54 protein-coding genes and 3 pseudogenes (1 of these 57 only partly in view) are annotated in these 56400 nt (G+C 62.3%); 30 read left to right on the top strand and 27 right to left on the bottom strand.

The annotated features are described in order from the left end of the window. On the top strand, window positions 1-954 hold a 954-nt coding region (locus HUK72_RS16375; RefSeq protein ID WP_218036147.1), incomplete at its 5' end, for a LysR family transcriptional regulator. Between the two features lie 109 nt (window positions 955-1063). On the opposite strand, the gene HUK72_RS16380 is transcribed toward HUK72_RS16375, so the two are convergent. The 3 genes from HUK72_RS16380 to HUK72_RS16390 are packed head-to-tail and all read right to left on the bottom strand — an operon-like array spanning window position 1064 to window position 5429. Continuing rightward, on the bottom strand, window positions 1064-2683 hold the full coding sequence (locus HUK72_RS16380; protein WP_255325831.1) for an MFS transporter: 1620 nt from the start codon (window positions 2681-2683) through the stop codon (window positions 1064-1066). Further along, window positions 2674-3924 carry an MFS transporter gene (locus HUK72_RS16385; protein ID WP_255325925.1) on the bottom strand — a complete coding sequence of 417 codons (1251 nt, stop codon included), beginning with the start codon at window positions 3922-3924 and terminating at the stop codon, window positions 2674-2676. The genes HUK72_RS16380 and HUK72_RS16385 overlap by 10 nt, the downstream gene beginning before the upstream one ends. Before the next feature lie 11 nt (window positions 3925-3935). Next, entirely contained in the window at window positions 3936-5429 is a 1494-nt protein-coding gene (locus tag HUK72_RS16390) for an aldehyde dehydrogenase family protein (RefSeq protein ID WP_176597900.1), read from the bottom strand. Between the two features lie 214 nt (window positions 5430-5643). On the opposite strand from HUK72_RS16390, the gene HUK72_RS16395 reads away from it, so the two are divergent. Beyond that, entirely contained in the window at window positions 5644-5841 is a 198-nt protein-coding gene (locus HUK72_RS16395; protein ID WP_176597901.1) for a ferredoxin, read from the top strand. A gap of 43 nt (window positions 5842-5884) precedes the next feature. On the opposite strand, the gene HUK72_RS16400 is transcribed toward HUK72_RS16395, so the two are convergent. Genes HUK72_RS16400 through HUK72_RS16420 form a run of 5 tightly spaced genes read right to left on the bottom strand, consistent with a single transcriptional unit; the run spans window position 5885 to window position 10081 of the window. Next, entirely contained in the window at window positions 5885-6688 is an 804-nt protein-coding gene (locus tag HUK72_RS16400) for an SDR family NAD(P)-dependent oxidoreductase (RefSeq protein ID WP_369805998.1), read from the bottom strand. After that, window positions 6685-7920, bottom strand: coding sequence for an NAD(P)/FAD-dependent oxidoreductase (locus HUK72_RS16405; RefSeq protein ID WP_176597902.1), 1236 nt, complete (start codon window positions 7918-7920; stop codon window positions 6685-6687). Before HUK72_RS16405 ends, HUK72_RS16400 begins: the two co-directional genes overlap by 4 nt. After that, the gene (locus HUK72_RS16410) at window positions 7917-8138 is read right to left on the bottom strand and encodes a ferredoxin (protein ID WP_176597903.1); all 222 of its coding nucleotides are present in this window, start codon (window positions 8136-8138) and stop codon (window positions 7917-7919) included. The genes HUK72_RS16405 and HUK72_RS16410 overlap by 4 nt, the downstream gene beginning before the upstream one ends. 22 nt (window positions 8139-8160) lie before the next feature. Next, window positions 8161-9375, bottom strand: a complete 1215-nt coding sequence (locus HUK72_RS16415; protein ID WP_176597904.1) for a cytochrome P450 — start codon at window positions 9373-9375, stop codon at window positions 8161-8163. A gap of 10 nt (window positions 9376-9385) precedes the next feature. Next, a complete protein-coding gene (locus HUK72_RS16420) occupies window positions 9386-10081 on the bottom strand; it encodes an SDR family NAD(P)-dependent oxidoreductase (RefSeq protein ID WP_176597905.1) in 696 nt (231 codons plus the stop codon). Between the two features lie 216 nt (window positions 10082-10297). Between HUK72_RS16420 and HUK72_RS16425 the strand changes: the two genes are divergently transcribed. After that, window positions 10298-11281, top strand: a complete 984-nt coding sequence (locus HUK72_RS16425; RefSeq protein ID WP_176597906.1) for a LysR family transcriptional regulator — start codon at window positions 10298-10300, stop codon at window positions 11279-11281. 26 nt (window positions 11282-11307) lie between these two features. On the opposite strand, the gene HUK72_RS16430 is transcribed toward HUK72_RS16425, so the two are convergent. The 6 genes from HUK72_RS16430 to HUK72_RS16450 all read right to left on the bottom strand — a co-directional run bounded on the left by HUK72_RS16430 (window position 11308) and on the right by HUK72_RS16450 (window position 17404). Then, entirely contained in the window at window positions 11308-12237 is a 930-nt protein-coding gene (locus HUK72_RS16430) for a cupin domain-containing protein (RefSeq protein ID WP_176597907.1), read from the bottom strand. Between the two features lie 12 nt (window positions 12238-12249). Then, window positions 12250-13554 (bottom strand): FAD-dependent monooxygenase, encoded by a 1305-nt coding sequence (locus tag HUK72_RS16435; protein ID WP_218036148.1) that lies wholly within the window; start codon window positions 13552-13554, stop codon window positions 12250-12252. After that, on the bottom strand, window positions 13500-13901 hold the full coding sequence (locus tag HUK72_RS27015; protein ID WP_218036149.1) for an FAD-dependent monooxygenase: 402 nt from the start codon (window positions 13899-13901) through the stop codon (window positions 13500-13502). Before HUK72_RS27015 ends, HUK72_RS16435 begins: the two co-directional genes overlap by 55 nt. Before the next feature lie 146 nt (window positions 13902-14047). Beyond that, entirely contained in the window at window positions 14048-15253 is a 1206-nt protein-coding gene (locus HUK72_RS16440) for an MFS transporter (RefSeq protein WP_176597908.1), read from the bottom strand. Continuing rightward, window positions 15250-16143, bottom strand: a complete 894-nt coding sequence (locus HUK72_RS16445) for an acyl-CoA thioesterase II (RefSeq protein ID WP_176597909.1) — start codon at window positions 16141-16143, stop codon at window positions 15250-15252. The genes HUK72_RS16440 and HUK72_RS16445 overlap by 4 nt, the downstream gene beginning before the upstream one ends. 112 nt (window positions 16144-16255) lie before the next feature. Further along, on the bottom strand, window positions 16256-17404 hold the full coding sequence (locus HUK72_RS16450; RefSeq protein ID WP_218036150.1) for a CaiB/BaiF CoA-transferase family protein: 1149 nt from the start codon (window positions 17402-17404) through the stop codon (window positions 16256-16258). Window positions 17405-17566: 162 nt separating this feature from the next. Here HUK72_RS16450 and HUK72_RS16455 point away from each other — a divergent pair, with 162 nt between their 5' ends. From HUK72_RS16455 to HUK72_RS16480, 6 genes are all read left to right on the top strand, one after another. Next, complete coding sequence (locus HUK72_RS16455; RefSeq protein ID WP_176597910.1) at window positions 17567-18445, top strand: fumarylacetoacetate hydrolase family protein; 879 nt, start codon at window positions 17567-17569, stop codon at window positions 18443-18445. 26 nt (window positions 18446-18471) lie between these two features. Then, window positions 18472-19944: an MmgE/PrpD family protein gene (locus HUK72_RS16460; protein WP_176597911.1), complete on the top strand. Its 1473-nt coding sequence runs from the start codon at window positions 18472-18474 to the stop codon at window positions 19942-19944. 102 nt (window positions 19945-20046) lie between these two features. Beyond that, a complete protein-coding gene (locus HUK72_RS16465; RefSeq protein WP_218036151.1) occupies window positions 20047-21363 on the top strand; it encodes an MFS transporter in 1317 nt (438 codons plus the stop codon). Continuing rightward, window positions 21363-22112, top strand: coding sequence for an SDR family NAD(P)-dependent oxidoreductase (locus tag HUK72_RS16470; RefSeq protein ID WP_176597913.1), 750 nt, complete (start codon window positions 21363-21365; stop codon window positions 22110-22112). The genes HUK72_RS16465 and HUK72_RS16470 overlap by 1 nt, the downstream gene beginning before the upstream one ends. A 160-nt stretch (window positions 22113-22272) precedes the next feature. Next, window positions 22273-24627, top strand: a complete 2355-nt coding sequence (locus tag HUK72_RS16475; protein ID WP_176597914.1) for a TonB-dependent receptor — start codon at window positions 22273-22275, stop codon at window positions 24625-24627. A 36-nt stretch (window positions 24628-24663) separates the two neighbouring features. After that, complete coding sequence (locus HUK72_RS16480; RefSeq protein ID WP_218036152.1) at window positions 24664-25893, top strand: cytochrome P450; 1230 nt, start codon at window positions 24664-24666, stop codon at window positions 25891-25893. Between the two features lie 338 nt (window positions 25894-26231). Here the strand turns inward: HUK72_RS16480 and HUK72_RS16485 are convergent. Then, a protein-coding gene (locus tag HUK72_RS16485; protein ID WP_369805999.1) for an IS3 family transposase occupies window positions 26232-27355 on the bottom strand; the annotation gives its coding sequence in 2 pieces (ribosomal slippage) (window positions 26232-27109 and window positions 27109-27355; 1125 coding nt in all). Between the two features lie 107 nt (window positions 27356-27462). Here HUK72_RS16485 and HUK72_RS16490 point away from each other — a divergent pair. The 5 genes from HUK72_RS16490 (at window position 27463) to HUK72_RS16510 (ending at window position 31320) form a co-directional block, all read left to right on the top strand. Next, entirely contained in the window at window positions 27463-28416 is a 954-nt protein-coding gene (locus HUK72_RS16490; RefSeq protein WP_226869960.1) for a TonB-dependent receptor, read from the top strand. Between the two features lie 151 nt (window positions 28417-28567). Continuing rightward, a complete protein-coding gene (locus HUK72_RS16495; protein ID WP_176597917.1) occupies window positions 28568-29593 on the top strand; it encodes an AraC family transcriptional regulator in 1026 nt (341 codons plus the stop codon). 122 nt (window positions 29594-29715) lie between these two features. Next, complete coding sequence (locus HUK72_RS16500) at window positions 29716-30507, top strand: hypothetical protein (protein ID WP_176597918.1); 792 nt, start codon at window positions 29716-29718, stop codon at window positions 30505-30507. Further along, window positions 30500-31075 (top strand): cytochrome c oxidase subunit 3, encoded by a 576-nt coding sequence (locus HUK72_RS16505; RefSeq protein ID WP_226869962.1) that lies wholly within the window; start codon window positions 30500-30502, stop codon window positions 31073-31075. The genes HUK72_RS16500 and HUK72_RS16505 overlap by 8 nt, the downstream gene beginning before the upstream one ends. Then, window positions 31072-31320, top strand: coding sequence for a cytochrome C oxidase subunit IV family protein (locus HUK72_RS16510; protein WP_176597919.1), 249 nt, complete (start codon window positions 31072-31074; stop codon window positions 31318-31320). Before HUK72_RS16505 ends, HUK72_RS16510 begins: the two co-directional genes overlap by 4 nt. A gap of 43 nt (window positions 31321-31363) precedes the next feature. On the opposite strand, the gene HUK72_RS16515 is transcribed toward HUK72_RS16510, so the two are convergent. From HUK72_RS16515 to HUK72_RS16525, 3 genes are all read right to left on the bottom strand, one after another. Further along, window positions 31364-32131, bottom strand: a complete 768-nt coding sequence (locus tag HUK72_RS16515) for an SDR family NAD(P)-dependent oxidoreductase (protein WP_176597920.1) — start codon at window positions 32129-32131, stop codon at window positions 31364-31366. Next, a complete protein-coding gene (locus HUK72_RS16520) occupies window positions 32131-32562 on the bottom strand; it encodes an ester cyclase (RefSeq protein WP_176597921.1) in 432 nt (143 codons plus the stop codon). Before HUK72_RS16520 ends, HUK72_RS16515 begins: the two co-directional genes overlap by 1 nt. A 61-nt stretch (window positions 32563-32623) precedes the next feature. Next, window positions 32624-34885, bottom strand: a complete 2262-nt coding sequence (locus HUK72_RS16525) for a TonB-dependent receptor (RefSeq protein ID WP_176597922.1) — start codon at window positions 34883-34885, stop codon at window positions 32624-32626. Window positions 34886-35238: 353 nt separating this feature from the next. On the opposite strand from HUK72_RS16525, the gene HUK72_RS16530 reads away from it, so the two are divergent. Genes HUK72_RS16530 through HUK72_RS16575 form a run of 10 tightly spaced genes read left to right on the top strand, consistent with a single transcriptional unit; the run spans window position 35239 to window position 45945 of the window. Further along, complete coding sequence (locus tag HUK72_RS16530; RefSeq protein ID WP_176597923.1) at window positions 35239-35673, top strand: ester cyclase; 435 nt, start codon at window positions 35239-35241, stop codon at window positions 35671-35673. A 7-nt stretch (window positions 35674-35680) separates the two neighbouring features. Beyond that, on the top strand, window positions 35681-36877 hold the full coding sequence (locus HUK72_RS16535) for a cytochrome P450 (RefSeq protein WP_176597924.1): 1197 nt from the start codon (window positions 35681-35683) through the stop codon (window positions 36875-36877). Continuing rightward, on the top strand, window positions 36874-38289 hold the full coding sequence (locus HUK72_RS16540; RefSeq protein WP_176597925.1) for an FAD-binding oxidoreductase: 1416 nt from the start codon (window positions 36874-36876) through the stop codon (window positions 38287-38289). The genes HUK72_RS16535 and HUK72_RS16540 overlap by 4 nt, the downstream gene beginning before the upstream one ends. After that, window positions 38286-38444, top strand: coding sequence for a hypothetical protein (locus tag HUK72_RS16545; RefSeq protein ID WP_176597926.1), 159 nt, complete (start codon window positions 38286-38288; stop codon window positions 38442-38444). The genes HUK72_RS16540 and HUK72_RS16545 overlap by 4 nt, the downstream gene beginning before the upstream one ends. Next, window positions 38441-38746 (top strand): Rieske (2Fe-2S) protein, encoded by a 306-nt coding sequence (locus HUK72_RS16550; protein WP_176597927.1) that lies wholly within the window; start codon window positions 38441-38443, stop codon window positions 38744-38746. Before HUK72_RS16545 ends, HUK72_RS16550 begins: the two co-directional genes overlap by 4 nt. Before the next feature lies 1 nt (window position 38747). Continuing rightward, window positions 38748-39473, top strand: coding sequence for a glutathione S-transferase family protein (locus HUK72_RS16555; RefSeq protein WP_176597928.1), 726 nt, complete (start codon window positions 38748-38750; stop codon window positions 39471-39473). Continuing rightward, window positions 39466-42951, top strand: a complete 3486-nt coding sequence (locus HUK72_RS16560; RefSeq protein WP_176597929.1) for an indolepyruvate ferredoxin oxidoreductase family protein — start codon at window positions 39466-39468, stop codon at window positions 42949-42951. Before HUK72_RS16555 ends, HUK72_RS16560 begins: the two co-directional genes overlap by 8 nt. Before the next feature lie 32 nt (window positions 42952-42983). After that, window positions 42984-44390, top strand: a complete 1407-nt coding sequence (locus HUK72_RS16565) for an aldehyde dehydrogenase family protein (protein WP_176597930.1) — start codon at window positions 42984-42986, stop codon at window positions 44388-44390. Continuing rightward, on the top strand, window positions 44387-45175 hold the full coding sequence (locus tag HUK72_RS16570; protein WP_176597931.1) for an SDR family oxidoreductase: 789 nt from the start codon (window positions 44387-44389) through the stop codon (window positions 45173-45175). The genes HUK72_RS16565 and HUK72_RS16570 overlap by 4 nt, the downstream gene beginning before the upstream one ends. After that, window positions 45172-45945, top strand: a complete 774-nt coding sequence (locus tag HUK72_RS16575) for an EthD domain-containing protein (RefSeq protein WP_176597932.1) — start codon at window positions 45172-45174, stop codon at window positions 45943-45945. Before HUK72_RS16570 ends, HUK72_RS16575 begins: the two co-directional genes overlap by 4 nt. A gap of 204 nt (window positions 45946-46149) precedes the next feature. Here the strand turns inward: HUK72_RS16575 and HUK72_RS16580 are convergent, their stop codons facing one another. Next, complete coding sequence (locus tag HUK72_RS16580) at window positions 46150-46428, bottom strand: hypothetical protein (protein ID WP_255325832.1); 279 nt, start codon at window positions 46426-46428, stop codon at window positions 46150-46152. A gap of 64 nt (window positions 46429-46492) precedes the next feature. Between HUK72_RS16580 and HUK72_RS27655 the strand changes: the two genes are divergently transcribed. Further along, on the top strand, window positions 46493-46711 hold the full coding sequence (locus tag HUK72_RS27655) for a type IV toxin-antitoxin system AbiEi family antitoxin domain-containing protein (protein ID WP_369806000.1): 219 nt from the start codon (window positions 46493-46495) through the stop codon (window positions 46709-46711). 76 nt (window positions 46712-46787) lie between these two features. On the opposite strand, the gene HUK72_RS27020 is transcribed toward HUK72_RS27655, so the two are convergent. The 3 genes and pseudogenes from HUK72_RS27020 to cysC form a co-directional block, all read right to left on the bottom strand. After that, the gene (locus HUK72_RS27020) at window positions 46788-46967 is read right to left on the bottom strand and encodes a hypothetical protein (protein ID WP_218036259.1); all 180 of its coding nucleotides are present in this window, start codon (window positions 46965-46967) and stop codon (window positions 46788-46790) included. A 225-nt stretch (window positions 46968-47192) separates the two neighbouring features. Beyond that, window positions 47193-47942, bottom strand: coding sequence for a 3'(2'),5'-bisphosphate nucleotidase CysQ (locus HUK72_RS16585; RefSeq protein ID WP_176598837.1), 750 nt, complete (start codon window positions 47940-47942; stop codon window positions 47193-47195). Between the two features lie 23 nt (window positions 47943-47965). After that, window positions 47966-48691, bottom strand: a pseudogene (cysC, locus tag HUK72_RS16590) (adenylyl-sulfate kinase); the annotation flags it as partial. Here cysC and HUK72_RS16595 point away from each other — a divergent pair. The 4 genes and pseudogenes from HUK72_RS16595 to HUK72_RS16610 all read left to right on the top strand — a co-directional run. After that, window positions 48691-49890, top strand: a complete 1200-nt coding sequence (locus HUK72_RS16595) for a TonB-dependent receptor domain-containing protein (RefSeq protein ID WP_255325927.1) — start codon at window positions 48691-48693, stop codon at window positions 49888-49890. The pseudogene cysC and the gene HUK72_RS16595 sit on opposite strands and share 1 nt — an antisense overlap. Window position 49891: 1 nt before the next feature. Further along, entirely contained in the window at window positions 49892-50266 is a 375-nt protein-coding gene (locus HUK72_RS16600; RefSeq protein WP_176597934.1) for a hypothetical protein, read from the top strand. A 58-nt stretch (window positions 50267-50324) separates the two neighbouring features. Further along, window positions 50325-50490: pseudogene (locus tag HUK72_RS16605) on the top strand (transposase); the annotation flags it as partial. 89 nt (window positions 50491-50579) lie between these two features. Then, window positions 50580-51321, top strand: a pseudogene (locus HUK72_RS16610) (DDE-type integrase/transposase/recombinase); the annotation flags it as partial. 172 nt (window positions 51322-51493) lie between these two features. On the opposite strand, the gene HUK72_RS16615 reads toward HUK72_RS16610, so the two are convergent. The 5 genes from HUK72_RS16615 to HUK72_RS16635 form a co-directional block, all read right to left on the bottom strand. Then, window positions 51494-51907 (bottom strand): hypothetical protein, encoded by a 414-nt coding sequence (locus tag HUK72_RS16615; protein ID WP_176597935.1) that lies wholly within the window; start codon window positions 51905-51907, stop codon window positions 51494-51496. Beyond that, on the bottom strand, window positions 51861-53084 hold the full coding sequence (locus HUK72_RS16620; protein ID WP_176597936.1) for a S8 family serine peptidase: 1224 nt from the start codon (window positions 53082-53084) through the stop codon (window positions 51861-51863). Before HUK72_RS16620 ends, HUK72_RS16615 begins: the two co-directional genes overlap by 47 nt. After that, window positions 53081-53692 carry an anti-sigma factor gene (locus tag HUK72_RS16625; protein WP_176597937.1) on the bottom strand — a complete coding sequence of 204 codons (612 nt, stop codon included), beginning with the start codon at window positions 53690-53692 and terminating at the stop codon, window positions 53081-53083. Before HUK72_RS16625 ends, HUK72_RS16620 begins: the two co-directional genes overlap by 4 nt. A 6-nt stretch (window positions 53693-53698) precedes the next feature. Further along, the gene (locus HUK72_RS16630; protein ID WP_369806001.1) at window positions 53699-54295 is read right to left on the bottom strand and encodes an RNA polymerase sigma factor; all 597 of its coding nucleotides are present in this window, start codon (window positions 54293-54295) and stop codon (window positions 53699-53701) included. Window positions 54296-54466: 171 nt separating this feature from the next. Next, window positions 54467-56242, bottom strand: a complete 1776-nt coding sequence (locus tag HUK72_RS16635) for a chloride channel protein (protein WP_176597938.1) — start codon at window positions 56240-56242, stop codon at window positions 54467-54469. Between the two features lie 72 nt (window positions 56243-56314). Between HUK72_RS16635 and HUK72_RS16640 the strand changes: the two genes are divergently transcribed. Continuing rightward, window positions 56315-56400: the start of a MarR family winged helix-turn-helix transcriptional regulator gene (locus tag HUK72_RS16640; RefSeq protein ID WP_176597939.1), read on the top strand. The gene runs 328 nt beyond the window's last position; the window shows 86 of its 414 coding nt (coding positions 1-86); it begins with the start codon at window positions 56315-56317; its stop codon lies off the right edge, out of view.

A 56400-nucleotide genomic window follows, 5' to 3' on the forward strand; every position in this document is an offset into this window, starting at 1 on the left:
ATGAGCAGCGTCTATAACACTGCCATGAATATCAGGCAGCTTCGCTATTTTCTTGCCGTCGCGCAGGAATTGAATTTTACCCGCGCCGCCGAAAAGGTCGGCATAGCGCAGCCGCCGCTCAGCCAGCAGATCCTCAGCCTTGAGCAGGATTTGCGCACGCAGCTTTTTATCCGCGAGAAGCGCAACGTCCGCCTGACGCCTGCGGGCGAGGTGCTGGTCGATTATGCGCATCGGGTCATCAACGCCGCCGCCGCCGCGGAGGCCGCAGTCCATATGGTCGAGCGGGGCGCGCGCGCCAATCTGCGCGTGGGCGCGATCTATTCGGCCGTTTATTCCTTCCTGCCCGCTGTGTTGCGCGATTTCAGCGTCCGCGTTCCCAATGCGGAGATCAACCTAACCGAAATGACGATCGCGCAGCAGATCGCGGGTCTGAACGAAGGGGTGATCGAGATCGGCCTGCTGCGTGGTCCGATCCACCAGCGCGATATTCATACCGAAATCCTGTACCGGGAGCGGCTGACCGTCGCGATACCGGCGAGCATGGCCGACGAATTTGGCGATAGCATCAGCCTGTCGGAAATTGCCAACCGGCCGCTGGTCGCTGTCGCGCGCGGACCGCAGCGCGGCTATTCCGACCGCGTGCTGGACGTGTTCGATACCAATGAGTTGGAGCCGAACATCGCGCATGAGGTTTCCGACATGCACACGGCGGTATGTCTGGTAGCGGCCGGACTGGGCGTCTCGATTGTTCCTGCGATCATGGAGCTGATGCAGACAACTGGCGTCGTCTATCGCCCGCTCCAGGACGAGACGGTCGGCATCACCTTTGCCTTGGCGACCAGAAAGGATGCGGAGTCGCCTCTGCTCGATCACTTCATCGACGCGGCGCGCAAGCAGGCGGAGATAATGCTCCCGCTCCATCCGAACATTTTCATAAGGCGCCCTGCAAGCTGAGCATTGCGGCGCTGTGGCTCATGGATCGAGCTTGCTCTATGTCGTTATGAACTGATCGCGCGCAAAACCAGCTTGGCTTTGCGCGCGATTTTTTGGCTTTTGGGGACTGTCAGGCCATTCCCAAAGCCGCGCGTTGCGCGACACGCTCGTCGCTTTCAAGGTGCCGTGCTGCGTAGACCAGCGCCAATATGGCGAAAGGAAGTGTCCCCAGCGCGCACAATATGGCGAAGCGCAGATCTCCGGTCGCGTCGCTGATCAGGCCGACCGTATAGGGGCCAAGGCCAAGGCCTAATATGTTGGCGCCGAGCGAATACATGGCGAAGGCGGTACCACGCAGTCGTGGCGTTACAAGATCCTGGGTCGTCGCCTGGTTGGGGGCAAACCACATCGGCACGAAGAAGGTGGAAACTGCGAACGCGGCATAGAAGAGTGGAATGTTCTGCGTCGTGAACTGAACCAGGCTGGCTAGAGTGAAGATGGCAGCCGTGAGGCAGGTAAACCACAGACGTCCGGTGGCCATCCGGCGTCGCGCAAAGTCGGCCAGATAGCCGCTGACGGTGATGCCGAGGCCACCGCAGATAGCCGCGACGGCACCAAGCTGGAGGCCGCTGGCGGCGGTGAAGCCCAGATAACGGTTGGCATAGACGAAGACAAAGCCCGTCGTAGCGTTCATCCCGAAGGCGAGAAATCCCCCGGCGAGGGTCAGCGCGCGGAATGTGCGCGAGGAGGTCAGCATGCTCGCTGCTTCGGTATCGCGCAGGCGGAGCGACTGGAACCAGCTGGCAACCGCATAGAAGGCGATCGACATCGCCACCCACTGGATTACGTTGCTGGTGATCTCCAGCCCCGCCACATGGCCCACGACGGGGCGTCGCTCCGGCGTCAAAAGCCCGTCGGTAAAGCGGACGATGAAAAAGCAGAAGATGGCCGCGACCGCGAGCCAGGTCAGATTCTTGACGATCTCGCGCCGGGGATAGCCTTCGCGCGCGAGGCGCAGGACATTCCACGGCGGCAGCATGGCGGAGGCTTCCCTAAGAGCGCTACGGAACGGCTTGGGGTCGCCCATATGGACAACGCCTTCCAGTCGTCCGCGCACAGGTTCCCGGATCGTCAGGACGATCAGCAGGGCGAGAAGCAGGCCGGGAACGCCCACCGCCATGAACGCGGCCTGCCAGCCCGCAAGGCCAAAAGGAGCAAGGGCGCGATCGGGGAAATGAGACTGCCAGAAGGCGACGACCGATCCGCCGATCACCAGCGAAAGACCAGCGCCGACATAGACGCCGATCGAATAGAGGCCGAGCACTGTCGCCCGCTGCGACTTTTCAAAATAGTCGCCCAGGATCGAGACGGCGGCTGGCGTCGAACTGGCTTCCCCGACCCCGACGCCCACGCGAGCGAGGCCAAGTTGCGCGAAGCTGCCTGCCGCGCCGGACAGCGCCGTCATGACCGACCAGAAGGACAGGCCCAACGCCAGCGTGCGCACGCGGCTCCAGCCATCCGCCAGGCGAGCAAGGGCGATGCCGAAAAGCCCGTAAAAGAGCGCGAACGTGGTGCCGTAGAGAATGCCGAGCTGGGCATCGGACACGCCGAGATCGTGCTTCAGAAACGGAGCCAGCACTGTGACGATCTGACGGTCGATATAGCTGAAGGCATAGACGCTGACCAGAACGGCAAGGATATACCACCGATACCAGGCCGGCTCAGTCTTGTTCTGGATCGTCATGTGCATGGGGCCTCACTGGGTTCGAACGATGGGGGAGGCGCTGATCCGACCGGCACCGGCCAACGGGTGCCTGCGATCAGCGTGAGAAAGACAAGCCCGCCGGAGAGCAGGAAGGCGCCCCTGAGCGAGCCTATTTCGACGATATGGCCAAATAGGGCGCTGCCAAGGGTCAGCCCGCCGAAGATGGATGAATAGAAGATGCCGATCGCTCTGCCGACCATCGGAGCGGGGGCGGTCGCCTGCGCCGCGATGTTGCAGATGGTAAGCGACGCGACCCAGGCGGCGCCAGCGGCGAACAGCTGAACCGTGGCGACCATCCAGTGCGTCGCCAACGGCAATGTCAGCAGCGCGACTGCGGTGATTGATGTGCTCCAGCGAAAGATCGTCTCGCGCGGGTAGCGCTCCAGCAAGGGCCGGATACCAAAGGAAATGGCGAGCGCGCCAATGCCAAGCGCGCTCATGGTGATGCCATAGGTCAGGGCGGTTCCGCGCAATTGCACTCGCGCCAGAAGGGGCAGGAGCGCCCAGATCGGGCTGGCGCAAGCGGTATAGGCGAACATCCGCAGCGCGATCGCGCGCATGTCCTGGTCGCCAATTGCGTAGCGCAGCCCTTCGGCTAGAAGTGAACCAAAGGACTGGCGTTGAATTTTTCGTTCGACCGGCGGGCGCGGCGCGACAAGCAACAGCAGCAAAACCATGCCACACATGCCCGCATTGACGCCAAAGGCCCAATTGACGCTGCCGCCCGCGACCAGCCCGCCGCCCAGCGCCGGCCCCAGACAGCGGGCGAGATTGAAGGCGACGGCCAGAGAAGCTACACCGGCGGCGATCATCGCGGGCGGCACGCTATCCCTGACCGCGGCCATGGATGTGGGGCCGAAAAAGGCTTGCCCCGCCCCGAACAGGCCGCACAGCAGCAGCAGCAGCAAAGGTGTCATCGCCTGGCCGAGGCCCGCAACCATTGCCGCCAGAGCGGCCGCGAACATAAGGAGATAGGCGAAGGCGATCAGACGCCAGCGATCAAAGACATCGGCCAGCACTCCGGTAGGCAGGGCGAAGATCATCAGGGGAAAGGATATCAAAGACTGGATCAGCGCGACTTGCGCGGACGAGCCGATGTCCGTCATCAGCCAGGCCGACGCCACCGACTGGATCTGGGTGCCAAGATTGGATGCGACCGTCGCTACCCAAAGCAGAGCGAACGGTCGGCTATTCCATAATCTTTCTACAGGCCCGCCGGTGGACATCGTCGCCACTCTCAATTCAGGTTGAGCGTGATAGCCTTGACCTCGGTGTAGGATTCGATGGCGTCGAAGCCGCGCTCGCGCCCCCAGCCGGACTGCTTGAAGCCGCCATAGGGCAGCGACGCATCGGCGGCCGAATGGACATTCACGCCCACCGCGCCCGACTTGATCCGCCGGGCCAGACGATGGGCGATCCGCACGTCGCTGGTCCACACGCTCGCCGACAGGCCATAGGGCGAGGCATTGGCGCGGGCCGCAATGACGTCCAGATCGTCATCGTCCCTGAAGGTCATGGTCGAGAGGACCGGGCCGAAAATTTCTTCGTCGACGACGGACATGCCGGGCCGGGTTCCGGTAAGGATGGTCGGTTCGATGAAATAGCCGCGATCGCCCACGCGCTTGCCGCCGACGCGGACCTGGGCGCCCTGCTCCTGGCCGGCGACCAGATAGCCGGTGACACGGTCAAGCTGGGTCTGAGAAATGACCGGACCCAGATCGGAATCATCGTCCAGCCCGTAGCCGACCTTCATCTTCGACGCGATGGCGGCGATGCGGTCCACCAGATCGTCATGAATCGCTTCATGGGCAAAGAGCCGCGACCCGGCGGCGCAGACCTGCCCGGCGTGGAAGAAGATGGCGCGCGCGGCACCAGCGGCGGCCGCATCGAGATCGGCGTCGGGGAACACGATGACCGGCGACTTGCCGCCGAGTTCCAGCGTCACCCGCTTCAGATTGCCGGTGGCGGCGTGAAGGATTTTCTTGCCGGTTTCGGTCGAACCGGTGAAGGAAACCTTGTCGATTCCCGCATGTTCGGAGATCGCCGCGCCCACGGGGTTGCCGCAGCCGGTGACGATGTTGAGGACGCCCGCCGGAATGCCCGCCTCAAGCGCCAGTTCGGCCATGCGCAGCGCCGTCAGCGGCGTCAGTTCGGCCGGCTTCAGGACGATTGTGCAACCACTTGCGAGCGCAGGCGCGACCTTCCAGGAGAAAAGGTTGAGCGGAAAATTCCACGGCAGGATCTGGCCAACCACCCCGACCGGTTCCCGAAGCGTGTAGGCCGCCCATTCGCCGGGCAGGGACACGTTGGGCGAGGTGCCCTCGATCTTGGTCGCCCAGCCCGCCATGTAGCGGAACATCTCGCTGACATTGGGAATGTCGGCGTTGCGGCAGAAGGTCAGCGGCTTTCCGGAGTTGATAGATTCGAGCTGCGCCAGTTCGTCGCCATGCGCCTCGATCAGTTCCGCATAACGGATCATCAGGCGCGCGCGCTGGTTCGGCTTGACCTTGGCCCAGTCGCCTTCAAAGGCGCGGCGCGCGGCTGCTACTGCCAGGTCGACATCTTCGGCGGTCCCGGCTGCCGATGTCGCAATGACATTGCCGTTGCCAGGATCGATGATATCGAGCCGTTTGCCCGAGCGGCTTTCCACGGCCTTCCCGTTGATGATGAGCTGGTGCTGTTTTTCGAGGAAGGCGCGCGCGGGGGCGTTGATCCGCTCGTGGAAACTCATGTCAATCTCTCCTGATGATATCAAGCTTGGCTCAGACGTACGCTGCATGGCCTCGTTGGAAACAATATGATTTTCGTTTGCTTCAAATGACGTCACAACTGGCGCATTTGTGAATAGGATTCATCTTGTAGTGGATGAAACGTCACTTGAATCAAAATGAGCTTTGCCACACCCTCAGTCGCGAGCCGAAAAGGCGCGACGAGAGGAGTTTGGAATGCGTATCGAGATTTTCCCTGAAAAGTGCATCGGCGTCGGTCAGTGCGTCGTCGCTGCGCCGGACCTTTTCGAGCAGAATGAAGATGACGGGATCGTCTATCTGGTCCGCGACGATGCGCCTGAAGATCGGCGCGACGCCGCGATCGCGGCCGCGCGGTTGTGTCCGACGCTGGCCATTGTGGTGCATGACGACTGAGGCCGGGTGCTCCGGCTGGTCTGATAGCCAGCCGGAGCCTGTTTCAATGTACGCCACGCCAGGCGAGGGTGCCGCCGTCCACGCGGAAAACAGCGCCCGTCGAAAAAGATGCCTCCGCTGAAGCGAGGAAGCAGACCAGCAGGGCCACTTCCTCCGGCGTCCCCAGCCTTTGAATGAGATGCGGTCCCCAGAGCCGCTTGGCTGCCGCTTCGCGATCTTCAAAGGATTCCAGACTGTGCGAGAGCATCGGCGTGTCGATCGCGCCCGGTGCATAGGCGTTGCAGCGTATGCCATAGGGGGCAAGATCGATCGCGGCCCCCTGGGTCAGCAGGGCGACCGCCGCTTTGCTGGGACCATAGGTGGGAAGGCCGGGATAAGCGACCGAGCTTGCGACCGATGCGCCGTTGACGACAGCGGGGGAAAGGGAGGAGCGCTTGAGATAGGGCGTGGCATATTTCATCGCCAGCCAGGTCGCCTTCAGATTGACGTCCATGACCGTGTCCCAGATTTCCTCGGTCAGCGTCTCGATCGTCTCGACCCTTTTCGCCACCGCATCGTCGGTGATGCCGGCATTGTTGACCAGCACGTCGATGCCGCCCGCTTGCTCCGCCGTCCGATCGATCATGGCCTTGATCGCGCCGCCGTCACGCAGGTCGGTCCTGACGAACAGCGCTTTCGCGCCTTCCCGCCGCACGAGTTCGGCAGTCTCTTCGCCTGCTTCTTCCTTCACATCCGCAATGGTGACGAAAGCGGCGCTTTCGCGGGCCGCCTGCACTGCGATGGCGCGGCCCATACCCTGGGCCGCGCCGGTGACGATGACTTTGCGTTCGGACAGGCGTGCATTCACGCGGCAGTCTCCTTGTTGACGAGTTGTTTGAGATCGAAGGCCGGATCGCCGACCTGCTCGCGCGTCGGACTGATCTTCATGCGAAGGAGCTTGCGCGCCTGCATATGATCCGGGAGGCGGCTCACCGACTCCACGGCGACCAGCGTGTCCCCCCGGTAGCAATAGGCGGAAAAATTGCCCGTCGCCGGATCGCAACGCACAACGACATCCTCATCGCCCCGCGCCAGACCTGCCATTTGCAATCGCAGGCCCGCCTGATCGCTCCAGAAAGTCGGCACCTGATCATAAGTTGCAACCTTGCCGGTCAACCGATCGGCCACGCAGCGCGCCTGATCGACCGCGTTTTGCACCGACTCGAGACGGACCATGCGGTTGTCATCCGCCGCGAAGGGGAAGGCCGCGCAGTCGCCGATCGAAGAGATAGCGGGATCTTCGGTCAGCAGAAGCTCATTCACCACGATCCCGTTATGAACGGTCAGCCCGCAGGCGGCGGCAAGCTCACTGTTCGGCACCACGCCGATCGACACAAGAACGAGGTCTGCGGCGATGCGCTCGCCCGATCCCAGTTCGACGCTGCTGACATGGCCATCGGTGGAATGAAGCGCGACTACCGCCTCATTGAACGAGAAGGTCACGCCGCGTGCCTCATGCGCCGCCTGCACCGCCTCGGAAACCGGAGCGCTGACCACACGGCCCAGGGCACGGCTGCCGGCTTCGATGACGCGAACATCGATTTTTGCGTCGCACGCGATGGAAGCGGCCTCCAGGCCCAGGAAGCCCGCGCCGATGACCACCAGCTTCGTTGCCCGTGCCAGCCCTTGCATCAACGCCTTGGCATCCTCGATGGTGCGCAGCGATACGACGCCCGATGTCTGGCCTTCGACGCAGGGCAATGCGCGGTTGCGGGTGCCGGTCGCAATGATGAGATGCGAATAGGGCAGGAACGCGCCGGAGCGAAGATTGACCTGCTTCAATTCCCGGTCGATCGTCTCGACCGGTGCCTCGCCCCGGAAATCGATCGCGTGATCCGCGAAGAATTTCGGTTCCTGCATGAAAAGCATGGATTCCGGCGCCGACCCGGCAAGAAAGGCTTTGGACAAGGGCGGGCGCTGGTAGGGCGGATGCACCTCGTCACCGACCATGGTGATCGAGCCGGCAAAGCCATTTTCGCGCAGGGAAGAGGCAAGCTGTAAGCCCGCCTGCCCCGCACCGATGATGACGACGTCGCTCATGCAGCGGCCGCCCCCGTCGGTTCGTCCTCTTCGACGATGATCGCGAGCGAAGGGCATTTGCGGGCCGCACCGCGCACCGCATCGTACAGTTCGGGGGGTGGGTTGTCCTGAAGCAGGACGACGACCCCGTCCTCCTCCCGCTGGTCGAAAACCTGAGCGCTGGAAAGGACGCACAGCCCGGCGCCGACGCACAGATCCTGTCTGATATGGATTTTCATGTCTACCCTCTGCTTTTTGGGCTCACCAGGTCAACGGCAGCGCTTCGAGGCCGTAGACAAAATGGTCTCCCTTGAACTCCAGTTCCTCGAACGGGACGGCGAGCGCCAGCGTGGGAAAACGCTGAAATAGCGTGCCGAAAACCGATTGCAGCTCTGCGCGCGCCAACGGCTGCCCCAGGCACTGGTGAATGCCGTAACTGAAAGCCAGATGGTTGTCGGGTGCGCGGGTAATGTCGAAGCGATCCGGGCATTCAAAGGCCTTGGGATCGCGGTTGGCAGGCGCGATTAAGGCGAATACGCCTTCGCCCTTGCGCACCAGCTGGCCGTTGACGTCGACATCCTCCAGCGCGATACGAGCGCCATTGAACTGCACGATGCTGTTGTAGCGCAGCATTTCGTCGACTGCGCCCTTGAGCAAGGCCGGATCGTTCAGCAGCAGCCCCTTCTGATCGGGGTTCTGAAGCAGGTTCAGCGTTCCCAGCACGATCTGATTGGCCGTGGTTTCATGACCGGCCATGGTCAGAAGGTCCGCATGAAGAACCGCATCGTCATGCGACAGATTGCCGGGTTCCACCTGTTCGATGATCAGGCGGCTCAGCAGATCGTCATTGGCATGAGGATTTTTCGCCTTCTCCCGCAAAAGGCCGTCAAAATAATCGATCAGCTTTTGCGACGCGTCCTGCGGGATGATCGGATCGACATCCATCAGAACCTTGAGGCGGCTTTGCTCCTGGAAAAACTCCCGGTCGCTGACAGGCACGCCGAGGAATTCGGAAATGACGGTGGAGGTCAGCGGAAGGGCAAAATCTTCCACCATTTCGAAGGGTGGTCCCTTGGCCTCCAGTTGCGCGTAAAGATCCTCGATCAGCGCCAGGATGCGCGGACGCATGGCGTCGATCCGCTTGACCATGAACTCCTTGGTGAACATCCGCCGCAGCCGGCCATGATCAGGCGGATCCATGCGGATGAAGGTCGGCGGCAGTTGTAGCACGGCGTTGCGCGCTTCGGATTGCATGGGGAAACCGGGCGTGGTCGGCACCGTGCTGAAGCGATTATCCGCCAGCACGGCGCGAACATCGGCGAAGCTGGTAAACACCCAGATTTTCTGGCCGTTGAACAGCTGCATCGAAAGCGGCTTGCCGGCATCGCGCGCCTCCCCGTAAAGGGGAGGCGGGTCGAACGGGCAGCCGCGCTGCGCCGGAAATTGCGGAAGGTCGAGGCTATCGGCGGTCGACATGATCTTCTCCTTACAGCCCGCCGTTGACGTCCAGCGTCGCACCGGTGACATAGCCGGCTCCGGGGCTGACCATCCATGCGATCACCGAAGCAATTTCTTCCGGGTCAGCCGCGCGTTGCAGCGCGCTCGACGCGATCAGCTTATTGCGGATTTCCGCCGGCACAGCTTCGCCCATGGCGGTGTTGATCGTGCCCGGCGAGACGCCGACGACGCGGATGCCGTGCGCGCCCAACGGCTTGGCGATGCTCTTGGTGAAATTGACGATCGCCGCCTTCGAACCGCCATAATCGGTGACGCCGCTGCCGGCTCCAGCGACGATCGAGGCGAGGTTGACGATTACGCCGCCGCCGCCTGCCGCGATCAGGCGCTTGGCAACTTCCTGCGAGAGGAAGAAGGGGCCGCGCGTGTTCACATTATAGGTCAGGTCATAATCTTCTGGGCGGATGTCGAAGAAGGTCTTGCCGTGCCAGACGCCGGCGTTGTTGACGAGCACGCGAATCGTGCCGAACTCTTCTTCAACCGCCGCGACGGCTGCGACGATATCCTCATGGCGGGTGACGTCGCACCGCCGGTAGGCATACCCACCAAGGCCTTCACTGGCGACGTCCAGGCCAACGACCTTATAGCCCGCTTCTGAAAGCGCGCTCAAAATGGCCTGACCGGTCTTGCCGTTCGAGCCAGTAACAATGGCGACTGATTGCGTCATGCCTACTCCATCTCAAGTTCGTTATGACCAGGAGATGCGTGGCTGGCAGCCTGTTCTCTCCTGATGGACATGATCATTCGGACCGAATGTCGTGCCGCTTTCTTTACGCAGCATCCCATGCTGCTCATCGCCATTCTTGATCGTCAAGCTTGTGAGGTCTAGTGATAACGAAGACCGAAGAATGTGAATTTGATTCAAATCCAACGAGACGATGAAATGGCGAATATCGACCGGGTTGACCTCAATCTTTTCCGTCTTTTTGAAGCGCTGTATGAGGAACGTTCCGTCTCCCGCGCGGCGGAGCGGCTATTCATCACGCCTTCCGCTGTCAGCCATGCGTTGAGGCGGATCCGTACCATGATGGGAGACGAACTTTTTACCCGAGGCCCACGCGGCATGCTGCCGACCCCGAGGGCGCATGCCGTCGCTGCGCAATTGCGCGTGCTGCTGCCTCAACTGGCGGAGGTCATCGCGCCGCCCGATTTCGATCCGGCCGCTACCGACCGGACCTTTGCGGTTGCCTGCGTACCCTATCTCTCGACGGTTTTGCTGCCCGAACTGGTGGCGGACGTCGCCCGGCGCGCGCCCAATGCGCGGCTGGACCTTCGCCTGATCTACAACAGCGTCGTGGATGATCTCGACAGTGGGGCTCTTGACGTGGCGCTGGGTCATTTCCGCAGGACGCCGCCGCGTTTCGTCGCAGAGGAAATATTGCGCGACAGCTATGTATGGGTCATGCGCCGCGATCATCCTGCGGCCGCGAAAAGGCTGACGATAGAGGTGCTTTCTCGTCTGCCGCACATCGACATCCATATCGATAGCCAGGCGAAAAACACGGTGGAAAGCTTCGATGTGCGACAGGGGCTGGAGCGGTTGGTGATCCAGAACGGCATCGCTTCGCTGGAGGAGGCGTTGCTGGATGCAGGCCTGCGGCGGCGTGTGATCACTTTCGTGCCCGATTCCCTGGCAGGGATGGCGGCGGTTTCCCGCAGCGATGCCGTTTGTCTTGTGCCGGAAAGCGCGGTCAACCGCTTCGGTGAGACCTTCGGACTGCTCCGGGCGGAGCCGCCTTACAAGTCCGCTCCGCTCGTGATCCAGAGCCTTGCCCATGCGGACTATCGGGAAAAGCCCGCTGTCCGATGGCTGTTGGAATGTATAAGGTCTGCCGCCATCGGGATGGGGCGGCAGACCTCCAGCTAAGGGGTGGTCTCCCCCGGCGCTGTTCCTTATGTCCGCACGTCCCGGAATCCGAGTTTCTCGAAAACGGGGGTATCGGTGACCCGCAGTAAAGTGGCGCCGCCCGCGCCGCCTTGCAGCGAATAGGCATACCAGCTCGGCACGACGAGGACGTCGCCACGGGTCATGCTCATGGTTCCCAGCGTTTCGACATCGACCGTGATTTCCCCGGCGGTAACGGCGAAGATGCTGTTGTCGATCGCCGCGGCATGATCCTGCCTTTGGCCCTGGCTGAGGCTGATCGCATGGAGCGCGATCGTCGGCATTTGGGCCTGCCCGAACCGATGATCGCCCTCTTGCGATGCCTTGTCCTTCAACGCTCCGCCTCTGAACCGCAGATCGGAATCCGGCTCCTCACCCTTGACCGCCTCAAGCGTGTCGGGATGATGTTCGAAGAACATATTCTCCAGATTCTGGACCAGCGGCACGTCGAGAAAATCGATCCAGAAGGCTGGCGTGTCGCTGTAATTGGCATGGCCATGCCAATGCCATTGCGGCGTCAGCACAACATCACCCGGCGCCATGTCCACGCGTATGCCGTCGACCAGCGTATAGACGCCTTCCGTGGCGTCCAGCACCAGCCGCAGGGCATTGGGCGAATGGCGATGCGACCGGGCCGTTTCGCCCGGCAGCACCAGTTGATACGCCGCCACCAGATGCCGACAGGTCGGGTAGATGTTGTTTTCGACAGGGTTTACCAAGATGAGATTTCGCCGTTCGGCGAACTCTGTCGAGACGAACTCCGTCGCGCGGGTCAGCGCCTCCAGCGCCTCCTTATATCTCCAGACCGTGGGGACGAAGCGCCGTCGCGGTTCGCCCCACATCTGCGGCTCGCGTTTCGCCCAGCCGGGAGAAAAGCCATGCGCCTCGAGCCGATCGAAATAGCCGTCGGGAGGGCTGTTTTGCGGATTCGTCGCCATGGTGGAAGCCTCTCAGGCCGCGGCACTTGCCGATTGGGTATGCTCGCGTCCCGCACCGCGCACGACGTCGATGATCCGTGCGGCGTCGGCCGGAACTTCATCGCCGCGCCAGCAGCAATGGCCATCGGGCCGGACCAGAACCAGCTTGCGTTCATAAGCATCGATCACGGCCGGCTCATCGATCGAGATGACCTTCAGGGGCAGCTTGGCGCGTGCCGCGGCCTCGACAAAGGGTGCCGCGTCAGGGGCTTCAGCGCCGAGCCTGAGCAGCACAAAGCCTTCCCCGAAAAGATCGAGCGTGGATTGACCGTCCTTCAGCCAGACATGCGGCGCGCGTGCGCCCGGCGTGCTCGTCTGGACGTAGCTCGCCGTTTCCTGCTGCGGTATTGGGCTGCCATCCGGCACGATGACCGGCGACGTCGCATAGATATAGCCCATATGAATGCCGATGGTGTACCATTCGCGCTTCATCATATCGCCATACCATTTGCCGTAGCGCGCCCGCGCTTCGTCATGTTGCGCCCCCGGCATGAAAATTTCGGCGGGCGGTGGTGTTTTCCGGGGTTCGAGCATCAGTTTGAGGTTGCCGCTGGATTCAGCGATATTGTGCTGGGCGACCGGCTGGCGCTCGGCTTCATAAGAGGCGAGCAGGTCAGGACCGCCCCATCCCGCAAGCGCGCCGTTGAGTTTCCAGGAAAGATCGACCGCATCGCCGATACCGGTGTTCATCCCAAATCCCCCCGTGGGCGACATGAGGTGCGCGGCGTCACCGGCGATGAACACGCGTTTCGTGCCGTAATGATCCGCGATCAGTTCGCGCCGAACCCAGGGCATGGTGGATTCGATCTCGTAGTTGAATTCGCATCCGACGGCACGCACGATGAGGTCGTGGAGTTCCGCCTCGGAATATTCGCGCTTCTGCTCGTCGCCAACGATCGACATGCGCCACCGATCCTTGCCGTTGATGGCGACAATGGTGAGCCAGGTTCCTTCCGGCCCGATGAAGATGAAGCGATAGGCAAGGCCCTTATCGTGCAGCTTGGGAAGCTCGGTCGACCGGAAGATTATATTGACTGTATGGGTGAGGACGGGCTTGCCGGACATGCCGATGCCGACCTGTTCACGCACAAAGCTGGCGCCGCCGTCTGCGCCCACCAGATAGTCGCAGCTGACGTCATATTCTTCGTTTGTCTCCAGATCGCGGAGCGAGGCCACGACCTTGTCCGAATATTCCTTCACGGCCGTCACAAGCGTGCGATATTTCATGCTGACTTGCGAATATTGCTGCACGAAGCGTTGCATGATCGGATCGAACATATCCTGCGGGCAGCGTTCGCGCTTTTCCGGGCTCTGGGGGGCAGGGGTTCCGCATTTTTGCTCGGCACCACCTCGCGCCCGAATTCGAAGCCAGTCAGCGATTCAAGATAGACATTGTCCTGCGGATAATCGCGGGGATAGGGCGAGTTGCGTACCCAATCAGCGATGCCCCAGCGACGCGCGAACTCCATGGTGCGAATGCCGACCATGTCCATCTTGGGCTGGCTGATCGCGCCATCCGTCCGCTCGACGAGCCAGCAATGCGTGCCGCGCTGGGCAAGGTCCCCGGCCAGGGCGAGGCCAACGGGGCCGGCGCCAACGATCAAAACTTGGGTATGTGTCTGCATAATCCCCTCTTCGTTGCGCCTGACAAGCCCTTATGGCTCCTGCGCCTCTACGGTCTGCATTGTGAGGATTACATCGTGCCTCAGCATATGGGCCAATATGCTTTCCAGATACATGAGCGGGCAGAGCGGATATTTGCGCTTCCCGGTTATTCCGGCTCGATCGTGGGAACCGGCCAGCGGAACCCCGTGATCAGCGTCAGCGCAAGAGCGATGCCGGAGAGAGTGAGAACGGCCGGAAGGCCGAACGCCTGAGTCATATGGCCCCAGAACCAGCTGCCAATCGCCATGCCGCCAAAAAGTGCTGTATGAAACGATCCCACGGCCCGTCCGGCGAGATAGCGCGGAGCGCTCAATTGCGCGGTCGCGCTCCAGACGGTCAGGACGCCTGTATAACTGGCGCCCAGCAGCAATAGTGCGGGAAACGCTAGCAGGAGGCTGTGCAGATATGGGAGAATGACGAGCGCGACTGCGCCGGCGCCGGTGAACCAGCGGACCATGCCTTCCATTCCCAGCCGCATGCGAAAGGCGCGGACGCGAAGGGCGAACAGAATGGCGCCTATGCCAAGGCCGCTCATCAGCAGGCCATAGGCTTTCGCATCGCCCTGCAACTGGTTGCGGGCGACAAGCGGCATGAGCGCCCAGATGGCGCTGGAGGATGCGGAATAGGCGAAACTGCGGGACAGGACGATGCGCAAGGGGCGTGATCGGCCTATCAGCTTGAACCCGTCCACTATGGCATCGGACAGATGGCCGGTCGCAGCGGACCGGCTTTGCTTCAATGATTTGGCCGCTACGATCATCATCGTCAGAGCGGCCACGGCGTTGAGCCCATAGGTGGCCGTCGGACCTGCGGAAGCGACCAGCAATCCTCCCAGAGCCGGACCCACGCAGCGGGCGAGGTTATTGGCAATGCCGATCGCGGCCAGCCCTTCGGGAAGGATGGCGGCGGGAATATATTCGCCGACCGTGGAGGTTAGCGTGGGATTGAGCAGGGCAGTCCCGCATCCGAACAGGAAGCAGGCCCCCAGCAGCACGGGCGGAGAAACATGATGGCTGCCCGCCCATAGGGTCAGTGCCACCGCCGACAGGAACATGAGGCCGAAAGCGGTCGCGATGATGCGCGGCGGGCCAGCATGGTCTGCCAGAGCGCCCGCGATGATGGCCAGCAGCATGATAGGCAGAGTGAGCGCCGTCTGCACGGACGCGACCTGCGCCGGGGATCCCACTGCGGCCATGGTCCAGGCCGCGGCGACCGTCTGCGTCAGTGTGCAGATGTTGGCGGTCAGGGCGATCGCCCAGAGCGGCCGGAAAAGGGCAATGGAAAAGGGCCCCCGAAATGCGGCCTGCCTCATAGGCTGGCGCAAGCTCTAGGTGCGTTCGTTTCGCGAATGAGGACCTCCTGGACGGTCGATGCTATGAGCGCCCCTGAGCGGGTGAAGACATCAGTTCGTGCGATGGCGCGCCCGCTTGCGGCGACGGGGGCGCTGGCCTTGAACAGCACCCAGTCCGCCAGATCGAACGCGCCAAAATACCATATCGTCTGATTGAGGCTGCTCATGAGCAATCGGGTGCCGATGCTTTCCGGCTCCTGCCGGTTTGCCGCCGTTCCCGCCAGCCAGTAATCGGAAAGATAGGCGAGGAGTGCGTGTTGCTCATTCTGGCAGATGGAAGGCAGGGAAGGGATGCGCATCCAGGCAGCGCGGCTTCCCGCCTCCTCGCCGGTCGCATAGCCACGGGGCGAGATGGGGCGAAGATCGACCGATTTGGGCACCGAGATGCGGCGCGCAAGGCCGCTTATGATTCGATGGTCGCCGCTTTCCTGCAATTGCTGGAGATTGAGCAGCCTTTGCGGCGGTTCGACATCCGGCATCGCGTCGCTATAGGCTGGCCCGACTTCCGGCCGCTGAAAGGAGGCCTGCGCACGAAAGATGGCTTCATTCTGGGTTATGAGGGCGACATCGCGCGCGCAAAAGCTGCCGCCGTCGAAGGTGCGGGTTACTTGAATGCGCGTCGCCTGATTGACGGGACCTCGCCGAAGAAAGAAGCCTGACGCTGCATGCACGAGCATGTCATCGACCGTCCGGCAGGCGGCGGCCATGGCTAGCCCCATGCATTGCCCGCCGAACATCCAGCCGAATGTGTTTGTCTGGGCAACGCGGTTGGAGAAACGATCCTGTCCAACAGGCTCGACAGCGATGGGAGCCAGAATGTCCAGCCCGTCCCAGCGGGGAAAAGGGGTCATGTTGCTGAACTCATACGATACCGGATGCCATTCTCCAGCCGGAATAAGCTCTTGTCCGACCGCGGCGTTATGGTGTCGCGCTCATCCTATGGACCAAGACGATTTGCATATGTCATGGGTGAAGGCGCCCCATCAACTCCTGCAATATCTCCGACTGATGTTCACCCAGTACGGGAGGCGGCCGACGTATTGCCGGATGCGCGCCATCCAGCCTGATCGGGCTTCGCAGAAGATGAACCGGTTCGCCGGAGCGATGCTGAAAGCTTTCGATCATGTGGTCATGGACCAGCGGATCGGCAAAGACCTCCGGAAAGGTGCGAATCGCTCCGGCTGGGACCGAGAAGCGATCGATCCGCTCATTCCAGTAATCGAGGGGATGTGCGGCAAAGGCGCCCGCGATCAGCCGGTCGACCTCCTCGCGACGGGTGATGCGCATCGCGTTGGTTGCGAAGGCGCCGCCCTTCAGCTCTTCCACGCCAAGCATGTCGGTGAGCGAACCCCAGAATTTGTCGCTGTGGATGAACACATAGATCTGGCGTCCGTCGGACGTAAAATAGCTGTTTGCCGGAACCATCTGGCCGTGGGCATTGCCGCGCAGGACCGGCTCGCGCCCCTTGGCGAAGAAAGTGCCTTCGCGTGGCAGCAGGGAAAAGACCATCGCCTCGAACATGGAAATGTCGACCCGCTGTCCAGTCCCGGTCCGGTCGCGCTCCCTGAGCGCGGACAGCACGCCGATGGTGGCAAAAAGGGGGGCGACATAGTCGCCGAGCGGAAAGCCGGTCTTGAGCGGGCCGCTTTCGGGTGAGCCGGTGAGCTGCATGATGCCGGATAGCGCCTGTATTACCGGATCGACGGCAGGGCGATGCGCAACCTCGCTTTCCGGGCCATAGCCGCTGACCGAACAATAGATCAGCCCCGGATTCGTCTGGCGCAGCAGATCATAGCCGATGCCGAGCCGTTCCATCGTGCCAGCGCGGAAATTTTCCACCACCATGTCGGCGCCGTCGATCATCTGGCGCAGCATCTCCAAGTCGCCAGCATTTTTGAGGTCCAGCACGATGCTGCGCTTGTTGCGGTTATAGGCGAGGAAATAGTCCGTATCCTCCCCGGCGATTGGCTCGCCCAGATGGCGCGACGTGTCGCCATGCGCAGGCTCGATCTTGACGACGTCCGCGCCCAGATCCGCCAGCAGCATGGTGCAGAGCGGGCCGGCGACCATATGGGTCAGGTCAATGATCTTCAGTCCGTCCAACGCGGCCATGATGTCTCCTCTCAGCCCGCTCCTATCAGAATGGGCTCGCCGGGGCCATCGCGGACCCGGTGCGGCGACCCTATGAAACCAGACGAATTTCATATTTCCAACAACGGGCCCCTGCCGTCGATGATGGGGACCAAGGCGATCATGTCATCGTGGAGAGTATGAATGAAAATTGCGAGCTTCGATGGCCAGCGGATCGGGCTGATCGTCGGCGAGGAGATAGTGGAAATCAGCCCAGCGCCCACGGGACCGGCCGCCTGGCCGCCGACGGAAATGTTGCGCTTCATCGCGGAATTCGGTGCGCGGCGCGGGGAGCTTGAGCGCTTGCTTGCGTCCGGGCCACGCATTCCCCTCGCCAATGTAAGGCTCGAAACGCCGGTGCCATGGCCGAACAAGGTCATCGCTTTCCCGGCCAATTATCATGAGCATATCGCGGAGATGAAGGACGGTCTGATCTCGACCTTCAAAAATGGCGGGCAAGGCTTTTTCCTGAAAGCTAATTCCAGCTTGTCCGGCCCCGCCGATCCGATCGAACTGCCTGCTGTCCCCGATCGCGAAATCCATCATGAGTGCGAAATGGCGATCATCATCGGCAAGGGCGGCCGCGACATTCCGGTCGACCGGGCGCTTGACCATATTTTGGGTTATTCCTGCCTGGTCGACGTGGTCATCCGCGGCAAGGAAGAGCGCGTCATGCGCAAGTCCTTCGACAGCTTCTGCCCGGTTGGCCCATGGATCATGACTGCGGACGAAATTGCGGACCCGTCCAATATTGCGCTGGAGCTGCGGATCAACGGCGAGGTGCGCCAGGCGGCCAATACCGCTAATCTGATCGTGGATATTCCCAACATGATCGCCATGGCCTCCAGTGTCATGACGCTCTTCCCCGGCGACATCATCGCGACCGGCACGCCGGCCGGCGTCGGTCCGATCGAAGATGGCGATGTGCTTGACATCCTGATCGAAAATGTCGGTGCGATGCGATTGCCTGTGATACGGGGTGCGAAAGGAAGCAATCCCGTATGGAACAAACCGGCCGCTTGAAGTCAGGCTGCATGGAGAAGAATAGAATGACCGAACTGACCAAGACGCTTGCCCGCTTCGCGGCGACGACCGATTTCGAAGCATTGCCCGCGCCTGTCGTGCGTGAAGCCAAGCGCCTGCTGCTTGACACCATCGGCTGCGCCATCGGGGCGATCAACACGCCAAGCGGCTCGATCTCCCTCGCCTATGCAGATGCGCTGGGCGGCAAGGAAAGGGCAACCGTGATTGGTCTGCCCCAGCGCAGCTCGGTAACGGCAGCGGCCTATAGCAATGCTCGTCTAGCAAATATCCTCGATGCCGACGACACTTTCCCGACGTCTACGCATTTCGGCAACGCCACGGTGTTTTCCGCGCTAGCTCTGGTGGAGGATGGCGGCAAGACCGGCGCCGATCTGCTCAAGGCGATCGCGGTGGGCTTCGATGTCGGCGCGCGGATCGGCAGCTGGATGGGGCCGCCCATGCAGATCGAGAATGGTGAAGTCATCGGCTGGAACGAACTGGGCGGGCCTGCCGCGACCATGGCGTGGGCGGCGGTCGGCGCGTCGGTGAGTGCGGCCGGTCTCACCCCGGAGCAGACCAATCATGCCTTCGGTATCGCCGGCGCCAATTCGCCGCAGCCGACCTTGCGCAAATGGGCGGAATCGCCGCAGCAGCCCATGTATAAATATGCCGATGCGGGATGGTGCGCCGAGGTGGGCGTTTCTGCTGCGATGCTGGCCGGCATGGGCAGCACTGGTTTCCTCGATATCCTCGACGGCGAAAATGCCTTCTGGCGCTGGTATGGTTCGCCCAGCCATGATGACGCAGCGTTGCTGGGCAAGCTCGGTGAGGACTGGCAGATTCTCAACACCACCTACAAGCCGTGGCCCTGCTGCCGGTGGATTCATCATCCGCTCACCGCCTTTGCCGGAATAAGGCGCGAAAATGCGCTGAGGGCCGATGAAATCGAACGGATCGTGGTGCGGGCCAATCCCTTTGCCCTGACGCGCATCTTCCGCGACCAGCACCCGCAGGACATGTTGTCCGCCGAATTCAGCCATGCCCATGCCATGGCGGCGCTCGCGCATGATGTGCCTGCGGGGCCGCGCTGGTATGAGGATGCAACCCTGCGCGATCCGGCGATCATGGCGTTCCGGGAAAAGGTGGTGGTTGAACCGGAACCGACGTCGGCCAATATCGGCGAATGGATGACGGGCGGCCAGTGGCGCGGCGTGCCGGGCGGGGTCGATGTCCATGCCCGCGGGCAGGTGTTCAGCGGCACCGCCGATATGTCGATCGGCGATCCCTGGTCGGAGGGGACAATCTTCACGGATGAGCAGATCGTTCAGAAGTTCCATGTCATGCTGGGCCTTGATGATCGGGCCGAGGGCGACAGCAACGAATTGCGGGCGCTGGCGGATCGCATGACTGCGGCAATCGATACGCTGGAAGATCATGCGGATGTTTCGGCATTGACTGACACGATGCGGGAACTGGCGGCGCGTCTGATCCGAAAATAATGCCGTGATCGCCGCGGCGGCGTCCATGGCATGATCGCCGCAAATGGAGAGGGGAAGAAGATGGCTGGATTCGCCAGGGGGGCAGCGCGCGTTCCCCTCTCCATGAGGTTCGGCTATAGCGCGGGGCTGTTCGGAATCAGCATGGTGCAGACCAGCGTGTCGGTCCTGCTGCTCTATTTCTACACCGACATCCTGCACATCCCACCGGCTGCGGCGGGCGGGATCGTGTTCCTGGGCACCTTTGCCGATGCCTTTGCTAGCGTCTTTGCGGCCTGGGTGGCGAACCATCATCGCAGCCCTCTTGGACGATACCGGCCGCTCCTGATCGGTGTTTCCGCGCCGCTCGCGATCTTTTTCGCCCTGATGTTTAGCCGACCGGAACTGCCGCCGAGCCTGTTGTGGCTTTATGCGGCCGCGACCCATCTTTGCTACCGGGTCTGCTATGCCTTTACGCTGGCGCCGCATTCTGCGCTGATCGGCCGCTTGTCGTCCGATGCCGACGAACGGTCCGAGATTGGTGCATGGAAGGCGGTCGCCAATAATCTCGGTCTCATGGCTGCGGCCTATCTGGGCATCGGTACGGTTGAAAAACTGGGAGGCGCGGATCCAGCGCGGGGTTTCATGATGTTCGGTGCGATCTTTGGCGTCGTCGCGGGGGCTTCCGTACTCTATTCCGCACTGGCGACCCGGGAAAGGGCAGGCGGCGGCAATGATGATACGGGCGAACTGATCCCGGCCATTGCTTTGATCTTCCGCAACGATCAGATGCGACTTGTCCTTGCGTCGACATTATTGTTCTTCGCCGGCTATATGCTGATGAACAGTGGCGTCATCTATTTCTTCAAATATGTGCTGCGGAGGCCGGAGGAAGCCAAATTCGCCGTAGTGGCCATAGGGGTCGGTGGAATAATGATGCCGCCGCTATGGAGCGCGGCGATCAAGATGACCAGCAAGGCCATGATCTGGACGACGGGATGTCTGATCATGGCTGCTGCCTTTGGTTCGATCTATATGTTCGGGATCGTCGGCCCCCTGCCCATTCTGCTGGCTTATTTTGTCATTGGCGCCGGTAAAAGCGCGGTTATCGTCAATTTCTACGCCATGACCGCTGATGCTGTCGATTATGGCGACTGGAAGCTGGGGGCGAGGGCGGAATCCTATTCGTTTGGCTTTCTGTCGCTGGCGAACAAGGCCGGGACCGCTATTGGAGGTGGTCTGTTGGGACTGCTGCTCGACTGGAGCGGCCTGATCGTGAATGAGACTCAGTCGGCCGCGACGCTGGGGCGCCTCTGGGCCGTGATCTGCCTCGCTCCGGCCTGTCTCGCGACGATTTCGGCGGTGATGGTCCTCTTTTTTCGGGTGACCGCTTCGGAACATAAAAGGATTGTGACGGCGCTGGAGGCAAGGGGGATAGGCTGATGAACATGATCGGAAAAACCGCACTTGTAACAGGCGGCGGATCGGGCATTGGGCGTGCCGCATGCCTCGCACTTGCGCGGGCCGGGGCGGCGGTCATCATCGCTGAAAGATCTGCAGCCGCAGGTGAGGCTGTCGCCAAGGAAATCAAGGCTCTGCAAGGGCAAGCCGGTTTTATCCCTGTCGATGTGGGTGAACGGGCCTCGGTCGCGGATATGATGAAACAGGCTGTGGCGGACTTCGGCAAGATTGATTGCGCCTTCAACAATGCGGGCATCGTCGATGGTTCACGCAGTCTGCTGACCTCCACCCAGGAAAATTGGGATGCGATCATGTCCGTCAACCTGCAAGGCGTATGGCTCTGCATGCAGGCGCAACTCGATCATATGATCGCGAACGGCGGAGGCAGCATCGTGAACAACGCCTCCCGTTCCGGCTTGCGCGGTGTTCCCACCGACGCTGTCTATGGCGCGGCCAAACATGGGGTTGTGGGTCTTACCAAAGCGGCAGCGGTTGAATTTGGGTCAAAGGGCGTTCGTGTGAACGCGATCTGCCCGGGCCTGGTCGATACGCCTCTGACCCGCGAGCGTTTCGGCGTCGGGTTCGATGAAAAAGCCACGATGGCCAATCCCATGCAGCGGGCCGCCTTGCCCGAGGAAATTGCCGCAGCAGTCCTCTGGCTTTGCTCCGATGCCTCTTCCTTCGTCAATGGCGTAGCCCTGCCTATTGACGGTGGCAGCGTCGCACGGTGAGAGGGGGCCCATCGACACCGAAGGCGGAAGGTAGATGTAATCAGTCTAAATGCACAGGTAAAACATATTGGAATACAGAAGCCTCCCAAGAGAAGCTGTAAGGGCAAGAGGACAGCTGAAGAACGGCTCATACAGGGCCGTCACACTGGGGAGGATAAACATGAATTCGCATCGCCGGATCATACTCATTTCTTCGGTCGCCATGGCGGCTATGGCCGGGACGGCTAACGCGCAGGAAAGTTCGCCGGTTCAAGAGCCGCAGGCTGAACGCGGCGCAGCAGCCGACATCGTGGTCACGGCGCAACGCCGAGAACAGCGGCTGCAGGATGTGCCGATCTCGGTGAACGTCACGACCGGCGATACTTTGCAGAAGCGCGGAACCACCGATCTCGTTGATCTGTCCACCCGCACGCCCGGTATCAAGCTCAGCACCGACCCGCAGGCCAACCACATTCACATTCGCGGTGTGGGTTCGGGCCTGAATGCCGGCTTCGAACAGTCGGTCGGAACTTTCGTCGACGGCGTCTATCGTGGTCGTTCCCGGTCGATTCAGGCCGGTCTGTTCGATATTGAACGCGTCGAAATATTGAACGGCCCGCAAACGACCTTCTTCGGCAACAATACTGTTGCGGGCGCCATCAACATTACGACGAAGAAGCCAACGGAAACGTTCGGCTATGATGCGCAGGCGCTCTATTCGCCTTCCGATGGTCAATATCTGCTCCAGGCGGGAGCGACCGGTCCTCTGAGCGATACGCTCTCGGCCCGCGCCGCCATCCAGTTTTCCGGCATGAACGGATATACCCGCAATGAAAATCTGAAGCTCGACGAGCCTCACCTGCGCGACATGGTCGGCCGGGTCGCGTTGAAATGGAAGCCGTCCTCTACCTTCCAGTCGGATATTCGCGTCGACTATGCCCGCAATCGCGATCGTGGCACCTATAGCGCGGAAATTACCGGATGCCCGCCTCCGTCCGGCTTCCCGGCTGCACGTGGGCCCTGCCTGGTGTATCTCAACCAGAATGGCGGCGTCATCGACAATGAACTTGATTTCAAGTCACTGGCAGGACCTTCGGCATTCCGTCTTAACATGACCGAGGTTGCGTGGACCAACCGGCTCGAGCTTGATGGCGTGACCATCAATTCGATTTCCAGTTACAGCTATCAGAAATCGCGCACGTTCCTGAATGCGACGCCGATACCGGTGAGGGGCGTGGCGGGCTTCTATTATTCCCCGTTCAGCCAGAATGAGACATACAGGAATTACGCTCAGGAACTGCGCATCGAGTCCGCCAATGACAGCTGGCTCCAGTGGGTGGGGGGCGCCTATTATTCGCACGGCAAGTTGCAAAGCCGCAGCTTCTCCTCACTATTCGGAGCACCTTCGATCGGTGCCGCCGGTGCCCCTGTGACCAGCTCCGCTACACCCATCGGCACGAACCGCAACCTGTTCCAGAAGGACCAGACGCGGTCCGTCTTTGGGCAATTGACCGCAAAGATCACGGACCAGTTCAAGGCCAATGCGGGCCTGCGGTACACGAGCGTCAAAAAGGACGCGTCGCGTTCCTTCATCGTCGGGATCGGTGGCCCAGTTGCGGATCCCGCCGATTTCCAGCCGCTGGATGCCGCAACGCAAGCCAAGATCATTCCCCTGGCGGGCGGCAGCGCCGCCGGTTTTACAGATCCGCATACGACCTATAGCAAGCTGATGCCGTCGGTCAGTCTGCAATATGATCTCCTGCCGCAGATCACGGCCTACGCCGCTTATGTCAAAGGTTTCAAGGCGGGCGGCTATAGCGATGGAAATGGACCTGCCCAGTTCGACTCCGAGAATGTCGATTCCTACGAAGTCGGCATCAAGGGTTCGGCGCTTGACCGTAAGCTGTTCTTCACCTTCGATCTGTTCTACCTCGATTATAAGGGGCTTCAGCAGTCGTTGACGACGATCGGACCGACCGGAGCGAATATCACGACGGTCGGCAACGCGGCCTCGTCGGTATCGAAGGGGGCGGAAATGAGCCTGTCGTTCAAGCCCGCCGAATTTCTCTCGATCAATGCCGCGGGCGCCTATATCGACTCCTATTTCAAGGATTATCGCAACGCTGCATGCACTGCGTTGCAGATTGCGACGGTTGGTTCCACCTGCGTGCAGGATCTGTCTGGTCGGCCCACGCCCTTCGCTCCGAAATATTCCGGCAGCATTGGTGCAACGGTCACGGTGCCGGTAAGCGGGAACGTGACGGCGCGGCTCGACCCCAATCTCTTCTACTCGTCGAGCTATTATCTGGGGCCGACGGATGATCCGATCGTGCGTCAGGATAGTTACACGCAGTTCGACCTGCGTTTCGGTCTGGGCCCGGACGATCGTCGGTGGGAGATTGCGGTGATCGGCAAGAATCTCGGTAACTCCAAGGTGATTGCATCGGGCTCAACCATCGCCACATCGCCTGGCGTTGCCTATAAGTTGCTACAGCGTGCACGCTCGATCGCGATTTCCTTCTCCATCAAGGGCTGATCCGGTCCAAAGTTCGAACAGTTGAGGTGAAGTCTCATGCAGCCAGACGATATCGGCACTGAGCAGATGGCGCGATGCCCGTTCCCGCTTGCTCGCTCGGCAGGGCCCTTGTCCCCGCCGCCGGAATATGAAGCGATGCGTTCGGAAGCAGGGCCGCAGCGCGTCAGGCTCTGGAACGGCGAGACGGCATGGGCCTTCACCCGCTGGCAGGAGGTCCGCGAGTTGCTGTCGAGCCCGCATTTCAGCGCGGTCCCCAGCACCCCGGGCTATCCGACATTGTCTCCGGCGCGCGCCTCGGCGCTGGAAGCCTATCAGAGCTTCATCACGATGGACCCGCCTGATCATGGCTTCTATCGCCGGATGATCACCAAGGAATTCACTTTCAAGCGGATGCAGGAGCTGCGGCCCCGGGTGCAGGCGGTGCTGGATGACCTGCTCGACAAGATGGAGGCGGTAGGGCAACCGGCAGACTTGGTCACCGCCCTCGCTGGTCCTCTGCCTTCAATCGTGATCTCGTTGATGCTTGGTGTCCCTGCCCAATACCATCGCGACATGGAAGCGTTCGGCGCGCAGAAGAACGACATTACGGCCGACCCTTCCGTCCCAGCCGAGGCTGCACGCCAGATGGGCATCATCATCGATCAGATCCTGCGCGAGAGAGAGGCCAATCCGGGTAATGGCGAAGATCTGCTCAGTCGTCTAGTCATCGATCAGATTTTGCCAGGGCATCTTCCCCATCAGGCGGCGATCAGCATGGTGTCCCTGCTTTACCTTGCGGGTCATGAAACGACCACCAATCAGATTACGCTTGGAATCGTCACGCTGCTACGCAACCCGGATCAACTCGCGAAGCTCAAGGAACAACCCGACACGGTTTCCCGCGCGGTTGATGAAATGCTGCGCTTCAATTCGATCGTGCAGTATAATTCGGCGCGGGTCGCCACCGCAGATGTCGAAATTGGAGGCCATCTGATCCGCAAGGGGGAGGGGGTTTATGCCCTGATCACGGCCGCCAATCACGACCCGGCAGTCTATCCCCATCCCGAATGTTTCGACGTGGAACGAGACGCTTCCAACCACATGGCGTTTTCCTTCGGCATTCATCAATGCCTCGGTCAGTCGCTGGCGCGGATGGAATTGGAGGTGGTGTTTGGCACGGTTTTCAAGCGGTTTCCTGAGCTGAAACTTGCTGCCGCCTTTGAGGCACTGGATTTCAAGAATGAGCAGTTGGTTCATGGCCTTCGTTCGCTTCCTGTAACTTGGTAAGGTAGCGGGGCGATAGGTTGAGGGTTTCGATAATGCTTGCCAGAAATGCAAACAGGGGAATGGTAGTTTTCGAACCCGCGATGGTGAAGACCATGGAGCGTCTACTGACTGGGCGGACAGATGAGGCGCTCAACGCACAATTTGGGATTAGCTACAACACCTGGCGCAAGCTTGTTGCGGGCTCTCCCATACGAGCGTCATTGGGAGCTCGCTTGGTTCAACGAATTGCAACTATCGCCTCTGACTATAACGATGATCTGCCCCCACCGAGTGGACCGATAGGTTTGTTAGTGGATTAAGCCCTTGAAGCGCTTGGGATTGGTGGACCAGGCCCAGCGTTAGTTTCCGGCTTGGCCTGCCCCGATCGGGGCAGGCCAAATTCCTGATCCGGCAAGGTATTCCGCCGGCGTCAGATTGCCAAGAGCCGAGTGAGGACGGCTCTCATTATACTCCCGCCGCCAGCCCTCGATCAGGCGCCGGGCCTCAGCGATCGAGCGAAACCAATGGACATTCAAACACTCGTCTCGGAGCGAGCCATTGAAGGTCTCGATATCCGCATTGTCCGTCTGTTTTCCGGGACGACTGAAGTCGATACGAACGTTGTGATGGTAAGCCCACAGGTCCACCACCCTGCCGGTAAATTCGCCACCATTGTCGGCAAATAGATATCGTGGCGCTCCCCGCTGACGCACCAGCCGATTGAGCACCTCGGCAACATGCTCGCCGCGAAGCCGTTGCCCGACCTCGATGGCAAGCGCTTCGCGGCTGAAAATGTCGACGACTGTCAACATCCGGAACTTTTCTCCGCCGCTGAGCTGGTCGTGGACGAAGTCCAGGCTCCACGCCTCGTTGGGCCGCTGCGGCCTGCACCGCGCTTCGCGATGGACCAGCATCTTGCGCCGGCGCGGCTGTTTCGTACGCAAAACCAAGCCTTCCTCGCGGTACAAGCGATAGACGACGTTGCGCCCGACCGACCAGCCTTCACGCTTCAGCATCACATGGACCCGCCGATAGCCATAGCGGATTCGCGTCGCCACGATCTCATGCATCCGCTGACGAACTGCGGTGCGCGGATCCCGCGTACTCGGCTTGCGCTGCGTTGAACGATGTTGCTGCGTCAACCGACAGGCTCGGCGCTGGCTGTAGCCGTGGGACGCCACGACGTAGTCTACAACCTGTTTCATGAGCGCTGGCCTGGAAACTTTTTTGATAGCACATCCTGAAGGACCGCCTTGTCCAGGCTCAACTCCGCGACCAACCTCTTCAGCCGCGCATTCTCCTCAACCACCTGCTTGAGCTCACGGACCTGATCCGATTCCAGGCCGGCATACTGCTTCTTCCAACGGTAAAACGTCTGCTCGGTGATCCCAACCCGGCGGATCAAATCCGCTATCGGCATGCCCAGCTCGGCCTGCTTCAAGACCGCTACGATCTGCTCTGTGGAAAACCTTTGCCTCTTCATCGACGTATCTCCCTCAAATGGAAAATGCGCCGGAAAAACTAACTTTGCGTGTGGACCACTTTCCCCATGTCACCTCAACTAGGAGCAGGAACGCCTTCACCTCCTGCATGCCCGGCGATATCGGCACGCAGACGACCTTCACCGTCCTGTCCGATATCCTGTCGGGCTCGCCCGGTGCGCTGGCCGATGGTGGCACCTGCCTTAATATGGACGCGGCGACCTTCGAACTGATCCGTGCCCCCTTTGCCGATAGGCTGAAGGAGGATAATTTCTCCTGGCGTGTGGGCGTCAATTGCAAGCCGAGCCGGAACGTGCTGATTTATGTGCTGGCCTCGCGCGGCTACAAGTCGGGCGGTTTCCCGACCGTCCCCGCATCTACCACCGGGCAGTTCGCGCCGGTGACGCAGGAATCGGTGACCGCCTATGAGGTCGGCGCCAAGATCACCGCGCTTGACCGGGCGTTGCAGGTCAATCTTGCCGGTTTCCACTATATCTATCGCGACAAGCAGGTGCGCGGCCTGATCGTCGATCCCATTTTCAACCAGTTGGAGCAACTGGTGAACATTCCCAAGGCGCGGATCAACGGTTTCGAGCTGGAGATCACCGCCCGCCCGACCGAGGGCCTCACCTTCCGCAATGCGGTCGCCTATGTCGATTCCAAGGTTCTCACCTTCACCGGCATCAATAATGAGCGCGTGCTGGCCGATTATGCGGGGTCGGCGCTGCCCTTCTCGCCCAAATGGCACATCGTCTCGGACGTCGATTACAGCTTTCCGCTGACCGAAAGGCTGGGCGCATTCGTCGGCGCCAACATGCTGCTCAACAGCAAGACCAGTTCGACGCTGGGCAACGCGCCTGCCTCCGTCATCCAGAGCTTCGCGACGCTCGATCTGCGCGCCGGGGTCAAGGGGCTGGACGACCGCTGGAGCTTCAGCATCTGGGGCCGCAACGTCACCAACAGCTATTATTGGACCAACCAGTTCGTCACTCAGGACGTGGTCGTGCGTTACGCGGCCAAGCCCATCACCTATGGCGCGACGCTGAAGTTCAAGTTTGACTGATCCTGCCATCCTCTGTGGGATACTGGGCCGCAGCCGGATATCAGGGCTGCGGCCTTTTCTTCGGGACGCGTCCCCGCATCCATTTGCCTTTCGCGCCACGCCTCTGCATTATGGCCCGGACGGGACAGTCCCGGCGAGGGAGGGGTATAGCGTGCAAACCGGCTTGTCGGCGTGGATTCTGGCGATCGTGAAGGCGCTGGAGGATGCGGGCGTCGATCCGGGCGCGCTGATGCGCGGTATCGACATGGACGCCAGCCGCGTCGGCGATCTTGCCCATCGCTATTCGCAGGATCAGGTGACGAGCCTGTGGATCGCCGCGGTCGATGCGACCGGCGATCCCAATTTCGGATTGAAGGTCGCGCGCCATATCCGCCCGTCGACCTTTCATGTCGTGGGCTATGCCATGTCGTGCAGCGCGACCCTGCGCCGTGCCGCCGAACGCTTTTCCCATTCCGCCCGGCTGATCTCGGATTCGGCGGCGGTGTCGTTCCAGCGCGAGGAGGAAGGCTATCGGCTGACGGTCGACCTCAACACCGGCGGCCGCCAGCCGATCTACCAGACGATCGACACGATGCTCGCCGGCTTCTTCCTGCTGTGCGAATGGATATTGTCGGCGCCGATCACACCGATCGAAGTGAGTTTCCGCCATCGCAAGCCTGCCGATGACCAAGCCTATCGCGATGTCTTCCGCTGTCCGATCCGCTACGGCCAGCCGATCAACAGCATCCTTTTTCCGGGAGAGGTGCTGGAACGGCCCGTCCCGTCCGCGAACGAGGAACTGGCGACGATGCTGGATGAGATGGCGGCCAAATATCTCGCCTTCCGGTTTGCCAGCCGCTTTTCCCGCAAAGTGCGCGACGCGCTGATCGGACAGCTGCCCAATGGTGAGCCCAGCAAGCAGGAGACAGCGCGCCTGCTCGCTATGACGGAACGGACCCTGCTGCGCCGCCTGCGGGAGGAGAATACGACCTTTCAGGAGGTGCTCGACCGACTGCGCGAGGAATTGGCCTATGATTATCTGCGCCGGCCAGATTTGACCGTCGAGAATATCGCCTATCTGCTGGGCTTTTCCAGCAGCAGCACCTTTTCCCGCGCCTTCATGCGCTGGACCGCGCAGCGGCCGAGCGTGTGGCGGGAAGGGCGGTCGATCGAAGACCGCAGCCTGGCCGAAGACTGATCGACCCGCCGACTTTGGCACGATAAGCCGGGTCGCGGCACCCTGGGCCATCGTGACGGCCGGCGCGATCGCCTATTCTGGCGGAAACCGGCCAGTGACCGGAAAGCCAGGAGTGGGGATCTGTGACGGCATCCAGTGTACGCAGCGCGGCTGTCGATCATCTGTCCCCGGACATGGAGGTACGGGAAGCCTATCGGGTCGCACCTGCTCCCAACCCCATGCGCTATGTGCGGTTCTGCCTATGGATGGGGCCGGCGCTGCTTGTCCTCCTGATCATCTTCTTCGCGCTGCTCGGCCACAATGTTCCGCCCTATTCGGCGGCGCTTTCGGCCGACGAGATTGCGGCGCATTTTCGCCAGCATACCACGTCAGCGCGGATCGGCATGATCGGCATGATGGTTTCGGGCGTCCTCTATCTCGTCTGGGGCATGGGCATTACGAAGGTGATGGAGGCGGCCGAGCGGGACAATGACGTGCTTTCCCGCCTGCAACTGTGGGGCGCGGGTTTCACGACATTGGTGTTGGTCTTTCCGCCCGCCTTCTGGCTGACCGCCGCCTTCCGGCCCGAGGCGGATCCCGCGATCCTGATGACGCTTTACGACACCGGATGGATCATGTTCGACATGGCCTTTTCGCTGACGATGCTCCAGATCACGGCCTTCGCCATCTGTTTCCTCAACGACTGGCGCGCCGTGCCACTGATCCCCAAGCCGGTGTGCTGGTTCGCGATCTGGGTGGCGATCGCGTTCATGGGTTTCTGCTTCCTGCCCTTCTTCCGCGATGGTCCCTTCTCGCGCAGCGGCTTCTTCAACTATTGGGTGGAATTCTCCCTCTTCTTCTGGGCGATGCTGATCCTGTCGATCTTCACGCTGCGCGCCCTCACCCGGTTGCAACGCGATCATGCGGATGGGTGAGGCCGCAACGCGCCGCCCGACCGCCGTTCCTGGCATCTTGACCTTCATCGCGGCGGATACGGCCAATTTCATCCTGTTCTTCGGCTATTTCATGGTCGAGCGCATGGCGCAGCCTGCTCTGTTCGCGCGGTCGGCGGCGATGCTCGATATCCGGCTGGGGCTGCTCAACACGCTCATCCTGATCACCAGCGGCTGGCTGGTGGCGCTGGCGGTGGAAGCGGCGCGGGCGGGGGAGATGAATAGGGTGTGCCGCCGCCTGCTGTGCGCCATCGCTGTCGGCCTGGGCTTTGGCGTCGTCAAGACCATCGAATATGCCGACAAGATCGCGCAGGGCCTGACGCCGCAGACCGACGCCTTCTTCACCTTCTACTATGTCTTCACGGGCATCCATCTGCTCCATTACGGTATCGGCATCGCCCTGCTGGTCGCGACGCTTGTCCGAGCGCGGGCCGAGCGGGTCGGAGCCGGCTTCATGGGCTGGATCGAATCCTGCGCGCTGTTCTGGCACATGGTCGACCTGCTGTGGGTGTTCCTGTTCGCGATGCTCTATTTGCAGGGCGCACGATGACGCGGCCGTCCAGGCAGACGGCGATCTGGGCGCTGCTGATGCTGGCAACGCTGGCAGGGTTCGGCGGCGCTGGCGCGGCGGGATGGGGCTTTGCGCTGGTGATGCTGGCTGCGACGGTCAAGGCGCAGCTGATCGTGCGCCATTATATGGAGTTGCGCATCGCCCCGCTGGCCTGGCGACTGGTCTTCGACGGCCTGGTGGGGGTGAGCGGGGCGATCATCCTGGGGCTGCATTTCCTGGCATGAGGCGATGGGGGCCGCACGAGAGATGCGCGGCGGCCACCCATGGCTAATCCGCCGTCGACAGCGCCAGTTCGATGCCCTTGATCGACGTGCCCGTGCTCCAGCCGCCGTCGACCAGCAAGGTCTGGCCGGTGACATAGCTTGCATCGTCGCTCGCCATGAAATGGACGGCGGCGGCCAGTTCTTCGGGGCGGCCGATCCGGCCGAGCAGGGTGAAGACATTGGCGTTGCGTGTCACCATGTCGGGCGCTTCGTCCATCGCCAGCGGCGTGTCGATGATGCCGGGCGCGATGCAGTTCACGCGGATGCCGCGCGGGCCATATTCGACCGCGGCGGTCTGGGTCAGCGAGATGATCCCGGCCTTGGTCGCGGCATATTCACCCCATTGCAGGAAGCCGCGCACCGCCGTGATCGACGAGATGTTGACGATCGATCCGCCAGCGGTCATTCGCGCCGCCGCGTGCCTGATGCCCATCTGCACGCCCAATATATGGACGCGCCAGAAACGCTGCGATCGCGCCTCGTCCGCGTCCGCGATCGGCGCGGCGGCGGCGATGCCGGCATTATTGACCAATATGTCGAGCTTGCCGAAGCGCGCCACCGCGTCCTCGCACAGCGCCTCCATCTCGCCGGGCTGGCCGACATCGGTGCGGCGGAAGGCGCAGCCCCATTCATGGGCAAGCGCTTCGGCGTTGGGGCTGATGTCCGCCACCAGCACGTCGGCGCCCGCCGCGCGAAACCGCTGGGCGATGGCGGCGCCGATGCCCGATCCCGCGCCGGTGACGATCGCGGCCTTGCCAGTGAGGTCGAACATCAATGAAACTCCACTTCGACGGGCGCCTGAAGGCCCAATTGCCGCATCAGTGCGGCGGTGTCCCAAAGACTGCGTTCCAGTACGATCTTGCCATCCTTGAAGGCGTGGATGGTCATGCCCTGCACCAGGGTGGTCTTGCCCGTCGAGGGAAGGCCCAGGAAGTCGGAACTGTGATGGATCTCCCACGTCCATTCCAGGCAGCCGCCCTTTTCGTCGCCATGATAGCGGGTGGCGTTAAAATAATGTCTGGACTTGTCGGGATCGGCATTTTCGAAGGTCGTGAACCAGCGGCGCAGCTTTTCGCGATCATTGTCGATGCGGACGCCGAAGTTCAAATCCTCATATTCAAATTCTTCGGGATAATTGGCCATCAGCTCTTCCAGCCGATTGTCGAACTGTTCCAGCCAGTCCTGTTCCCATTCCAGGTTCATGTCGTCCCTCCGCGATCGCAAAAAAGGGACCCGGCGCGATGCCGGGTCCCAGGGAGAGGTTTCAGAAATCGACGCGTGCTTCTAGGCCATAACTGCGGGTCGGACCGCGATAGTTGACGGTGAAGACCGACAGCAAAGGCACGACTTCCTGATAATATTTCCTGTTGGTGAGATTGTCGCCATAGGCCGAGATTTCCCAGCCATGCGCGCTCTTGAGCGACAGGCGGGCCTTCAGCAGGGTCAGCGGGTTGCGCTTCGTGCCCGCGAAATTGTCGACGTCCCACCAGATGGAGCCATAGCGGTTCATCTCGACCCGTGGCACCAGCCGCAAGTCGTCGGTCAGGTCGATATTCTGGCTGGCGCCCAGGTTCAGCGTATATTTGAACGCGCCCGGCGCAACATTGCCGACCGCCGCCGGGTTACCGGCAAAGGCCGCAACCCGCCCGTGCGTATAGCCGTAGCCGCCGAACAGATGGAGGCCCATCGGCAGCATTGCGTCGAAGTCCACGTCGAAGCCCTTGAGCTTGACTTTGTCGATGCTGACCGTCGTTTGCAGGCCGGCGGACGGCTGGAACTGGAACTGCTGCGCGCCGGAAATGTCGGTTTTGAAGACGGCGGCGTTGATCGACAGGCGACGATTGAAGAAGCGGGCCTTCGCGCCGATCTCGTAGGAGGTGGAGACTTCCTTGTTATAGCCGTCCTGCACATAGATATTGGCCGCATTGCCGCCGGCCGCGTCGATCAGCGCCTGGCGCGAACCGATCGGGTTGAAGCCGCCCGACTTGAAGCCCTTGCCGTAGCTGGCATAGACGCTGGCGGTCGGCGCCAGGTCGTAGGACAGGCTGGCCTTGGGCTGGAACTGCTTGAAGGTCCGCGACAATTTGCAGGTGTCGAATGCCTGTCCCTGCGCCACGCAATTATTATAGCTGACGCCGGTCAGCGGATTGATCGCGGGGGAGGCGGCTTCGCGGATCGACCGCTTTTCCGTGTCGTAGCGTCCGGCCAGGTTGATATGGAACTGGTCGGTCAGGTCGAACTGCACGCTGGCGAACGGCGCGTAGCTGGTCGTGCGATACAGCGGATTGCTGAAGGAAACCGTGGTCGCCGGGTCGATCGTGTCGCGATCGGCGGGAAGCGAGCCATTGGTGTCCAGGCCGATCTTGCTGGTCTGGTCGCGTTCGAACCGCAGGATGTAGAATCCGAGCTGCCAGCGGAAGCGATTGGCGCTGTCCGATGTCAGGCGCACTTCCTGCGAATAATTGGTGTCGGAATAGGTATATTGCTGCACGGTGCCCCCGCCTGCGAGGCCGGTGTCCTGCGGAATATAGGGCGGGCTGTCGCTGCCGAAATATTGGTTCAGATGGTTGTAGCTGGAGATGGACGTGAACTTCGCCCAGCCCATGTCATATTCCGCCTTGAAGGTGGCATCGATGAACTTTTCGCTGAACGCGCCGGTGACGTTGGAGACGAACGGCATGTCGGTATTGTTCGCGTCCAGCGCAGTGCCGGGGAAGCCACCGATCGGCAGGCCGACAAACTGCGCATTATAGGCGCTGCCGCCCCCCTTGGACCGGAGCGCCGTGACCTTGAGGTCGGCGGTGAACGGCCCGTCATTGTCATAGACCAGCCGGGCGCGGCCGCTGCTGTTCTGGAACCGCTGCACCTTCTCCCCCGTGGTGATGTTGGTGAAGGGACCGTCGGTGTCGCGGAACGCGCCGGCGACGCTGAAGCCGAAGCCCGGCGCGAGCGGGCCGCTGACCGATGCGCTGGCGCGGGCGGTGTTGAAATTGCCATAGGCGGCGACGACATTCCCCTCGAACGTGTCGCCCGGCTTCTTGGTGGTGATGACGATGGCGCCGGCAGCCGCGTTGCGGCCGTAAAGGGCGCTCTGCGGTCCTTTCAGCACTTCGATCTGCTGGATGCCGAACAGATACTGGTTGAACGGCTTGACGCTCGACAGGGTGACGCCGTCGATGACGATCGCGACGTTCGGGTCGGAATTGCGCACCGACGTCTGGCCGCGGATGTTGATATAGGCTTCGCCCGCATTATCCTCGACGAAGGTGACGTTGGGGGTGGAAGCCAGGAAATCGGCAGGGCGGGTGATGCCCCGTTCCGCGATCGCCGCTTCCGTGACGACGCTGACGGAGATCGGCACCTTGACCAAATTCTCGTTGCGCTTGGTCGCGGTGACGACAATCTCTTCGAGCGTATTGCCGCGCTGCGGTGGTTGCTCGGGCGCGGGCTCCTGAGCCATCGCCGGCAGGGCAAGACCCGCCGACAGGATAAGGCTCATAAGCGGTAAATGGGTGATGGCCTTCAAAACATCTCTCCTTCCCTGATCATGCGTTGCCGATTGTCTCGGCTTCTGTTGGACGTGAATTCAGAGTGGCCCCTTAAAGACGCCGATATGGTGTCGAAGAAAATGCCCCAGCGTGACAAGGCATGACCTAGCGGGACAATAGATTACAAGCGGCAATCGCGGATTTCCGCCATTTTGCGATGCAGCATAAGCGGCGCTGGCGCGAAATTGCTCAGATTTTGGCACGAAAAGCAAATCGCATGCGCGCTTGGCCATGGCTGCTTTTTGGAGCAGCATTATCAATCAGGTCATGGGCGCGCCGCATAAGTTGCCCGACAGACGCGCAAGCAGGCGCGCCGCAGAGGAGAGAGCAGATGAACAAGGATTGGGCGCAATATTGGATCGGCCTGTTCGCCGACGGTACAGACGAGCTGATGACGCTCTACAATCCGCAGTTCCAGTTCGAGGATGTCAATTTCGACCTTCGGATCAACAATGATCTCCCGGCGCTGCGCAAATTCTTCGAAGGCTTCATCATCGAGGACCCGACCCAGAGCTATAACAGGTTCGACGTGTTCGACTATGTCGGCGACAACCGGCTGGGGTCCTTCCAATGGACCTGGGAAACCAAGCATGCCGGCGATTTCCTGGGCGTGCCCGCCAAGGGCAAGATCACCAAGACCCGCGGCGTCACGGTCATGGGCTGGGACGAGAATGGCAAGATCGTGCTGGAGCGCAGCATCTGGGATGCGGTTCCGGTCTTCCAGCAACTGGGCGTCATCCCGGCGTTCGACACGGCTCAGGCTTGAAAGCGCAATGACCTATAATCCCCTGGACCCGGCGGTCACCGCCAATCCCTATCCGCATTATGCCCAGCTGCGGGCCGAAGAGCCGGTCAAATGGCTGGACATGATGCAGGGCTTCGCCATTTCCCGCTGGGACGATGTCGAGGAAGTGCTGAGCGACGGCAAGACTTTCTCCTCCGCGCAATTCTGGCCGGCGTTGCTCGGCGAATATGATCCGGTGCCCGAAGTGCAGCCGATGATCTCGCTCGACCCGCCGGGCCATGTCCGCATCCGCAAGCTCGCCAACAAGGCGTTCGTGCCGAGCCGGGTGGGCGCTTTGCAGGATCGTATTCGCAGCGTGACGCACGAGTTGATCGACGACATCTTTGCCAAACATGGCAGCGAAGGCGAGTTCGATTTCGTCTGGGAGTTTTCCGGGCTGTTCCCGGTCAGCGTGATTGCCGAAGTGCTGGGCGTGGACATTGCCCGCCGGGTGGATTTCAAGACGTGGGTCGATGATCTGCTCGCGGCGGGCAACCGCGCGGCCTATGGCCCCGAACGCCTTGCCGAGATCGAGCGCAGTTCGAAGGCGATCCGCGCCTATTTCGAGCAGGTCTATGACGAACGGTCGGCCAATCCCGGCGACGACCTGATCAGCGGCTTCATCCAGGCGGAGGTCAATGGCGAGCGCCTGACCCGCAGCGAAGTGCTGAACATGGCGATATTGCTGCTGATCGGCGGGGTCGAAACGACCACCAACCTGCTGGGCATCACCTTCGCGCATCTGAAGACCCATCCCGATATCGCCGCCGCCATCTGGGCCGATTCCGAGAAGATTCCGGTTCTGCTGGAGGAAATGCTGCGCTTCGACGGGCCGGTGCAGATGCTGTTCCGGCACACGACCTGCGACACCGAGCTGGCGGGGGTCGCCATCCCCAAGGGGTCGCTGGTGCTACCGCTGCTGGGTTCGGCCAATCATGACGAGCGCAAGTTCGACCGATCCGAGGAATTGGTGCTGGACCGCAACCCCAAGGAGATCATGTCCTTCGGGCAGGGGCCGCATTTCTGCCTTGGCTCCTATCTGTCGCGCATGGAGGCGAAGAGCGCGCTGGAGATATTGACTGCGCGCTTTGAAAGTATCGAGGCGATCGGCGACACGGTCAAATGGTCCGATTCCTATTTCGCGCGCGGCCCCAAGACGCTGCCGGTCAGGTTCAAGGCCCGATGAGCGGCGATCCTTCGGCTGCCGGTGCGCCCTTGACCCCATTGATCGACCAGTTCCGCGCCATTTTAGGCGAGGGCGGCGTGCTGACTGGCGAGGACGTTTCCGGCCGCCATCCCGGCTATTTCATGGCGCGGATCGAGGCGGACGTGCTGTTGCGTCCCGAAACCACCGAGCAGGTGTCGCAGGTCATGGCATTGTGCCATGCGGCCGGTCAGCCGGTGGTGATCCAGGGCGGCATGTCCGGCTGGGTCCGCGCGACCCAGACGCGGCCGGGCGAGGTCATATTGTCGCTAGAACGGATGAACCGGATCGAGAGCGTCGATCCCGCCAACCGCACCGCCATCGTCCAGGCGGGCGTGATCCTGGAGCAGTTTCAGGATCATCTGGAAGCCCATGGCCTCAGCTTTCCGCTGGACCTGGGCGGACGGGGATCGTGCCAGCTCGGCGGCAATGCGGCGACCAATGCGGGCGGGATGCGCGTCATCCGCTACGGTATGATGCGAGAGCAGGTTCTTGGCATGGAAGTGGTGCTGGCCGATGGCCGGGTGCTGTGTTCCATGAACCAGATGATCAAGAATAATACAGGCTATGACCTGAAGCAGCTGTTCATCGGCAGCGAGGGGACGCTGGGCGTCATCACCCGCCTGGTCCTGCGCCTGCGGGAGCGGCCGGTCAGCAGCAATACCGCTTTGGTCTGCGCCGACAGTTTCGATCGCATCGCCAAATTGCTGCGCCATGTCGACGGCGCGCTCGGTGGCCTGCTGAGTGCGTTCGAGCTGGTCGACAACAGTTTCTACCGCGTCAACACCGGGGAGGGGCGCCACGCCGCGCCGCTCGGGTCTGACAAGCCCTATTATGCGATGATCGAGGCGCTGGGTTCCGACCATGAGCGCGACCGCGACCTGTTCGAGGCGGTGCTGGCAGACGCTGCGGAAAAAGGGCTGTTCGACGACGCCATCGTCGCACGGTCGGAAAAGGATCGCGCTGCGATCTGGGGCATAAGGGAGGATCTGGAACATATCGTCCATGACTTCCAGCCTTTCTACGCCTTCGACGTCAGCCTGCCAGTCGGCGCAATGGAAGCCTATATGGGCGAGGTCAGGCGCCGGTTGAAGGCGATCTGGCCCGATGGCGGCATCGCATTTCTGGGCCATGTCGGCGACGGCAATCTGCACATCGCCATCGGCGCGGGAACGTCCGAGGACCGGGAGCAGGTGGAAACCTGCGTCTATGAACCGCTCCGTCCGATCGGGGGGTCGGTGTCCGCCGAACATGGCATCGGTCTGGAAAAGAAGCCCTGGTTGCCGATCACGCGGAACCCGTTGGAGCGCGGTTTGATGCGCGACATCAAGAAACTGCTGGACCCCAAGGGCATCCTCAATCCGGGCAAGATCTTCGCCGAGGAAAAAGGATGAGCGCGGCCGTCCATGTCGGTCGGGAAGAGCCGAACGTCACCGGCTGTCACCTTTTGCCCGGATATGGCGTCGCTCGCCCTGCTGTGTTGGGGCAGGATGCGCTAGGACAGGATGCACAGACCCCGATGTATGACGGGGCAAGGGAGCGGATATGATGAAAGTGGGTGAAATGTCGGAGCTGACGGCAGACAAGCCGCTCCGCGCGTCGCTGGGATCGGAAAAGATCCTGATCTTTTTGGTGAAGGGTACGCCCGTCGCCACCCAGGCGCGCTGCCCGCACGCGCAGGGGCCGCTGCATCAGGGCGAATTGTGCGGCACGGTGCTGACCTGTCCCTGGCACGGCTGGAGCTTCGACCTGGTCACGGGCGAATGTGAGGAAGATCCCGACCTTCTGATCAAGCGGTACGACGTGACGATGGAGGGTAACGACATCCTCGTTTCCCAGGTTTCGGCATGACATGACCGATCCGTCGTTCGATCCTGCGCCCGGAACCCTGGCCCTGCACGGCTATCCGGTCAGCAATTATTTCAACGCGGCGCGGGCGGCGCTGATCGAAAAGGGCGCGGCCTTCACGGTCGTCCCGACCCGCGCGGCCCAGGATGACGCGTTTCTGGCGCAGAGCGCGATGGGCAAGATTCCCTATCTGCGGACGGACGAGGGCTGCATCGCCGAAACCGTCGCGATCCTTGAATATATCGAGGAGGCCGTTCCCGGCGTTCCGCTCTATCCGTCCGATGCCTTTGAGCGCGCCCGCGCGCGGCAGGTCATCAATATCGTCCAGCTCTATGTCGAAGCGCCGTTGCGCTCGCTCTTTCCCGGCGTCTTCATGGGGGGTGTCAATGCGCCGGAGACGATCGCCGCCGTCCAGCCGGTCGTCGAGCGCGCGATGCGCGCGCTGGCGCATCTGGTGCGGCCGAACCCCTTCCTGCTGGGGGTCGGGCTGACCCATGCGGACCTGTTCGCCTTCTATACCTTCGACGTGGGCGAACGCGTCATGCAGTTCAGCTACGGCGCCTCGCTGCTCGATTCCATTGCGGGCCTGCGCGACTGGTACGCCATGATGGTGACGCGCCCGTCCAGCCGCACCGTCCTTGCCGATTTTACCCCCGCCTTTGCTGCCTACCTCCGCGACAAGGCGGCTGCCTGGCACGAGCCGGAGCCGAAAGACAATGCCCATGCGTGATGTGAAACTCGACGACAAATATACGGTCGATGACGGCCGGGTGATCATGAGCGGTACCCATGCGCTGATCCGCGTGCCGCTACTGCAAAGGGAGATCGACCAGCGCAACGGCCTTAACACCGGCGGCTTTATCTCGGGCTATCGCGGGTCGCCGCTTGGGTCCTACGACATGGAATTGTGGCGGGCCAAGAAGCTGCTCGAAAGCCATGATATCCTGTTCCAGCCCGGCGTGAACGAGGATCTGGCGGCGACGGCGGTGTGGGGCACGCAGATGCTGGCGACCACGCCGGGCGCGAACAAAGACGGCGTCTTCGCCATCTGGTATGGCAAGGGACCGGGCGTCGACCGTTCGGGCGATCCGTTCAAGCATGGCAATTTCGCGGGAACCCACCCCAACGGCGGCGTGCTGATCGTCGCGGGCGATGATCATTCGGGCAAGTCCTCCACCGTGTCGCATCAGAGCGAGATGGCGCTGATGCACGCGGGCATGCCGATCCTGGCGCCGTCCAATGTGCAGGACGTCATCGACCTGGGCCTGCTGGGCATCGCCATGTCGCGTTATACCGGCCTCTACACCGGCTTCAAGCTGACGAACGAGACGCTGGAGCAGACCATGACGGTCGATGTTCGCGTCGGCGACAACGGCCCGGTCACGCCGGATCGCGGACCGGCCCCGGCCAATGGCTTCCACAATTACCCCACCCATCTCGACCGCATCGCGTCGGAGACGGTGGTCAAGCGCTATCGCTGGCCGCTGATCGAGAAGTTCGTGCGCGCCAACCGTATCGACCGTCTGCTGGTCGACGCGCCCGTCCGCAAGCTGGGCATCGTGTCGACCGGCAAGGCGGTGCAGGACGTGCGCCAGGCGCTCAAGCTGCTCGGGCTGGATGACGCCGACGCGGCGGCCCATGGCATCAGCGTCTACAAGCTGGGCTGCATGTATCCGGTCGAGCGGCAGGGCCTGGCCGAATTTGCCAAGGGTCAGTCCGAACTCCTCTTTATCGAGGAAAAGGATCCGCTGACCGAGAATCAGGCCAAGGCAATCCTCTACGGCGGCCCCGACATGCCGCGCATCGTCGGCAAGCTGGACGAGGACGGTGTCTTCATGATCCCGTCCGACGAGCAGCTGGAACCCGTGCAACTCGCGCTCGTCATCGCCGAACGGCTGCGGCGGCTGGGCGTCGGGGACGCGGCGCTGGCGGAGCGGGCGCAGCGGCTGTCGCGCCAGATGGCGACGGTGGCGGCATTGAAGCCCGCCGATGCGGCGCGATCGCCCTATTTCTGCTCGGGCTGCCCGCACAATACCGGCACCCGCTTTCCCGAAGGATCGATCGCGGCGGGCGGCATCGGCTGCCACGCCATGGCGATGTATTCGGGGCCGGAGATGATGCCCAACGCCCAGATGGGCGGCGAGGGCGCGCATTGGTACAGCCTCGCCTACTTCAGCGACATGAACCATATTTTTCAGAATATGGGCGACGGCACCTATTATCATAGCGGCCTGCTCGCGGTGCGGGGCGCGGTGGCGGCCAAGGTCAACATGACCTTTAAGATCCTGTTCAACGATGCCGTCGCCATGACCGGCGGCCAGCCGGTCGACGGCCCGCTGACGCCGGGCGACATCACGCGGCAGGTGCTGGCCGAAGGCGCGGGGCGCTGCGTCGTCGTGACCGACCGGCCCGACCTTTACGGCGCGCATAGTGGGCTGGGCGAGGGGGTGACGGTCCACCATCGCGACACTTATGATGCGGTCCAAAAGCAATTGCGCGACGTTCCGGGCGTCACCGTCATCGTCTATGAACAGACCTGCGCGGCAGAAAAGCGCCGCCGCCGCAAGCGCGGCAAATTCCCCGATCCGGCCAAGCGGATGTTCATCAACGCGGCGGTGTGCGAAGGGTGCGGCGACTGTTCGGTCCAGTCCAATTGCGTCAGCGTCTGGCCCAAGGAAACCGAACTGGGCCGCAAGCGCCAGATCGATCAGTCCAACTGCAACAAGGACTATAGCTGCGTGAAGGGCTTCTGCCCGAGCTTCGTCACCGTACTCGACGCCGAACCGCGCAAGCCGAAGAAGGCGCAACTGGACGGCGAGGCCGACATGGCGCTGCCTGATCCGACCATCGTGCCGCTGCATGACGGCGCCTATAATATCATGATCTCCGGTATCGGCGGTACCGGCGTCGTCACCATCGGCGCGCTGCTCGCCATGGCCGCGCATCTGGAGGGCAAGTCGACATCGGTGTTCGACATGACCGGCCTCAGCCAGAAAAATGGCGCGGTGTTCAGCCATTTGCGCATCGCGGCAGATAATGACGATCTGGGCGCGCAGAAGCTGGGCATTGGAGAGGCGGACCTGGCGCTGGCGTTCGACGCGGTCGCAGGCCTTGCCAAGGAGCCGGCGATGACGCTGTCGGCCGAGCGGACGAAGACGGTCGTCAACGCCCGCATCACGCCGACACCGGCCTTCCAGCGCAATCCCGACCTGACGCTGGATCAGGGTCTGCTCGTCCATCGGCTCAAGGCGCTGTCGGTCGATCTCCATGGGGTCGATGCCACTGGCCTTGGTCTCGCCTTGCTGGGGGACACGATCGCGGCCAACCTGTTCATGCTGGGCTATGCCTGCCAGCTTGGTCTGCTGCCGGTCTCTCCGCAAGCCATCGAGCGCGCGGTGGAGATTAACGGCGTTGCCATCCCCTTCAACAAGGCCGCCTTCGCGCTTGGGCGCTTGCAGGCGGTCGACCCCGCCCGCATCGAAAAGGCGGTGGTGGCCCATGTGCAGGAATTGGATTTCACGCCGCTCACCAGCCTTGAGGACATTGTTGCGCATCGCACGCAACTGCTGACCGATTATCAGAATGCGGCCTGGGCGCAGCGCTATCGGGATCTGGTCGATATCGTGGTGAAGGCGGAATCGATCGCCACGCCCGGCAAGGACGGCCTGTCCGTCATGGTCGCGCGTAACTTCGCCAAGCTCATGGCCTATAAGGACGAATATGAGGTCGCCCGGCTGCACGCCGACCCGGCGTTCAAGCAGCAGTTGAAGGATGCGTTCGAGGATGGCGCGAAGCTGCGCTACAATCTCGCCCCGCCGCTCTTTTCGAAGCGCGATGCGGATGGGCATCTGATCAAGCGCGAGTTCGGGCCGTGGATGGACAAGGCGTTCGCTTTCCTCGCCCGCTTCAAGGGGCTGCGCGGCACCGCCTTCGACATTTTCGGCTATACGCAGGAGCGCAAGATGGAGCGCGGCCTGATCGACCATTATGAAGCGCAGATGCAGATGGTCGCGGCTAGGTTGACGCCTGCCAATCATGCCGCGGCGGTCGAGCTGGCCTCGCTGCCGGCGCAGATCCGTGGCTACGGCCATGTGAAGGAGGCCAATGTCGAAAAGGTCCGGGTACTCGAACCGATGGTCGTCAAGAAATTCGAGGATGCCGTCATCCTCGCCGCCGGCGCGCCCGCGCCGCTGCTCCAGAACGCCTGACAGAATAAGCAAGACAGCGGAGAGGTAAGAACATGGTCAAGATGCTGATCGACGGGGCGCTGGTCGATACCGCGCGCCACATGGACGTCATCGATCCGAGCGACGAGAGCGTCGTGGCGCAGGTGCCCGACGCCGGCGTGGCGGAAGTTGAACAGGCGGTCGCCGCCGCGAAGCGCGCCTATCCCGCCTGGCGCGACGCCACGCCCGAAGCGCGCGGCGCGGTGCTGGCGGCCATGGCAAAGGTGGTCACCGACAATGTCGAGGAGCTGGCCGGGCTGCTCATTCAGGAAACCGGCCGCCCGATGGCGCTCGCCCAGTTCGAGATCGCGCATCTCGCCGCGGGCTATCTGAATTACTATGCTGGCCTGCGGATCGAACCGGAAGTGCTGATCGAGGACGAGACGCGCCGGGTTGAACTGCACCGCAAGCCGCTGGGCGTCGTGGCCGCCGTGGTGCCATGGAATGCGCCGGTGTTCATCGCCTGCAACAAGATCGCGCCGGCATTGGCGGCGGGCAACAGCATCGTCGTCAAGACGGCACCCTCGACCCCGCTCACCACGCTGCGGCTGGGTGAATTGTTCAAGGATGTCGTGCCGGCCGGCGTCGTCAACATCCTGTCGGGCGGCAATGAGGCGGGCGCGCATCTGGTGTCCCATCCCGATGTCGCCAAGGTCACCTTCACCGGATCGACCGGCACCGGCCGCAAGATCATGGAGGCGGCGTCACCGACCCTGAAGCGCCTGACGCTGGAGTTGGGCGGCAATGACGCGGCGATCGTGCTGCCCGATGCCGATGTGAAGGCGATCGCGCCCGCCATATTCGCCTTTGCCTTTTTCAACAGCGGGCAGGTCTGCGCGATCATCAAGCGGCTTTATGTGCATGACAGTCTGTACGACGCCATGTGCGCGGAGATCGCGGCCTATGCGGGCGGATCGACGGTCGTCGGCGGCCGCGACCCCGAAGCGCAATTCGGGCCGGTTCAGAACAAGGCGCAATATGACAAGGTGCTGGACTATCTGGCGGGGGCCAGGGCCAGCGGCACGATCATAGCCGGGGGTGAATTGCCCGAGGGCCGGGGCTATTTCGTGCCGCTGACGGTCGTGCGCGACGTGGCGGAAGGCGACGCGATCGTCGACGAAGAACCCTTCGGTCCGATCCTGCCGATCATCCGCTACAGCGACATCGATGATGTCGTCGCCCGCGCCAATGCCTCCTCCTATGCGCTGGGGGGATCGGTCTGGTCGAGCGATCCCGAAGCGGCGGCGAAGGTCGCGCTGCGGCTGGAAAGCGGTAGCGTCTGGGTGAACCAGCATTGCGCGCTCGATCCGGCCATCCCCTTCCCGGCGAACAAACAGTCGGGCTACGGCGTCGAGGGTGGGCTGGAAGGCCTGTATCCCTACACCGCGCTTCAGACCCTCAACATCGCGAAGCCGGCATGAGCATCCTCGAAACGCTGTTTTCCGTTGCGGGGAAGACCGCCGTCGTCACTGGCGGGGCGAAAGGGGTGGGCGCGATGATCAGCCGCACTCTGGTCGAGGCCGGTGCTCAGGTGCTGATCGTCGGACGCGAGGCGAAAGCGGGGCAGGCATTTGCGCAAGGTCTGGAAGGAGCAGGTCAGGCGACCTTTCTGGCCCATGATCTGGGCACCGCAGCCGGGGTGGAGACTGCTGCTGCTGACATTGCCGGGCGTATTTCCACGCTCAACATCCTCGTCAACAATGCGGGGATGTTCAGCGCTGGCGCGATGGAGGATGCCAGCGCCGATCAATGGGACCGCGAACTGGGACTCAATCTGAGGGCGCCCTTCTTTCTGGGACAGGCGTTGCTGCCGCAGCTCAAGGCGGCGGCGATCCCGGGCGATCCGGCGCGCATCATTTCCATCGGCTCGATTGGCGCCCTCTGGGGTCGCAGCAGCAACGGCGCCTATGCCTATGGCGCGAGCAAGGCGGCGATCCATCAACTGACCCGCATGATGGCGTCGGACCTGACCGCACAGGGGATCACCGTGAACGCCATCGCGCCGGGTTTCTTCCCCAGCGACATGACCGACGGCTTCTTCGCGGCGGTGCCGGGGCTGAAGGATCAGGTGGTGGCGGGCATTCCCGCCGGACGGCTGGGCGCGCAGGAGGATATCGGCGGCGCGGTGCTGTACCTTGCATCACGCGCGGGCGCCTATGTTTCGGGGACCGTGCTGCCGGTGGAGGGCGCGCTGTGGCAAGCATGAGCAAAGCGACCACCATCGCGCTGCTGGAACGCAGGCCCGACATCTCGCGCGATCTCTTCTCGCGTTACTGGCGCGACGTGCATGGTGTGATGGCGGCGCGCATCCCCGGCTTCGAAAGCTATGTCCAGCATCATGTGGCGCCGCTGGAGGACATGGGGTCAGCCATCGTCGAACCCTTTGAGGGGATCGCCGTCGTCACCTTCGCCAATCCCGGCGACCGCGACGGGCTGATCCACAGCCCCGTCACCAGCCATATTCACCGTGACGAGCAGAATGTCTTCCGCCGCGCCCTGCTTTATAATTTGGAGGCGGATGCGACATCGATTTTCGGCGATGCCGATCGATTGGCGTTGGACAGCTATTTCCTCGTTTTGCCTCTGGAGGTGGGGGGTATCGAGGTCGCGAAAGGTCTGACGCGCGATGGAGCTATCATGGTGGCGTTCCATGATTTATCTGGAGCCGATCCGGCCGGCTGGAACGATACCGATGTCGAAGAGGGGGGAGCCAGCCGGCTGTTCGGCGCCGTCATTCAATGCTGGTGGTCCGACTTGGCTCTCGCTCGCGCCGCGCTTGCCGATGCTGTCCGGGTCAGCTTGGGCCGGATCGCCTGCTATCGAACCGATGAACGCTATCTGATGGTGGAGCAAGGACGTCCTACGCTGATTGGCTTGCGCGGTCTGGATGCGGTCCGCACGATCGAAGAGGCAGGCGCTGTCAATCAACGCGAACCTGAAGTCTTGCGCGCCATTTATGGCGCTGTAGCAGGCTGACCTCGCCCTCCTTCTACAGGCGCCCACGCATGGCGATCATGGAGGCCGACCTGATCTGCTGCAGGTAGAATTCGAAACGGTGAGGCGCGAGAATGCCTTGGCCCAACTTGAACACCGCATTCCATAAATATATTCATAATCAATAGGTTGTTCGAACGAGCAAGATCCTTAGCGCCACATGGGAGCTTTGCGCGTGAGGGCAGCTTATGCGGTTGGATTTTCGTGGATGTTGGCTGGCAGAGCGACGCCGGCGGCCTGGAACACCGCGCCGACCATGCCGGCCGTAGGTGTCCGGATTGTGATGTCCTTGCCGTCCTTGTGGAGGGTCACTTTCTGCAGACGGTCGAGATCGTTGAGCAGCGGCTGCCATTCCGGCTTCAGGTCGCGGGCCGCGCAGAGCCGGGACAATTCATGGGATAGTAGCAAGGCCATGAACGAGCAGAAGACATGGCCGCGGATGGCTGCGTCGGATTGATGGAACACGGGCCGCGTGTCGTAGGTAAGCAATGTCGCTTCTGATGAGACTCTGTGGCCACCGAATCATGGGGTGGGGAAGCGAGATCGTGATCGCGCGGAAAGAGCCAAATTGCGGGGGGCAAAACTTTCGCTAAGGGAGCGGGCTGTAGCGCTCGCCAAAAAAGGCGACGAAATTCGGACCAAAAACTTCGCGAATATTGGTGTCCATCGCTACTACTTGGCTCGAATGTGTGACGAAGGATTACTCGTGAAGGTCGGCTATGGGCGCTACCGCGCAACTCCTGGCTAGTGCTCATGACATTTTCTTGCCTCTGGCAGATTTTGATTTTTGGCGGTCTGTAGTGCGCGTACTCGGTCATTCAACATCACACCATCGTAGAGGCTTCCTCGCCCCCGTCGATCATGTCGCCGGCGCCGAAGAGCATGTCTGTATGCGCGGCGCCCGGTGCGATCATCGGATAACAATTGTCGCGTTTCGCGACGCGGCAGTCCACAAACACCGGCCCGTCATGCTCACCTCGACCGCCCAGCCATGCAGTTCCCATGCGTCGAACCGGGCCGGCACGCGACGGAGCGCATCGCGTCGGCTATCATACCAGGGCCAATAAACCAGCGAATTCGGCGCATGAACGAGTTGGCCAGCGTGCCGCTTGGTCGCCGCCTCTTTCGGCCTATTGCTTTGCGCGGGTCGAGAAGGATTTCGAATGGCGCAACCTGCCGCCCTGCCATCTTTACCGGGCATATGGCCCGCTCTAGCGGGATCGGCCGTTTCAGTCGGCGACCTGCGTGACCTCCGCGATCAGTTCGAAAATCTGCCCCGCATGCTCCTTACGGCAGATGAGGAGGTCGGGGAGATAGACATCGGCCTGGTTATAGATGAGCGGCGACCCATCGATGCGCGAGCAGTGGAGGCCATGGCCGAGCGCGACTGCCACGGGTGCCATGGAGTCCCATTCATATTGCCCGCCCGAATGGAGGTAGATGTCAGCCTTGCCCAGGACGATGGCCATGGCCTTGGCCCCGGCGCTGCCCATGGGGACCAACTCGGCGCCCAGCCGTTCCGCCACCGCGACCGCTTCGGCGGCGGGGCGGGTGCGGCTGATCACCATGCGCAGCTTGTCCGGCGCGGGTGGAACCGGGCGCGGCTGGTCGGAACGCAGCAGCGTGCCGCCCTCCAGACCCGGAAGCGCCACCGCGCCGATCGCGGGCTGGCCGTCGATCGCCAGGCCCACATGCACCGCCCAGTCGGCCCGCGCTTCGCCATATTCGCGGGTGCCGTCGACCGGGTCGACGATCCATACCCGGCTCATCGCGAGACGGTCGGGATTGTCCTTCTCTTCCTCCGACAGCAGCCCGTCCTCGCCCCGCACTTCGCGCAGCGCGTGGCAGACGAACTGGTTGGCGGTCTGGTCCCCGGCCTTGCCCAGCGCCTTGGCGCTGAACAGGCCCGAGGCGCGTACCTCCAGCAGAATGCGTCCGGTAACCTCTGCCAGATGCGAGGCGAGATCGGCATCACTCATGGTTTTCGGATCAAGCGGAGTGCTCATGGGATCAGCCTTGCGATGATGGCATCGGCAGCCTGTTCAGCCGACATGTTGGTGGTGTCGATGTGGATCTCGGGGTCGTGCGGCGCTTCATAGGGGCTGTCGATGCCGGTGAAGTTCTTGAGGTCGCCGGCCCGCGCCTTCTTGTAAAGGCCCTTGACGTCGCGCGCCTCGGCATCGGCCAGCGGCGTGTCGATATGCACTTCGACAAACTCGCCCGGCTGCATCATCTGGCGCACCATCTCGCGCTCGGCGCGGAAGGGCGAGATGAAGGCGGTGATCACGATCAGCCCCGCATCGGTCATCAGCCTAGCCACCTCGCCCACGCGGCGGATATTCTCCACCCGGTCGGCATCGGTGAAGCCCAGGTCCTTGTTCAGCCCATGGCGCACATTGTCGCCGTCGAGCAGGAAGGTGTGGCGGTTCATTCTGGCGAGTTTCTTCTCGACCAGATTGGCGATGGTCGACTTGCCCGCGCCCGACAGCCCCGTGAACCACAGCACGGCCGGCTTCTGGTTCTTGAGGTTGGCGTGGAAGTCGCGGCTGACGTCGGTCGCCTGCCAATGGACATTCTGCGCCCGCCGCAGCGAGAAGTGCAGCATCCCCGCCGCCACCGTGGCGTTGGTGATCTTGTCGATCAGGATGAAGCCGCCCAGCGCGCGGTTCGTCTCATAGGCTTCGAACACGATCTGCCTGTCGGTCGACAGGTTGGCGACGCCGCGTGCTGGTCGATGTCGATTATACGGCCGCGCCGGCGCTACGGGCGGAGAGTAATTCCTATCCCAATACCTTCCTCTCACAAGAACTTCGCCTGACGTCGAGCGGTGAAGAAAAATTCAAATGGATTGCAGGCCTCTATGCTTCCCGGCGCAAGAACGGCTTCAGCACGTTCGCGCCGTTCATCGTCACCGTCGGCACCGCCCGCATCGATCCATTTCTGGATTACGAGGCAAAACAGACAGAATTTGCCGGTTTCCTCAACGGGACTTATCGGCTTGGCGATTTCTCGATCGGCGCAGGTGGCCGACTGATGCGGACTATCTACGAGGAAGACAGCCGCATGTTCCAGTTGCGCCCCAATTCCGGCTACCAGAAGGTCGCTAACACGGCATTCCTACCTAAATTGATCCTGTCATATAAGCCCGAAGGGATCGGATTGTTCTATGCATCGGTTGCGAAGGGATATGAATCCGGCAAGGTCAGCAGCTCGAGCTTCCCTGCTCTGCCTTACGCACCAGAAACAAACTGGACTTATGAAATTGGTTACAAGAGCAGTCTAACCTCGAAACTCTATGTCGAATTGACGGGATTCTATATCAACTCCCGCAACAGACAAACTGAGATCATCTTCGTGCCGCCAGGCAGCGCTGTGTTCCTGAAGGCATTGGCCAACGCCGGCGACGCACGGAGCTATGGCACGGAAGCTACTGTGAGTTGGCAACCTGTGCACGGGCTTTCACTCGACGGAGCGCTCGGACTGCTCGATGCCAAGTGGACCGATGCCACCTATCAGGGCAGGTCGCTGCGTGGCCGACAGATTCCCAACGCGTCGCGCGTGACGGCCAATCTGAGCAGCACATATACCATCGGCATCGGCAACGCTTTGGAACTGCAGTTACATGGTAACGCTACTTATCGCGGCGGTTTCCCCTGGCAGCTGCCTTATATCGACTTAACAGGTGCCGAGATAGCCGATAATTACAGCGAGGGCTATTGGCTTGCTAATGCGAGGATCTCGGTAGGTTCGAAAGATGAGCACTGGCAGTTCGCTGTTCGTGTCGACAACCTGCTGGACCAGCAGTTCTATACAGAATTCCTGACGCGATCGAACCAGTCGGCAGCCGGCGTCTGCCCGGCGCTGTGCCACACTGCCGCAGCAGGCACACGGCGCAGGTTCGTGGCCACGTTAACCACGAGGTTCTGACATGCAGAAGCCAATCATTGCCAGATCGTTCAACAGTCCTGATGCAAAATCGGAGCTCTCGAGCGCTCGCGTAGAAATCGTCCGGTTCGAAGGGTATACCGCCCTTCGAACGACTTTCCTGCCCGGAATGCGTTATTCGCGGGACATCCGACCGTACATCGATGAGGCCCAGGAGCGAATTCCTACCCGGGTCGTCTACTGCCAGTCGGGCCGGCTGCACTTTGTGCAGCCGAGCGGCGTGAGCGTGGAATATGCGGCAGGCGGGGTCTACCTCGTTCCACCATGGGAGGATGGCTTTGAAGATAGCTGGGTGGTGGGTGACGAGCCTTGCATTCTTGTCACCGTCATAGCCGGCGAGGTGTCACTGACGGACTAAGAGGCTGATTGGAAAATCGGCTGAGGGGTTGCGCAGGAGGTATTGGTCTGATTCAGGCATTGCATGTGAACGCAGTAGAAGCCGAGCGCGGATTGCCAGGAAGACGAAGCGCTATCCCAGCGATCTGACCGATGAGGAATGGGACCGCCTGTCGCCGTTGATGCCCGGGGCGCCGCGACCGCCCGCGCGAGGCGGATTTTCGCAAGGTGATCAACGCGGCCCGTTAGGATAGGTATTGAGTGTGCCTGGCGCATTGAATGGCCCCTAGATCTCTGGACGCCTTTGGTCCTAATTTTGAGGACAGGAGGCGATGATGGGGAAGCCCAATTCCAGCGATGAGTTCAAGCGTGATGCAGTGGCCCAGATCACCGAGCGCGGGTATCCGGTAGCGGAGGTTTCTGAGAGGCTCGGTGTCAGTCAGCATTCGTTGTATGCTGGGCGGCAATTGGCGAAGACAGTGTCTGGCGATGTCAGCAAGGATGCCGAGATCCGCCAGTTGAAGCGCAAACTGGCCCGAGTGACCGAGGAGCGCGATGTCCTAAAAAAAGCCATCGCGTATTTCGCCAGGGATGCAAAGTGAGATACGCGTTCGTTGCCGAGCATCGTAGCCAGTTCAAGGTTCGGTCGATGTGTCGGTGCCTGTGCATCCAGCCCAGCGGCTGTTATGCTTGGCGGGAGAGCCCGTTGAGCCATCGGGCTCGGGAAGATGATCTGCTGGATCACGGCGAGACCTGCTGCCCGAACCGTGTTGCCCGGCTGACCAGGCTGGCGGGTGTCAAGGCGCAGATCGGCTGGAAGCATCGGCCGGGGAGCTATGGCGGTAAGCCGTCCCTGGCGGTCGACAACACTCTGGATCGCCAGGTCGACGTGGCTGCGCCAGACCGGGCCTGGGTGACAGACATCACCTACACCGCACCGTGGAAGGCTTTACCTATCTGGCTGTCGTGATCGACCTCTACTCGCGCCGCGTGGTGGGTTGGCCAATGCAGAGCCGGCAGACCACCGACGTGGTGCTGCAGGCGTTGCACATGGCGGGATGGTGGCGCAAACCGAAGCACTGATAATCGCCCGCGCTGTTCCTAAGCGGGGTTAGCAGGCCGCCATGGGCGAACAGCTATCCGCTGCGGCCGATGTCGACATGCCCCTCCATCTCGGCATAGAGGCTCGGTCGACCGCGGCCGAAATCGGCGGGCGACAGGGAAAGGCGGCTGGAAAGATGCTGCCCGATCAGGCCGACATAGGCTTCGGTATAGCTGCCGTCGTGCCCGGTCCCTGAATATTCGGCATAGCTGCTGTGAACGACGCCATGTCGATCGCCAGGCCGCGCGGCAGGCTGCGGGCGAAATCGGCATATTGGGTCAGGGATAGCGGCTGGATGCTTGGTTTCGTGCCCACGACGACCGATGCCGGCCCGCCGACATAGAAGCCGCGCCGATCGTCATGAACCAGTTCCAGCTCGGCAACGGGCCAATGATCGCTGATCGGACGGCCCCGCAGCCGAGCCTGGCTGGCCAGGGTGACGCTGCCGCTCCATTGCGCGATGGCTGGCGATCCAGTCGTCAGAAGGATGCAGGCAAGAATGGCGCGTGATGGCCTAATCCCGGCTGGCGGCCGCCAAGGGAGCCGGGCACGGGCCATCACATCCTACCGCCTTGCCCCGGACCGTGGCGAGCGCATCGATATATCCTCCTCCCGCAAGGACCAGCCTCGGTCGTCCCTGCCTATGCCCTTGCGCCTCTTCGAGCAATGCGATCAGACCGCTGACATGGGCCGCAGCATAGGATGTTCCTTCGACCAGCGTCCATCCTCCCCCCGGTCGAGGCGCGGGAATGTCCCGCGCCGGGGCGATATAGACAGGGCGCCTTGCCGGTATCGGGCCGCCCGAGACGGCGAAGACTCCGCTGTGGGAGGCGGGAAAGCCGCCATCGGGCAAATGGGGATCATAGGCCGCGACGACCGTTGCGCCGCGCATCATGCCAGCGTCAAGCAGCGTCGCCAACAGGCGATCCGGCGGCCCGCCCAGGCTTAGGTTGATGATCGCGGCGCGACGGTCGATCGCATAATGCAGCGCCTTGGCGAGGCTGAGGCTGTCGCAGGTCGCGGCGGCCGTCCCGGCGTCGCTCTGCCAGCAGGCGCGCAAGCCCAGCAGGCGGGCGGCGGGCGCGATGCCCACGATCCCGGCCCGATTGTCCGCCCGCGCCGCGATGATGCCCGCCACCGCCGTTCCGTGCCGTTCGGGGATCAGCGGCCGCCCCGCGACGAAGTTCAGATTGCCCTTGATCTGCCCGGCAAGGTCGGGATGGCGGGCATCTATGCCGCTGTCGATCACCGCCACCGTGACGCCGCGCCCGGTGGCGAGCCGATGCAGGCTGTCGAGATGCCAGAGCGTCGTGGCTGGCTGGGCAGGGTAGAGCGGATCGTCATGCCCGGCCTGCGCGCTCAGCGTTCGATAGTCGTGCATCGGTTGCGACCAGGCAACGGCGGGGTCCTGCGACACCTCCTCCGCCATTTTCTCGGGCGCGATGCCGGCGGGCAGGCGCATGACGAAGCAATCGAGATCGATGACCGGCATCATCCAGTCGGTGACCAATGTCAGATGATGATCGCGCGCGATGCGCCGCGCCTGCCGCATCGCCTGGCTGCGGCCCATGCTATCGCCATAGCCGCCGCCATAGCCGCCGCTTGCGCGAAAATGCGTTGGCGGCAGGCGCAGCATGACGAGAATCCGATCGCCGCCGGCGGCCTCCGCACCGCGAGCGGTGCCGGGCAAGGCACAGGCCATCATGAGAGCAAGGCTCAGGAAGAAGGTCCGGATCATTTCGTCGCTTCCGGCTCGACCGGTTGCGCCAGCACGATATTGGGCCGGGTCCGCAGCTCCGCCAGCGCCGCATCGCGCCGCGCCGGATCGACGGCCAGCACATAGGCTCCCGCGGCCGTCGGTCCGTCGACCAGCCTGGCCCCGGCGCGATCGAGAGTGAAGCGCAGGCTCCGTTCGCTCGCATCGGGGAGGAATATCACGATGAGATTGCCGTTCGGCCGCGCCGCCGGCGCACCCAGCACATGATAGCCGGATTGCGGCGGGACCGGCCGGAACAGCCAGACCGCGCCGCCCAGCAACAGGGCCTGCGCGCAGACGAAGGCCGCCAGCATGGCCGGGCGCGTCATCATGGCCCAGGGCTGCCAATGGCGCGTTTCGGTCGGGCGCCGCCGCTCCCGCCAATCCAGTTCGGCGTTGAGAGGTAGCCGTCCGATTTCCGTCTTCAACCGGCGTTCCCGTTCCAATGCGCCGCGGCACTCCGCGCAGTTGCGGAGATGCGTTTCCACCGCCGCGGCATCTTCATGGTCCAACTGACCGCTGGCATACCAGGGCAGCAGCATTTCGGTGCTCAGATGCGGATCGTCGCGGAAGGAGATGATGTCGCCCATGACCTTTCAGACCCAGTCGCTCAGTTCGCCGGCCAGCTCGCGCCGCAAATGGCGGCGGGCGTGGAACATGCGCGTTTTCACCGTGTCGACCGGGCAATCCATGATCGCCGCGATCTCGCGATAGCCGATCTCGTGGAAATAAGTGAGGTCGACCACCGCGCGCTGTTCGGGCGAAAGCCGGGACAAGGCGACCAGCAGCGCCCCTTTCGCCCGGCTGTCCCCGGCATCCTGCTCCGGCGACCGATCGCTGCTCGCCCGCGCCTCTCCGCCCATATCCTCGACCGGATCGTCCTGCTTTCTTAGCGCCTTCATCGCCTTGCGATAGGCGATGGCGAACAGCCAGGTCGAAAGGCGGCTCCGGCCCGCAAAGCTTTCGGGGCGATCCCACAACACCATCAGCGTGTCGTCCAGCACCTCCTCCACCAAATGGCGGCGGCGCAATATGTGCATCAGGAATCGCGCCAGACGGGGCTGATAGCGGCGGTACACGGCGTCGAACGCCTTGCGGTCGCGCAGGCGGATGCGAGCGGCGAGGCGCAAATCCTCCTCCGCGCCTGCGCGCGCCTCCCTGTCCATGCGGCTGGCAGGCTCGATTCTTTCCACAGCGACTCCTTCGCACCGCTGATTGAGTGTGCGCCCACTGTCCGGCGGTTCAAAATTTTTTCGGACGGATCGTGAACCGGCGGACGGCTGTTGGCACTCATTCGCGCCGGCAGCGAGGAAGGAGGCGGAACATGTCATATTGGCGGCCGTTCGCCGTGTCGATGCTGATCCTTATCGGCCGAGGCGCAACCCGAGGAGCCGCATCCGCTGCGTCTCGTCCTTCCGGACCTTGTGACGGGCCCTGAGCAAGTCCTGTCGCGTCACAATGCCTATCACCTTGCGGCTGTCCCGTTCGACAATGGGGATGCGCCCAATGCCTGACTGGACGATGAGATCGGCCACCATCCCGCTCGGGCTGTCGGGAAAGGCGGCCGGTTGGGAGGCATCCGACAGGCTTTCGGCAAGGGAGGTCGCGCGATCGGCATTCTCGACCTGCCAGCGCAACACGTCACTCCGGGATATGAGTCCCAACAGGCCGCCGTCCGGATCGACCACCGGATAGCTGCGGTGGCGCGCCTCCCCGGCGAAGAAGGCGATGGCATCGCCCACGGTCATGGCGCCGGGGAGCGTTTCCGGACCGGCGGTCATCAATTCCCGGACTTGCAGAAAGTCCAGCGCATCGACGCTATATTCCTGAAAGATATGGCGGCCGCGCCGGGCGATCTTCTCGGTCAGGATGGAACGGCGCATAAGGAGCACGCTGACGGCATAGGCCCCGACCGACGCCGCGATGCAGAGCGGCAGGGCGTCGAAACGTCCGGTCAGTTCGGCGGCGAACAAGGCCCCCGTCATGGGCGCGCGCATGGCTCCGCTCATGATGCCGGCCATGCCGATCATCGCCCAGAAACCGGGATCGCCAGGCAGATACTGGCCCGCCAGGCAACCCAGCGCCCCGCCCAGGATCAGCAGCGGCGCCAGGACCCCGCCGGAGGTTCCCGATCCCAGCGCCACCAGCCACACCACCGCCTTGACCGCCAGCAGGATCGCGATCGCCCTCAACTCCAGGCTGTTGCCGAGCAGGGCATGGATATTGGCATAGCCGGCGCCCAGCACATGCGGGTCGATCCAGCCGCCCAGCCCGACCACCAGCGAACCCAGCGCCGGCCACCACATCCAATGAAGAGGCAGCCTGTGGAAACCATCCTCGATCCGGTAGAGCGCCTTGGACAGCAGCGCCGCCTCCAGCCCCAGCAGCAGGCCCAGCCCGACCGCTCCCGCCAGCGGCCATGCTCCGCCGGGGACATGCAGGGCGACCGCGAACATCGGGCCGCTGCCGATCAGCAGGGGACGCCATGCGCAGGCGACCAGGGCGGCCAACGCCACCGGCACGAAGCTGCGCGGTTTCCATTCGAACAGCAGCACTTCGATGGCGAGCAATATGGCGGCGAGCGGCGTGCCGAAGATCGCGGTCATGCCCGCCGCCGCGCCCGCGACGAGCAGCGTCTTGCGCTCGGCCGCGCTCAGGTGGAAGCATTGGGCGAACAGCGACCCGATCGCCCCGCCGGTCATGATGATCGGTCCTTCCGCGCCGAAGGGGCCGCCGCTGCCGATGGAGATGGCGGAGGAAATGGGCTTGAGCAGGGCGACCTTCAGCGAAAGGCGGCTTTCCCCGAACAGGATCGTCTCGATCGCTTCGGGTATGCCATGGCCGCGGATTTTCTCCGACCCGTAGCGGGCCATCAGGCCGACGATCAGGCTGCCGGTCAGGGGCAGGAGGAGAATGCCGATGCCGGCGGCGCTGTCGGCAATTTCCGCATCCTCCGCCGACCACCGCCCATGCCAGAAGATATTGGTCGCAAGCGCGATCAGCCTGAGCAGAATCCACGCCCCGGCTGCGCCGCCGCTGCCCACCGCCAGCGCCATCGCCGCCAGCATCAGCATGCGCCGATCCGCGCTATGATCGCCCAGCGCGACATATTCGGTTGAAGCGGAGGCTTCCCGAATCATGCAAATCCCTCTTTGTTGCTACAGTGCTGCGCAATTATGTCGCAACACGATATATTGCAAGATGAAGGTTCCATGGAAACAGACGGCGCCATATTGAATGATGAGGATTATGCGGCTCTGGCGGAATTCCGCTTCGCGCTGCGCCAGTTCCAGGCCTT

This window comes from Sphingobium sp. 15-1 (assembly GCF_013375535.1).
Lineage (GTDB): Bacteria > Pseudomonadota > Alphaproteobacteria > Sphingomonadales > Sphingomonadaceae > Sphingobium > Sphingobium aromaticivastans.

Bases quoted from the DNA above. Each gene is read 5' to 3' on its own strand.
- HUK72_RS16620 (WP_176597936.1), bottom strand. From the start codon at position 53,084: ATGATCCGGACCTTCTTCCTGAGCCTTGCTCTCATGATGGCCTGTGCC.
- HUK72_RS16405 (WP_176597902.1), bottom strand. From the start codon at position 7,920: ATGAGCGACGTCGTCATCATCGGTGCGGGGCAGGCGGGCTTACAGCTT.
- HUK72_RS16420 (WP_176597905.1), bottom strand. From the start codon at position 10,081: ATGACGCAATCAGTCGCCATTGTTACTGGCTCGAACGGCAAGACCGGT.
- HUK72_RS16385 (WP_255325925.1), bottom strand. From the start codon at position 3,924: ATGTCCACCGGCGGGCCTGTAGAAAGATTATGGAATAGCCGACCGTTC.
- HUK72_RS16585 (WP_176598837.1), bottom strand. From the start codon at position 47,942: ATGAGTGATGCCGATCTCGCCTCGCATCTGGCAGAGGTTACCGGACGC.
- HUK72_RS16475 (WP_176597914.1), top strand. From the start codon at position 22,273: ATGAATTCGCATCGCCGGATCATACTCATTTCTTCGGTCGCCATGGCG.
- HUK72_RS16415 (WP_176597904.1), bottom strand. From the start codon at position 9,375: ATGTCGACCGCCGATAGCCTCGACCTTCCGCAATTTCCGGCGCAGCGC.
- HUK72_RS16560 (WP_176597929.1), top strand. From the start codon at position 39,466: ATGCGTGATGTGAAACTCGACGACAAATATACGGTCGATGACGGCCGG.
- HUK72_RS16430 (WP_176597907.1), bottom strand. From the start codon at position 12,237: ATGGCGACGAATCCGCAAAACAGCCCTCCCGACGGCTATTTCGATCGG.
- HUK72_RS16470 (WP_176597913.1), top strand. From the start codon at position 21,363: ATGAACATGATCGGAAAAACCGCACTTGTAACAGGCGGCGGATCGGGC.
- HUK72_RS27015 (WP_218036149.1), bottom strand. From the start codon at position 13,901: ATGCAGACACATACCCAAGTTTTGATCGTTGGCGCCGGCCCCGTTGGC.
- HUK72_RS16425 (WP_176597906.1), top strand. From the start codon at position 10,298: ATGGCGAATATCGACCGGGTTGACCTCAATCTTTTCCGTCTTTTTGAA.
- HUK72_RS16505 (WP_226869962.1), top strand. From the start codon at position 30,500: ATGGGTGAGGCCGCAACGCGCCGCCCGACCGCCGTTCCTGGCATCTTG.
- HUK72_RS16520 (WP_176597921.1), bottom strand. From the start codon at position 32,562: ATGAACCTGGAATGGGAACAGGACTGGCTGGAACAGTTCGACAATCGG.
- HUK72_RS16550 (WP_176597927.1), top strand. From the start codon at position 38,441: ATGATGAAAGTGGGTGAAATGTCGGAGCTGACGGCAGACAAGCCGCTC.
- HUK72_RS16460 (WP_176597911.1), top strand. From the start codon at position 18,472: ATGACCGAACTGACCAAGACGCTTGCCCGCTTCGCGGCGACGACCGAT.
- HUK72_RS16565 (WP_176597930.1), top strand. From the start codon at position 42,984: ATGGTCAAGATGCTGATCGACGGGGCGCTGGTCGATACCGCGCGCCAC.
- HUK72_RS16380 (WP_255325831.1), bottom strand. From the start codon at position 2,683: ATGCACATGACGATCCAGAACAAGACTGAGCCGGCCTGGTATCGGTGG.
- HUK72_RS16540 (WP_176597925.1), top strand. From the start codon at position 36,874: ATGAGCGGCGATCCTTCGGCTGCCGGTGCGCCCTTGACCCCATTGATC.
- HUK72_RS27020 (WP_218036259.1), bottom strand. From the start codon at position 46,967: ATGGGAACTGCATGGCTGGGCGGTCGAGGTGAGCATGACGGGCCGGTG.
- HUK72_RS16445 (WP_176597909.1), bottom strand. From the start codon at position 16,143: ATGACCCCTTTTCCCCGCTGGGACGGGCTGGACATTCTGGCTCCCATC.
- HUK72_RS16450 (WP_218036150.1), bottom strand. From the start codon at position 17,404: ATGGCCGCGTTGGACGGACTGAAGATCATTGACCTGACCCATATGGTC.
- HUK72_RS16455 (WP_176597910.1), top strand. From the start codon at position 17,567: ATGAAAATTGCGAGCTTCGATGGCCAGCGGATCGGGCTGATCGTCGGC.
- HUK72_RS16410 (WP_176597903.1), bottom strand. From the start codon at position 8,138: ATGAAAATCCATATCAGACAGGATCTGTGCGTCGGCGCCGGGCTGTGC.
- HUK72_RS16535 (WP_176597924.1), top strand. From the start codon at position 35,681: ATGACCTATAATCCCCTGGACCCGGCGGTCACCGCCAATCCCTATCCG.
- HUK72_RS16635 (WP_176597938.1), bottom strand. From the start codon at position 56,242: ATGATTCGGGAAGCCTCCGCTTCAACCGAATATGTCGCGCTGGGCGAT.
- HUK72_RS16510 (WP_176597919.1), top strand. From the start codon at position 31,072: ATGACGCGGCCGTCCAGGCAGACGGCGATCTGGGCGCTGCTGATGCTG.
- HUK72_RS16600 (WP_176597934.1), top strand. From the start codon at position 49,892: ATGCAGAAGCCAATCATTGCCAGATCGTTCAACAGTCCTGATGCAAAA.
- HUK72_RS16530 (WP_176597923.1), top strand. From the start codon at position 35,239: ATGAACAAGGATTGGGCGCAATATTGGATCGGCCTGTTCGCCGACGGT.
- HUK72_RS16625 (WP_176597937.1), bottom strand. From the start codon at position 53,692: ATGGGCGACATCATCTCCTTCCGCGACGATCCGCATCTGAGCACCGAA.
- HUK72_RS16465 (WP_218036151.1), top strand. From the start codon at position 20,047: ATGAGGTTCGGCTATAGCGCGGGGCTGTTCGGAATCAGCATGGTGCAG.
- HUK72_RS16435 (WP_218036148.1), bottom strand. From the start codon at position 13,554: ATGTTCGATCCGATCATGCAACGCTTCGTGCAGCAATATTCGCAAGTC.
- HUK72_RS16490 (WP_226869960.1), top strand. From the start codon at position 27,463: ATGCCCGGCGATATCGGCACGCAGACGACCTTCACCGTCCTGTCCGAT.
- HUK72_RS16545 (WP_176597926.1), top strand. From the start codon at position 38,286: ATGAGCGCGGCCGTCCATGTCGGTCGGGAAGAGCCGAACGTCACCGGC.
- HUK72_RS16570 (WP_176597931.1), top strand. From the start codon at position 44,387: ATGAGCATCCTCGAAACGCTGTTTTCCGTTGCGGGGAAGACCGCCGTC.
- HUK72_RS16440 (WP_176597908.1), bottom strand. From the start codon at position 15,253: ATGAGGCAGGCCGCATTTCGGGGGCCCTTTTCCATTGCCCTTTTCCGG.
- HUK72_RS16395 (WP_176597901.1), top strand. From the start codon at position 5,644: ATGCGTATCGAGATTTTCCCTGAAAAGTGCATCGGCGTCGGTCAGTGC.
- HUK72_RS16390 (WP_176597900.1), bottom strand. From the start codon at position 5,429: ATGAGTTTCCACGAGCGGATCAACGCCCCCGCGCGCGCCTTCCTCGAA.
- HUK72_RS16575 (WP_176597932.1), top strand. From the start codon at position 45,172: ATGAGCAAAGCGACCACCATCGCGCTGCTGGAACGCAGGCCCGACATC.
- HUK72_RS16480 (WP_218036152.1), top strand. From the start codon at position 24,664: ATGCAGCCAGACGATATCGGCACTGAGCAGATGGCGCGATGCCCGTTC.
- HUK72_RS16555 (WP_176597928.1), top strand. From the start codon at position 38,748: ATGACCGATCCGTCGTTCGATCCTGCGCCCGGAACCCTGGCCCTGCAC.
- HUK72_RS16515 (WP_176597920.1), bottom strand. From the start codon at position 32,131: ATGTTCGACCTCACTGGCAAGGCCGCGATCGTCACCGGCGCGGGATCG.